Here is a 54,307-nt window from a genome sequence, read left to right as displayed (position 1 = left end):
GGCCGATCCCACAACAGCCACCCGACCACCAACCAGTCCAGCACGCCCACCCGCCACCACCGACCGGTCCAGCGCGGCAACCGCCACCACCGGCCAGTCCAGCGGCCGCCACCACCGGCCGATCCGGCCACGGTCACCCACCACCAGCCGATCCAACGGCATGAGCACAGCCCGTCCCCGACCACCGGCCGGTCGAAGCGCAGGGCGCCCACCACCGGCCGATCCCACAACAGCCACCCGACCACCAACCAGTCCAGCACGCCCACCCGCCACCACCGACCGGTCCAGCGCGGCAACCGCCACCACCGGCCGATCCGGCCACGGTCACCCACCACCAGCCGATCCGACCGCAGCCACCGCCCCCGGTCGCTCAAACCGACGGCGTCCGGTGGTCAGCTCGGGAGCAGGCGGCCGATCGTCTCCTCCAGGCGGGGCAGTGCGCGCTGCCCCGCGAGGGCCAGGGCGATCGCCGCCAGGACTCCGGTCCAGGCGACCGGGCCGAGCGGGGTGCACCCGACGGCGTGGCTGACGACCGGGATCTGCACCGCCGCGACCAGCGCCACGGCGGAACCCAGGCAGGTGACCTGCACCAGGCGGCTCGCGCGCCGGTCCAGCCATGTCTGCACGAGCTGTGTGCCCACCACCCCGCACAGCGCCATCGTGCTGGAGCGGCGTGCGGTGCCGGGCGTGAAGCGGCCGATCAGCCAGGCCGTCAGCGCGCCCAGGCAGGTGGTGAGCGCCCGGTGCCGGATCTGCTGCAGCAGGGGCGCGCCCAGGACGGCGGAGGCGTCCTCCGGCGATCCGCCGCGGGCACGTACGGTGCCGGGCTCGTCGTCCTCCGGCGATCTGCCGCGGGCCGGTGCCGACGCGTCCTCCTTCTCGGTCACCGCCACCGCCATCGACGGGAACAGGTCGGTGAAGAGGTTCACCATGAGCATCTGCCGGGTGGACAGCGGCGCCCGGCCGGAGAGCAGCGTGCCGAGGATGCCGAAGCCGACCTCGCCCGCGTTGCCGCCGATGAGGATGGCGATGGCGTCGGCCACGCTGTGCCACAGCGCCCGGCCCTCGCCGACCGCATCGATCAGGACCGTCAGATCGTCGTCCGTGAGGACGATGTCGGCGGCGTTGCGCGCGGCGGCCGAACCGCGCGCGCTGATCCCGACGCCGATGTCGGCGGCGCGGATGGCCGCGGCGTCGTTGGCGCCGTCGCCGACCATGCCGACGACCCGGCCCGCGTCCCGCAGCGCCTCCACGACCTGGAGCTTCTGCTCGGGCGCCACCCGCGCCACCACACCCGCGTCACGCAGCATCCGGGCCCTGGCCGCCCGGTCCGCCGCCGCCAGCTCGTCGCCGGTGACCACGACGGTGTCCTCGGGCCAGCCCAGCTCGGCCGCGATGGCCCGCGCGGTCTGCGGATGGTCCCCGGTGAGCATGACGGGTCGTACGCCTGCCTCGATCAGTCCCGCCACGAGCGCCGTGGAGGTCTCGCGCGGTACGTCGGACAGGGCGAGCAGCCCGATGAACCCCAGCTCCCGCAGCGGCTGTTCGAGGACGTCGTCCTCCTGCTCGTCCGGGCCCAGCCGCCGTTCCGCCACCGCCAGCACCCTGAGGCCGTCCCGCGCCAGCGCCTGGGCCGCCTCCGAGGCGTGCTCGGGCAGCCCGGCGCAGGCGGGCAGCACGGTCTCCGGGGCACCCTTGACCACCAGCCGGAGCGGGCCGTCCCCGCTCCGGCCGACGGCGGCGGCGTATCCGCGTGCCGCCTCGAAGGGCAGGTCCGCGCACTGTGTCCACTCGGGATCGGGACCGGCCGCCGCCAGCACGGCCTCGTCGGTGGCGTGCACCGGCCGCTCGGCGTCGCCGTCGACGCGTGGGCAGGCGCGGACGGCCGCCCGCACGGTGCCGACGGACCCCGGGTCGTCCACCGGGCGCACCGTGCCGCCGGCGTCGGAGGTGCGCACCAGGCGCAGCCGGTTCTCGGTGAGAGTGCCGGTCTTGTCGAAGCAGAAGGTGTCCATCCGTCCCAGCGCCTCGAGGGTGCGCGGGGTGCGGACGAGGACGCCGTCGCGGCTCAACCGCCGGGCGGCCGCGAGCTGCGCGACCGTGGCCACCAGCGGCAGCCCCTCCGGTACGGCCGCCACGCCCACCGCCACCCCACCGCTGACCGCCTCCCGGATGGCGGTGCCGCGCACCAGCGCCAGACCCGTGACCGCGGCGCCGCCCGCCAGGGTCAGCGGCAGTGCCTTGCGGGTGAGTTCCTGCAGCCGGGCCTGTACGCCGCCGGCCGGAGGCGTACGCGCGGCCAGGTGGACGGCGCGGGCGGCCTCCGTGTGCTCGCCGATGTCGACGACCATGCCACGGGCCTGGCCCGCCACCACGGTCGTACCCTCGAAGACCATGCACCGCCGGTCGGCGACCGGGGCGTGCGGGGTCGGATCCGTCTGTTTCTCCACCGGCAGGGACTCACCGGTCAGGGCCGACTCGTCGACCTCCAGACCGTCCTGCCACAGCAGCCGGGCGTCGGCGGGCACCACGTCGTCCGCCTTCAGCTGGATCACGTCGCCCGGATGCAGCTTGCCCGCCTCCACGGTCCGCGTGCCGCCGGCCGGGGCCTCGGTCTCCGGCGGGACGAGGCGCGCCTTCTGTTTCTGCTCCGCGAGCAGTCCGGACAGCGCCCGTTCGGCGCGCAGCCGCTGGATGCCGCCGACGAGGGCGTTCAGGTCCAGCGCGCCGACGACGAGCAGGGCGTCCACGACGGAGCCGAGGATCGCCGACGCCGCCGAGCCGACCGCGAGGACCGGGGTGAGCGGGTCGTGGAGTTCGCCGCGTACGGCCTGGCCGAGCCGGTAGGACCAGCGCACCGGCCCGGCGGCCGGGTGCCCGGAAACACCGGCGGCGAGCTTGCGCGCGCGGGCCGCCAGCGTCTCGAAAGCGCGGCCCTCGGCGGCCGGTTCGTGCTCCAGCCGCTCCCGGGCCTGCTCGGGTTCCAGCTCGTGCCAGTGCACGCGCGCGTGGGGATGCGGGGGCCGGGCCGCCGCCACGCTGAGCGCGGCCCGGCCGCCGGAGAGCAGGGCCGACACGGCGGCGGCGTCGACGGGGGCGTGCCGCAGCCCGGGCAGCGCGGCGAGGCGTCCGCGGCCGCCGCCCGACTCGCCGACGGCCACGAGGAGCCCGGAGAGCGCGGCGCCGGAACGGGCCAGGGTCTGGGCATGCGCGCCGACCGTGCGGGCGGCCGGGATCGCGGTGAGCACCCGCCATATGTCGGGCAGCCCGTGCAGCGCGAGGAGGTCCGCGCCCCAGACCACGGCGCCGCCGTGGTCGGTGAGGGCGAGGGCGATGTCGGCGCTGCGCAGCCCGGCCAGTACGTCGTGCTCGTCGGCCGCGCGCACCCGGGCGACGGTGAGCACCGCGCCGGCGTCGCCGCGCGCCTCGTACACCACGTCGTCCAGCGGCCGGCGTGGGTCGACGACCTGGTCGGCAAGGCCGGTGAAGTCCTCCAGGGCGGGGTCGTCCACGAGCACCACGCGCAGGCGGGCCCGGCGGGCCGCGTCGAGCACCGGTTCGGTCCACGGGTCGGCCTCGCCCTCGTCCGTGCACAGCGCGCTGGAGTGCAGGACGACCGTGCCGGCCATCTCCAGGCGGCGCAGCCGGTCGGGGTCGCGGACCAGGACACCCTTGCGGGCGAGCGCGGCGCTCAGCAGTGCGTGGAAGGCGGCGGGGCCGTAGCGGGCGGCCTTCGGCGATCCGGCGAGGACCGCCTCCGCCGCCTCGGCGACGTCGTGCTTGACCAGCAGGGTGGCCGCGGCGCCCAGCACGCTGCCCGCGGAGGCGTGCTCGGCGTACTCCTGGGCCGGGGACTCCCGCAGCGGCGGGCGGGAAGCGCCGTCCGCCGCGACACTGACCCGCCCGGGCGCGCACAACTGGTCGTGCACCGCGTCGAAGGCGGCGGCGCGGGCCACCGTCTCGGCCACCTGGCAGGCCCGCAGGGCGCCGTCGAGGACGAGGGAGGTGGGGGTCTGTCCGGCTCCGTGGACCGTGGCGTTCGCGCAGGCCAGCAGGAGATCCATGCCGGCGTCCCCGAGCCGGGCGCGCAGCCAGGCGCGAAAGCGGGGGTTCTCCCGCAGCAGCGTCACCACCGCGGTCGCCAGGCGTGGCGTGGGCGGCAGCCGGAGCATGTACGCGGTGACCGCGGCGCCGATGCCCACCGTGTCGGCGGCGAGCGTGGCCACGGCCGCGCGCACCCCGGCCGGGTCGGCCGGATGCGTGGTCTCGTCCACGTCCGCGGCCAGGAGCAGTCCGTGTCCCTCGGCCAGTTCGGCGGCGTGGTCCACGATCCGGTCGGTGGCCTCCTCCTCGGTCGCGGTCACCACCAGACGCGCGAGTCCCTCGTCCCAGTAGGCGAGCAGCACGTCGGGCCGCTCGGCCAGCGTCTCGGCCACCCGGCGCGCCAGATGCGCCGTGCCGCCCGCGCGCCGCACGTGCTCGTGCTCCACCGGCCGCAGGGCCAGATGGGCACGGGCCCCGGCCCGCCAGTGGTCGCCGGAGCCGGGCAGCGCGTTGCGCGCCACCCGCGCCACGCGTACGGCGGCGTCCGCGCCGCGCACTCCGGCACGCACCGTTCCCGCGGCGGCACCGGCGGCCGCCCCGACCACCGGCGCCAGCAGTCGCGGTGCCGAGGGCAGCAGCCGCGCGGCCGCCGAGGGCACCGCCAGGAGTCGGAGCGCCATGGTCCTCCTCAGAGCGTGGTGCGATCGGGCCGCGTCGTGGGACCGAGCGGCCCGGTGGACGGCTTGCCCGCAGCAGCCTCGGCGTCGTGGGTGGTCGGGGCGCTGCCGGAGGTCTTGGTGCTGCCGGAGGTCTGGGTGCTGCCGGCCGTCCGGCTGCTTGCGTGGGTTCCGGCGTCGCCGGCTGTCCGGCTCCCTGTGGACGCCTCGGCGGCGCCGGCGGCCTCGACCCCGGCCTCGGCGGCGCCGGCGTCCCAGGCCCCGCCGGAAGTCCCGGCGTCCGTGGCGGCCTCCGCCCCACCCGTGCGGTGGGCGCCCCGGGACCTGCCGCCGTGGCCGGTCCTGAGGGCGGCGGTGCCGAGGTCATGGGCGGGCTCGGGACCCCGCCCGGCTTCGTCACCGCTGTCCGCCGGATGTTTGGGCCGCGGCTGGGTGAGCCAGGCCACGGCCGCGCCGGTGAGGGCCACGGGCCACTCCACCACGCCCGCGGCGCCGAGCACTCCGGCCCCCGCGTACACCGCGATGCGCCGCCCGCGGGGCGAGACCGCGCCGACCTTGTCCAGGGTTTCCTCCGCGGCCCTGCTCACCATCCCGGCCCCGGGCACCCTGCGCAGTGCCGAGGCCGCGCCACGCAGCGGCGCCGTGAGGACCGACGACGACTTCTGCTCAGCCATGACTCTCCTCGGGTGAGTCGCCTTGCGTGCCCCACCGAGTGCCCGCGACCGCGCTGGTCATCCCCGTTTCTCCCCGGAAGGTGCCCACTTCCAAGGGAACGCCTCGCACCGCCCCCGCGCCACCCGCACCGCGCGACCGCCCCACCCGGACGCCTCGGCGGCGACCGCGGAACACACCCTCGCGTACCGCAGAAGTCGATCACGCATCGAAGTGACCGGGGTGCGGATCCGGGCGTTCATCCAGTGCCGGGAGTCCTCCCAATGTGAGGGTCGCCCGTGGACCCGGATACCGCGGGCGTGGACCCCGGACCGCGATCTGCCGGTACCCGGCGATCAGGTCGTCGGTGACGGCCCGCTGTGCCTCGGGGGTGGCGTCGCCGGTGCCGATGCCGCTGACAACCAGGAACTGCCCGGCCTGCGGCCGCCGCCGGCACGCTGACGGCGGCCCCGGTCCCTGTCGCCGCTCGCCGGTCCCCATCGGGTGGACGAGCGGTTGGTGAAGACGCTCAAGAGGAAGACCCGGCCCTTCGACGCCTACGCCCGCCGCAACGCGCCGGCGGAGGCGAACCCGGACGCCGTCGACGTGTCGGCGGCGGAGTCGGCGAACCGGCGGACGCGGTTCCAGGTACCGGTGAGGCGGCCGACAGCGCTCCTTGACGGCGCCTAACCCGTTCCTCCTCCTGGCACCGGGCGCGCAGGAACCGTTCGAGAGCCGGGGCGGTCATGCGGCACGCTCTCTTCGCCCCACCGACGCGGCCAACTCCCGCTGATAGTCGGCATAGGCCGCGCGCAGGGCCTCCCCGGGCCAGTCGGCGGGGAGGAGTCCGGGTGGCAGGACGGGGTCGGTGAGCAGATGGCGTACGGCCGCGGCGTAGGCGGTGAGGCGGTCCGCCTGGGTCCGGGCGGCGGCCGCGCGGGCGAGCAGTGTCCGTGCGGTGGCCGCCCAGGCCTCCAACGGCCAGAGCCGGGCGACGAGGTCGTGCGCAGGCTCGTCGGGTCGGGCGGTGTACGTCTGGGCGACGGCTCCGAGCATGTCCGGCAGGGCACGGTCGAGGTTGTCCGGGCGCAGCCATACGCCCTCGCGGAGTTCCGCCAGGCGCAGCGCGGCCAACCGGGCACGCAGATCGGCGCGTTCGGCGGGGCCGCGGCCGGTCGCCGTGATCACCACCATCTCCCAGTCGCCGTCCCACGCGCGCGTGCCCGGCCGGAGCGCCTCGTCCTGGCGCCGCTGGCGGGCCAGCAGCCGGTCGCTGAGCCGGTAGACGGCGTCGGTGCGGCGCAGGTCCCCCGCGGACACCATCCGGCTGAGCGCGGCGCGCAGCGTGGAGCCGCCGACACCGAAGGGCTCCACCAGTTGGACCAGGTCCTTCACCGGCAGCTCCGCCGGGTGTGCGCCGAGGAGCAGGCTCAGCACGACCGACCGCGCGGACAGCGGCCGCAGGCCTGCCGCCTCGGGCTCAGGCTCGGGCGAGACGTTCATGCGCATGGGCAGGTACTGTACGGGCATCTCCTTGTTGCAGTATTGCTACGACCGCAGGCAGAGTGCAACATGCTTCCATGGTCTCGATTCCCGCGCAGTCGCCTGCGCAGCCGCAGCCGCAGCCCCAGCCGCAGTACGCCACGCACGAGGTCACCAACCAGGCCCCGCCGCTGGCCCCGTACGACGCTTCCGACGATCCGGCCCTGCTGGAGGGGCTGCGCCGGGAGGGCGCCGGATGGGCCGAGGAGGACATCCGGCGGCTGGGGTCGCGCGCCGGCAGCGCGGAGGCACAGGAGTGGGGTGAGCTGGCGAACCGGCACGAGCCGGTCCTGCGCACCCACGACCGCTACGGCCACCGGATCGACGAGGTCGACTTCCATCCCAGCTGGCACCACCTGATGCGCACGGCGGTCGCCGAGGGCCTGGCCGGCGCACCCTGGGCGGACGAGCGGCCCGGCGCCCATGTGGCCCGCACCGCGGGCGGGCTGGTATGGGGGCACACGGAGGCCGGGCACGGCTGCCCGACGTCGATGACGTACGCCGCCGTGCCCGCGCTGCGCGTACAGCCGGATCTGGCCAAGGTCTACGAACCGCTGCTCACCAGCCGGGAGTACGACCCGGAGCTGCGCGTGCCGGCCGAGAAGCCGGGCCTGCTCGCGGGCATGGGCATGACCGAGAAGCAGGGCGGGTCGGACGTCCGGACGAACACCACCGTGGCCACGCCCACCGGGGAGCCCGGTGTGTACACGCTGCGCGGGCACAAGTGGTTCACGTCGGCGCCGATGTGCGACGTCTTCCTGGTCCTCGCCCAGGCCCCGGGCGGGCTGTCGTGCTTCCTGGTGCCGCGCGTTCTGCCGGACGGCAGCCGCAACACCTTCCGCATCCAGCGGCTGAAGGACAAGCTGGGCAACCGCTCCAACGCGTCCTCGGAGCCGGAGTTCGACCGGACGGTGGCCTGGCTGGTCGGGCCGGAAGGGCGGGGGGTGAAGACCATCATCGAGATGGTCAACTGCACCCGGCTGGACTGTGTGATGTCCTCGGCGACCCTGATGCGCAAGACACTGGTCGAGTCGGGTCATCACGCCCGGCACCGCAGCGCGTTCGGCGCCCGGCTGATCGAGCAGCCGCTGATGCGCAACGTCCTGGCCGACCTGGCACTGGAGTCGGAGGCGGCGACGACGCTCACGCTGCGGCTGGCCGGCGCGGCCGACCGCGCGGTGCGCGGGGACGCCGGGGAGCGGGCCTTCCGGCGGATCGCCACCGCCGTCGGCAAGTACTGGGTCACCAAGCGGGGCCCGGCGTTCACCGCCGAGGCCCTGGAGTGCCTGGGCGGCAACGGCTACGTCGAGGACTCCGGCATGCCGCGGCACTACCGGGAGGCTCCACTGCTGTCGATCTGGGAGGGCTCGGGCAACGTCAACGCGCTCGACGTGCTGCGCGCCCTCGGCCGCGAACCGGACACCGCCGAGGCCCTGTTCGCCGAACTCGCCCTCGCGCGCGGGGCGGACGCCCGCCTGGACACGGCGGTCGCCGCACTCAAGGACCAGTTGGCCGAAACGGACCAGGTGGGCGCCCGCCGTCTGGTCGAGCGGATGGCGCTCGCCCTCCAGGCCTCCCTGCTGGTACGGCACGCCCCGCACCCGGTGGCGGACGCCTTCTGCGCGAGCCGGCTGGGCGGCGACTGGGGGCACGCGTTCGGCACGCTGCCCGCCGGAACCGACCTCGACACGATCCTGGAGCGGGCCCTGCCCGGCCGGAACTGACCCCTCCCAGCGGACGCCGGTGCTCCTTTCAGCGGCAGGCGCGGGCGGCTCGCGCCCTGGCCGGTGACAGCCGACGGATCGCACACAGTCAGCGCGCAGCTCCGGACCGTTGTCAGTGCCGTGGTGCACACTCGCGATCAGGTGGCACTCGTCTCGGGAGGACAACGTGTTCACGGGGATCGACGAGGTCGACTGGGCCTCGCTGCGGCACGCGCACGGCAGCGCGGAGGACGTGCCCGGATGGTTACGGGCGCTGGCGTCCGCGGACACCGCCGAGCGGGCGACCGCGCTCGACGGGATGTACGGCGCGCTCCACGACCAGGGGTGTGTGTACGACTCGACGCTGGCCTGCGTCCCGTTCCTGCTCTCGCTCGCGGCCCGCGAGGATGTGCCGGACCGGGGCGGCATCGTGGAACTGCTGGTGGGCATCGGCGCGGAGAGCGCGGACGGGGACCCGCGCGCACGGGAGGCCGTGTGCGCGGGCGCCGAGGTGTTCGTCCGGCTCCTCGGGGACCCGGATCCCGCGGTGCGCCGGGCGACCGCCTCGGCCCTCGTGGAGTTCCTGCCCGCGCCGGCCCGGGTCCTGGACTTGTTACGACAGCGGCTGCGGGCCGAGCGGGACGACCGGGTCCTGCTCGCCCTCCCGGAGGCGCTCGCCCTGTTCATCCGCCGGCACCCCGCGCACGCCGACGCCGCGGTGGGCCTCCTGGCCGAGCAGAGCGCGCCGCCGTTCGCCCCTGGGCTGCGGCTCGCCGCACTCGGTCAGCTCGCGCTCGTCGCGCCCGGCCGGCTGCCGGCCGACCTGGTGCCGACGGCCGTCCGGCTCCTGCAAGAGCGCTCCGCGCACCGCGCCCGGATCACCGAGCCCTGCGTCGCCGACTCCCTCGTCGGGCGCATACGGCGGCTGCGCCCGTCCGACGAGGAGGGCTCGCGGCTGCTGCGCACCCTGCACACCGCGCTGGGCGACCGCGTGGACGACCGGATCGCGCTTCTCGGCGGGCAGTTGACCGGCCCGGACCCGGTGGACCGGTGCCATGGCGTCTGGATGGCGGCGGCGCTGCTGCGCGGCTGGCGCGGCGACCACCGCGGCACGGTTCGGCTGCTCGGCGCCCAACTGGCCGCGGAACAGGACTGGTTGCGGGACCCGGCGGTCGCCGTGCTCGCGGAGCTGTGCGCGCTGGCCGCGCCCGCCGCGGACGACCTGCACGCCCTCGTGTGCGCCCGCCCCGACCTGTGGACGCATCGCGTGGAGCGTGGCTCCTGCGCGCTGGGCGGTCCGCTCAGGGCGCTGGCCAGGGCCGGCGATCCGCGCGCGGTCCCGCCCCTGGCCCATCTGCTGGCCGGCCCGGCCGCACCGGTGGACCTGGGGTTCGAGCTGGCCCACCTGGGTGCCGCCGCGGCCCCGCTCGCCCCCGCGGTGCGGCATCGGCTCGGCCGGATTCCGCCGACGTCCCCTTCGGCCGCCCCGCTGCTGGCGGCGGTCGGCGCCATGGGGGACGAGGACGCCGTTCCGGAGGTGCTGCGGCTGCTGTCGGGTGCTCACGGCGGACCGGGGGCGCGGGACGACACGGTCACGGGCCAGGCCATCGGAACGCTGGAGGTGCTGGGCGCCACCGCGCGGGCGGTACCGGCCCTCCGCGCACTCCTGGGCACCCGGCATGCCGCCGCAGCGGCCGGCGCACTCTGGTCGGCACACCAGGACGCCTCCGCCGTACTCCCCGTGCTGCTGCGGGAGTTGGCCCAGGGTGATCCGGTGAGCCGGCGCGTGGCCGCCGTACAGCTCGGCCGTCTGGGTCCTGCCGGGCGCGCCGCGCGGCCCGCGCTGCGCCGCATGGCCGGGTCGCGGCTCGCGCGGGAGCGGGTGGCGGCCGCGTGCGCGCTGTGGCGCATCGACGCGGATCCGGAGCCGGTTCTGCCGGTGTTCCGGGAGGCCTGGGCGCAGGACCCGCACACCCGCCGTGCGATCGCCCGGTGCCTGACCGAGATGGGCCCGGCCGCCGCGCCGCTACGGCATCTGGTGGCCGCGGAACTGGCCGCTCCGCGCCGCCACTTGGCTCATATGGGCGGAGGTGCTGGGCAGGGCATACCGCAGGACGAGGATCTATTGGGCGCGTGCCGGGAGGTGCTGGCGACGGTGTAGGGGTGTCACGGCAGGCACTCGCCCGAGCCGATGAATGCGGGGACGCGCCTGTTCGCCTCGCCGACTGCGACGTTCCAGCGGGCCGGGTTCCAGGCAGGGTTGCGCCGGAACTCGGCCATCGGCTTCGGGCAGTCGGAGCCCCGCACCTGGGCGGACCGCTGCACTTCGCGCCGGAACCGGGCCAGGCTGGGGAAGGGAGCTTGACGACAGGGCTGGGCCTGCGCGGAATGGATCACAGGCGGCGCCGGTCCCCGGCCGGGCGGGGACGCGAGGCCGTCGGCCGTGGTCAGACCATCCGTCCCCACTGCGGTCCGAGCCGTGCCCACTCCGTGTCCCAGGCGCGCATGCGGCGGCGTTCCAGCCGGCCGCGCAGGGCGAGGCCGCCGACGAAGGGGACGGCCGCCGCGCTCACGCCCACCAGACAGCCGATCAGGGTGCCCCGGAAGGCGGCCTCGGAGGCGGAGGCGGGGCGGTTGACGAGCCGGCCCTGCGGGTCGGTCCAGACCGTGACCGGTGTGCCGGCCCTGCTGCCGGGCTCCACCCGGACCTGGCCGGTGTGGGTGGAGCCGTCGGCCGCGGTCCAGCCCACCTTGGCCCAGACGCGTTCACCGGAGGAGGCGTGGCTGTGCCCGCGGGAGGTTCCGGGGGCCCGCCCCACCACGTGGGCGACGACGGGACGCCAGGCCGCCCGCTCCCTCGCGAGTCCGTGCTCCACCGTCTCGGCCGCCACGAGGCCGGCCGAGACCCCCGCCAGGACGGTCAGCAGCCAGGCGCCGAGCAGTACCCAGGCCTCCATCACGTCGGCCCGGCGTTTGAGCGGGTTGCGCCGCCAGCGCCACAGCCACACCTTCGGACCACGGAACGCCTTCAAAGGCATCCTCCTCACGAGCGCACCGACCGGCCGGACCGCCCTCCCATACGCGGGAGATCGCTCCATTGCTCACGACGAGCCGTCTCCCGACGGTCGCACGAGACACGCCCCCCGCGCAGGCGCATGCCGCAACGGGCCCGGGACGATCTCCGCCACCCGCCGACGACACCGCTGTGACCTGTGGGAACGTGCACACATGGGGAGACTGTCAGTGGTGGGGTGCAGACTGGCCGATAACCGACGACTACCTGTCTCACGACTACCTGGACGAAGGCGTCCCGGAGGTGATCGGCATGACCGAGGTACTGCTGGCGGTGGGCACCCGCAAAGGCCTGTTCATCGGGCGGCGCAGGGGTGGCGGCACCTGGGAGTTCGACGACAGTCCGTATTTCAACGCGCAGGCGGTGTACTCGGTCGCGATCGACACCCGGGAGGGCCGGCCGCGGCTGCTGGCGGGCGGCGACAGCGCGCACTGGGGCCCGTCGGTGTTCCACTCCGACGACCTCGGCCGCACCTGGACCGAACCCCCGCAGCCGGCCGTCAAGTTCCCCAAGGACACCGGCGCCTCCCTGGAGCGCGTCTGGCAGCTGCACCCGGCCGCCGCCGAGCCCGGCGTGGTCTACGCGGGCACGGAACCGGCGGCGCTGTACCGCTCGGAGGACCGCGGCGAGAGCTTCGAGCTGGTCCGGCCGCTGTGGGAGCATCCGACGCGCTCGCAGTGGGTGCCGGGCGGCGGCGGTGAGGGCCTGCACACCGTGGTCACGGACTCCCGCGACCCCAAGGCGGTCACCGTGGCCGTCTCGACGGCCGGCGTGTTCCGCTCCAGCGACGGCGGGGCGAGCTGGGCGCCGTCCAACTCCGGTGTGTCCGCGGTGTTCCTGCCGGACCCGAACCCGGAGTTCGGCCAGTGCGTGCACAAGATCGCCAAGGATGCGGGCGACCCGGACCGGCTGTATCTGCAGAACCACTGGGGGGTGTACAGAAGCGACGACGCGGGCGCGCACTGGACGGACATCGGCGCGGATCTGCCGTCCACGTTCGGCTTCGCGATGGCCACGCATCCGCGCCGGGCCGGCACGGCGTACGTCTTCCCGATCAACGCCGACGCGGACCGGGTGCCCGCCGAGCACCGCTGCCGGGTCTTCCGCACCGCGGACGCGGGCCGGACCTGGGAGCCGCTGTCCAAGGGTCTGCCGGAGGAGGATCACTACGGCACGGTGCTGCGGGACGCCCTGTGCACCGACGACGCCGACCCGGCAGGTGTCTACTTCGGCAACCGCAACGGCGAGGTGTTCGCCTCGGCCGACGACGGCGACAGCTGGCAGCAACTGGCGGCGCATCTGCCGGACGTGCTGTGCGTGCGGGCGGCGGTGATCGGCTGACACGGGCGGGGTGGGGCCGCGGGGGGGGGGCGTCACCGTCGGCTTCGGCCATCGGTTGATCACCGGGCCATGTCCGGCAGTAGGGTGACGCCCGTGGCACCACGACCCTTGCATGAAATCGTCGAACCGGGCTGGGCGAAGGCCCTCGAACCCGTCGCGGAACGGATCGCCGGGATGGGCGACTTCCTGCGCGCGGAGATCGCCGCGGGACGCACCTACCTCCCGGCCGGACCCAACGTCCTGCGGGCCTTCCAGCAGCCGTTCGACGACGTACGGGTCCTGATCGTCGGTCAGGACCCGTATCCCACCCCGGGGCACGCGGTGGGCCTGTCGTTCTCGGTCGCGCCCGAGGTACGCCCGCTGCCGCCCAGCCTGATCAACATCTTCCGCGAGCTGAACACCGACCTGGGGCTGCCCCAGCCGTCCAACGGCGACCTCACTCCGTGGACCCAGCAGGGCATCCTGCTGCTCAACAGGGCACTGACCGTGGCTCCACGCCGCCCGGGCGCCCACCGCGACAAGGGCTGGGAGGAGGTCACCGAGCAGGCGATCCGAGCCCTGGCGGCACGCGGCAAGCCGCTGGTCGCCATCCTCTGGGGCCGGGAAGCCCGCAATCTGCGGCCGCTGCTGGGCAGCCTGCCGGCGATTGAGTCCGCGCATCCCTCGCCCAGGTCGGCGGACTACGGCTTCTTCGGCTCGCGTCCGTTCAGCCGGGCCAACGACCTGCTGATCCAGCAGGGCGGACAGCCGGTGGACTGGCGACTGCCGTGACCGTCCCCGGCTATCTGGCGGTGGACTCCGGAGGCTCCGGTCTCCGGGTCGCCGTCGGCGTGCCGGGCCGGGCGCCCGTCGCCCAGCGGAAGTCGCCGGAGCCGGTCCGCACGGGCGCGCGGGGCATCGATCCCGCCCATCTGATGGCCCAACTCGTCCCGCTGGCCCGCGCGTCCGCAGCGGAGGCCGGAGTGGACGCGCTGGACACGGCCGTCGTCGGCGCCGCCGGGTTCGCCACCCTGGGCGACGCGCTGCGCGCCGAACTGCCGGGTGCCCTGGCCCACGAGCTGGGCGTGAGGCGGGTGGCGCTCGCCGCCGACGCCGTCACCGCCTACGTCGGCGCCCTCGGACCGCGTCCGGGTGCAGTGCTCGCCGCGGGCACCGGGCTGATCGCGGTCGGCACCGACCTCACGGCCTGGCGCCGGGCCGACGGCTGGGGCCATCTGCTCGGCGACTGTGGCAGCGGCGCCTGGATCGGCCGGGCCGGCCTGGAGGCGGCGCTGCGCGCCCACGACGGCCGGGACGGCGGCTCCGCACCGCTGCTGGCTTGCGCGGAGGAGCAGTTCGGCCCGGTACTCGGGCTGCCGGGACAGCTCTACCCGCGCTCCGACCGGCCCGCCGTACTGGCCGCCTTCGCCCCCCAGGTGGCCGCGTGCGCCGCGCACGACCCGGTCGCCGCGGGCATCCTGCACGCCGCGGCCCGGCACATGGCCGAGTCCGTCGCGGCCGTGTGCCCGGCGGACGGGGAGCCGCGACTGGCGCTCACCGGCGGCCTGTTCCGGCTGGGCGAGCCCCTGCTCACACCCCTGCAGGAGGAGTTGGCGAGCAGGCTGCCGCACGCCCGGCAGGTGCCGGCGGAGGGCGACCCCCTGCACGGCTCGGTACGGATCGCGAGCGACCTCGCGGCCGGCCGGCTCACCCTGCCGGGTGAACCCACCATGCTCTACGAGGCCCCCGTGCAAGGCGATTGAGGTCCCCGTCGAGGTCCCCGCAAAAGCGGATTGTTCCCCCTTGTCATCGCTTTGTCGGTTCATGTTCCCGGCACGTGCCCGGACCATGCGTCGCCGTCGCGTAACTCATCAGACAAAACCGGACGGATACCGCTCACCTGCACCCTCCCCGAACGGAGTAACCCGAGAAACCAGTAACATGCGGCGCCATGAGCACCCCCACTGGGCCCGAGTCCGGCCTGCCAGTACGAATGCCGCGACCCCGCCAGCCCGGACGGCACCGCCGACCGGAACCGCTGGTGGCTCCCGAGGGTGCGCCCGCGCTCGCCCTCGCGGTGCCCGGTGCGCCCAGCGCCGCCACGCGCGCCCTCGCCGAGGAGGTCGTGAGCATCGCCCGCTCCGAGCTGCCCGGCCTGGACGCCCGGATCGGATACCTGGACGGGGACGACGCCGAGTTCCCCACGCTGCGGTCCGTGCTCGAGCGCGCGGCCGAGGAGCGCACGGCCCGTTACGAGCAGGCCGTCGCCGCCGGGGTCGAGGGCGTCAAGGAGCCCGACGGCCCGGTCGCCGTCGTCGTCCCGCTGCTGGCCGGTCCGGACAGCTCCCTGTTGCGGCAGATCCGCCAGTCCGTGATGGACAGCCGGGTCGCCGCCGATCTGACCGACGTGCTCGGTCCGCACCCGCTGCTCGCCGAGGCGCTGCACGTGCGGCTGTCCGAGGCGGGGCTGGCCCGTGCCGACCGCGCACGGCTGTTCACCGTGGCCACCGCCGCGGACGGCATCATCCTGGCGTCCGTGGGCGGCGAGGAGGCCGTACAGGCGGCCGGGATCACCGGCATGCTGCTCGCCGCGCGCCTCGCCGTGCCGGTGATGGCGGCGGCCCTGGACCAGGAGGGCTCGATCTCCTCCGTCGCCGAGCAGCTGCGTTCCTCGGGCTCGCAGCAGCTGGCCCTCGCGCCGTACCTGATCGGCCCGGAGATCGAGCCGGCGCTGCTGGCGGCGGCCGCCGAGGAGGCGGGCTGCGCCACGGCCGAGGCGCTCGGCGCGTACCCGGCGATCGGCAAGCTCGCCCTCGCCAAGTACACGACGGCGCTGGGCATCGCCCCGCAGCAGCCGCAGGGCATGCCGGTCCGCTGACCCACGCCGGCATCCACGGCACCCGTACGACACAGGGCCCGCTCCGCACCCCGGAGCGGGCCCTTCGCCTTGCCGGTACGCCCGCTTCCTCGCGGGCTCAGCCGAAGACGACGCAGGAGGCCGCGGGGACCGGTACCGAGCCCTCGTAGCGGGGCAGCCCCGTCGCCTCGTCCACGGCGAACCAGGTCACGTCGCCGGAGCGCTCGTTGGCGGCGTAGAGGAAGCCGTCGTACTGGGCGAGCGCGCGCGGCCAGTGCCCGCCGCAGGGCACCGTGCCGATCAGCCGGAGCGCCTCGCCCTCGACGGCGAGGATCGACAGCACGTCCTCGCCGCGGGTCGCGGTCCACACGAACCGGCCGTCGGGCGAGACCACGATCCCGGACGGATAGGCGTCGCCGGCCGGGGCGCCGGGCAGCACGGGAACCTCGGCCAGCGGCCTGAGCGAGCCGGCCTCGGCGTCCCAGCGGCACACCGTGACCGTCGGGGTGAGTTCGTTGACGACGTAGACGTGCGCGCCGTCCGGGTGGAAGGCCAGATGGCGCGGGCCGGAACCGGGGCGCAGGGCGAACTCGCGGTGCAGGGCGGGAACGCCACCGTCGAGGGTGCAGAGCCGCACCGAGTCCGTGCCGAGGTCGACACTGACGGCCCACCGGCCGCTCGGGTCGGGCTGCACCTGGTGGGCGTGCGGACCGCGCTGGCGCCGGTCGTGCGGGCCGGAGCCGGTGTGCTGGAGCCGCCCGGAGGGCTTGGCGGCGAGCGAGCCGTCCGGACGCACGGGTACGGCGGTGACGCTGCCGCAGCCGTAGTTGGCGGTCAGCACATGGCCGGCGTACAGGCCGAGGTGGGTCGGTCCGCTGCCGTCGACCCGCACGGGCGGCCCGGCGAGCTCCGGCCGGCCGTCTTCGACACGGTAGGCGGCGACGGCGCCCTCGGCGGTCTCGCTGACCGCGTAGAGCGTCTGCCCGTCCGGGGCCAGGACCAGGTAGGACGGGTCGGGTACGTCGTTCACCGCGGTGCCGAGGAGGAGGGCGCCACCCTTCGGCGCGACCTCGGCGGTCACGAGGCCGGGGCCGCCGGCTGCCGTGAACGAGCCGATGAACGCCCGGCGCCTGCCGGACCTGCCGTCCTGTGCCACCGCTGTCCCCTCTCGGTCGTGCCCGTCCGGGGCCGACGGTAGCAGCCGATCATGCGCGGTCTAGACCAAGGGGCGGGCGTGGTCGGCGGTTCTTTTCCTCGACCGTGCCATCGCCTCGCGGGCCGTGTCGGTGCCTCGGGGGCCTCTGCCGTCAGTTGCGAGGCTGTCATCGCACCGCTGACGCCCGGCGCTCGCACCGCCCGCCCAGCGGCAACGCCGGGCAGGCGGGCTCAGTCCCTCAGCCATAGTCCAGACCAGACACGACACGGCTCAGGCGCTACCGGCCGCGGCCCGATACTGCCCGGCTCAACCCCTTGCCACAGCCACAGAGCGGCCCCGCTCAGGCCCGATCCACCGCAGCTCCGGAGCGACCCCGAGCAGCCCCCGCCAGCCGGACCATCGACGGCCAAGACTCAGCCCCCGCGAGCCGCGTCCTCGACGGCCCAGACGCCCAGACTCAGCCCCACCAGCCGCACCCTCGACAACGGCCCCAGCTCAGGCCCGATCAACCGCACTCCGACGGTTTCCCGGCTCAGGCCCCCACCAGGCGCGACCCGGTCGGGGCTCCCAGGGGCTCGGCCAGGTCGGCGAGGGCGCGTTCCAGGCCGTGCAGGTGGGCCAGGGCGGGCTCGGCGGGTGGCTCGGCGGGACTGCCGACGTGCTCCAGCCGGCCCGCGGTGAGCGCCTCGACGGCGGACTCCACGCGCCAGCAGGCCGCGGCCAGCCGGGCGTCGTGCGAGGCCTCGGGGTCGGCGGCGACCGCCACCAGGCCCCGCACCTCACGGGCGCAGTCGTCGAGGAGGGCGAGGACCCGGCGGGCGCGCTCCTTGCGGGCCGGCATCGGGTTCAGCGGGTGCACCAGCGGGGCGACGGCCAGCCGGACCCGGCCGAGCAGCTGCTCCAGTTCGGCGACGCGGGGCGCCGGGTCGGCGGTCGTGGAGCCGGCGAGGCGAGCCGCGGCCTCGGCCGTACAGGCGTGGACGCAGCGCAGAGCCCGCTGGATCCAGGCGTCCGTGATGGCGTGGGTGGTGACCGGCAGGACGAACAGCACGGCGAGCGCGGCGCCGAGCGCCCCCACGCCGGTCTCGGCCAGACGCAGCGCGAGCAGGCCGGGGCTCAGGACGCCGAGGAGGGCGTAGAGCAGTTCGGCGAGCAGGGTCACGCAGAGCATCATCCAGGTGTACGAGACGGCGGCCGTGTAGAAGATGCCGAAGACGGCGACGGCGATCAGGACCGCAGTCGGGACCGGCGCGCCGCCCACGGGTACGGCGACGAGGAAGCCCAGGCAGATGCCGATCACCGTGCCGAGGACCCGGCGGAAGCCGCGTACCAGGGTCTCGCCGCGCGAGGCGGTGTTGACGAAGATCCACCAGGTGGCGCCGACGGCCCAGTACCAGCGCTGTCCGGACACCAGTTGCCCGACGACCAGCGCGAAGCCCGCGCCGGCGGTCGCCTGGACGGCCTGCCGCGTGGTCACCCGGGCGAGGCCGCGCCCGGCAGGGGGAGCCGGTACGACGGCCGGGGGCAACCGGCGCTCGTAGCACCACACGCCGAAGCGCACCACGGCCGCGCTGAGCACGGACAGCAGGACGGCGGCGTACAGCTCGGGCAGCTGCGCGGGGGTGGCGTGCAGGAACTGGGCGACGAAGAAGGTCATGAACGCGAACACGCCGAGGCTGTGCCCGCGCGGTCCCCAGCGGCGCGCGTACACCCCGGCACCGACGACGGCCAGGAAGACGAGGTCGCGCGCGACGGGCACGGCGTGCAGCTCGGCCGCGGCGGCGAGCACCGGCACACCCACGGCGGGCAGCAGCGCGGTGGTGACGGCCTGCCCGCGCACGGTCGGGTCGGCGACGGTGAACAGGGCGAGGAGGGCCGCGAGACCGCCGGTGACCGCGCCGATGATGGACTGACCGGCGAGGAAGCAGACGACGACCGCGAGGCCGATGCCGAGGACGGCCCGCGCGGCGAAGCGCAACCGCGCCCGCCCCGGGTCCGGAGCCACGAACATCCTCTTCAGCACTGCTGCCCTCCCCATGGAAACCGGACGGAACACCGGCACAGAAAAGGCGCCGCGGGGGTCCGCAGCGCCATCGACCTGTCCATGAGAGCATCACCGCGGTCACTGGCTCAAGTGTGAACCTAATCGCTGTGCCATTGGCCCAGAAGCACACAGGTGCTCGTGTCGAGCAGCGGGCCAACGGACCAGGTCGGACGGCACAGGCGAAGATGGGCCCGCTGAGCCATTGGTACAGTCGTCCATGATGGCCGTGGACGAACTCGACACCCGCATCCTGCGACTGCTCCTGGAACAGCCGCGCACCAGCGTGCGCGAGTACGCCCGCATCCTCGGCATCGCCCGCGGCACACTCCAGGCCCGGCTGGACCGGCTTGAGCGGGACGGCGTGATCACCGGCACCGGCCCTTCCCTCTCCCCCGCCGCCCTGGGCCATCCGGTGCTGGCGTTCGTGCACATCGAGGTCACCCAGGGCCACCTGGACGACGTCGGGGACGCGCTGGCCGCCGTACCGGAGATCGTGGAGGCGTTCTCGATCACGGGCGGTGGCGATCTGCTCGCCCGGGTGGTGGGCCGGGACAACGCCCATCTGGAGGACGTCATCCAGAAGCTGATCAGCCTGCCGGGCGTGGTGCGCACGCGTACCGAGGTGGCGCTGCGCGAGCGCGTCCCGCACCGGCTGCTGCCCCTGGTGGAGTCGATCGGCCGGGCGGCGCGCGCCTGACGCTTGGCATGCTGGAGCGCATGAGCGATCTCGGCGGCCTCTCGGTCATCTTCGATCTCGACGGAACGCTGGTGGACAGCGAACCGAACTACTACGAGGCGAGCCGGCAGACCCTGGCCGGGCACGGCGTCCCGGACTTCACCTGGGCGGACAACGAGGCCTACGTAGGCATCGGCAACCAGGACGCGACGCGGCTCTGGAAGGAGCGCTACGGCCTGAGCGCGCCGGCCGAGGACCTGCTCACCGAGCTGAACCGGCGGTACCTGGAGATCGCCCGCACCCGTACCCCTGTGTACCCGGAGATGCGCACGTTCGTGGAACTCCTGGCCGCCGACGGGGTACCGATGGCCGTCGCGTCGGGGTCCTCCCCGGAGGCGATCGAGGCGATCCTCTCGGGCACGGGCCTGGGCGCCTGTCTGCGCACAGTGGTGTCCGCCGAGGAGGTGCCGCGCGGCAAGCCCGCCCCCGATGTGCTGCTGGAGGCGGCCCGGCGGCTCGGCGCGGACCCCGGTGACTGTGTCGTCCTGGAGGACGCAGCACCGGGCGCGGCCGCCGCCCACGCGGCCGGCATGCGCTGTATCGCCGTCCCCTACGTGGCCGCCCAGGCCGGCCTGCCCGAGTTCGCCACGGCCGCCCTTCTGCTGCGCGGCGGCCAGACGGAGTTCACGGCACAGTCGGCGTACGCGTGGCTCCGGGCCACGGCGCGGTGCCACTGAGCGGCACCGGCACCGGCCGCCCCATCCTGCTTGGGCGCTCCTGCCGTGCGCGGGAGGCGGTGGCTGCCTAGCGTGATCCCATGACCACAGACAGGGCCGGGCCGGCCCCGCACGACCGACGCTGGAAAGCACTCGCCGTCTGTCTGACGGCGGCCTTCATGACCTTGCTGGACACCTCGATCGTGAACGTGGCGCTGCCCTCGGTGGAGCACGGACTGCACGCCAGCACAGCCGAACTGTCGTGGGTGATGTCCGGATACGCCCTCACCCTCGGTCTGGTCCTGGTCCCGGCAGGGCGGCTCGGTGACATGCGCGGACGGCGCCAGACCTTCCTGACCGGGCTCGCGCTGTTCACCCTCGCCTCGGCGGCCTGCGGGCTGTCCACCGGCGCCGCCTGGCTGGTGCTGTTCCGGCTGGTCCAGGGGGCTTCGGCGGGCCTGATCGCGCCGCAGACCTCGGCGCTGATCCAGCAGATGTTCCAGGGCGCCGAGCGGGCCCGCGCGTTCGGCATGATGGGCAGCACCATCGGCATCTCCACGGCGGTCGGCCCGCTCGCGGGCGGCCTGCTGATCCAGGCGGCCGGCGGCCCCGACGGCTGGCGCTGGGTGTTCTACGTCAATCTGCCCATCGGGGTGGCCGCCTTCTGCGCGGCGCTGCGACTGCTGCCCCGCTCCCCCGGCTCACCGGGCAAGCGCGAGTGCTTCGACGTGCCGGGCGTCCTGCTCCTCGGCTCCGGTGTGCTCGCCCTGATGCTGCCCCTGGTGCAGGAACAGCAGTGGCACGGACGGCTGAAGTGGGCCCTGCTCCCGGTGGGCGCCGGGCTGCTGGCCGCGTTCTGGGCGTGGGAACGGCGCCAGGGACAGCGCGGCCACGCGCCCCTGGTCGACCTGCGGCTCTTCTCGCTGCGCTCCTTCTCGCTGGGCGCGCTGCTGAGCCTGGTGTACTTCGGCGGCTTCACGACGCTGTTCTTCGTCTACACGCTGTTCCTGCAGAACGGCATGGGTTACGGCGCACTGGCGGCGGGCCTGTCGTCCATGCCGTTCGCGGCGGGCTCGGCGGCCGGTGCCGCCGCGGGCGGCCGTCTGGTGGTGCGCTTCGGACGCAAGCTGGTCATCGCCGGGCTGTGCACGGTGGCGGCGGGCATGTGCGGCGTCATCGCGGCCGTGCACTGGGTACCGGGGCGGGGCGTGGCCTGGGCGGCCGCGTTCCCGCTGCTCGTCGCCGGCATCGGCTCGGGCCTGACCATCTCCCCCAACACCACGCTCACCCTGTCCCTCGTGCCCGTACGGCGGGGCGGGGCCGCGGGCGGGGTACTCCAGACCGCCCAGCGCATCGGCTCGGCGGCCGGTGTCGCCGTGGTGGGGGCGGTGTATTTCGCCCACCTGGCCAACCACGCCGGCCCCGCCACCGCACTCCAGTACGGCCTGCTCACCTCGGTCGGCATCATCCTGCTGGCCCTCTGCCTGGCCTTCGCCGACCTGCGGGAACGCCGGGTCCATCAGCAGCCGGAGCAGGAGAGGGAGGCGGCGCGGGAAAGGGTGTAGGGGCCGGTGGCCGGGCGGGGCGCGGAGGGCCATGACGGCACGGCGCCGGCGGCGCGAAGGGGCGTGGAGCGCGGTGGTGGCCCCAGCATCGGCCGCACGGAACGGGCCGCGCGGCACAGAGCGCGAAGCAAGGTGACGGGCCCCGGCGCCGGGTCGTAATCGGCTACGACTCCGCGGGGCAGGGCGCATGGTCTCGGCCGTACGACTTGGGCTGGGTCGTCGGGGGGCTGCGGCCGTGCGGCATCGGTCCTACGGCACCGGGTGTGCCAGGGCATGGGGCACGGGGCGCATGGCCTTGGCACGAGTTGCTCGCCGTCGCCGCGCGGCAGGAGCGGGCCGCTCGGCACTGTGGGCGGCGGACCGGCGCGGTTACCGGCACGAGTGGAGTGGACCCGCCCCGTGCGTGACTGCCGGGCATCCCACGATCGACGCCGCGAAGGTGGCGCCGGGGCGTTTACGTGGCGCAAGCGGCGCCCATCTCGGTGACCGGCCGACGCCCGGCGCGGCTGCTGCAACGCCGCGGCCACACCAGGTGCCGCCTGAGCCGGTGCCGGCGGGCTCGGACCGGGCCCGGGCCGTCTTGCCCAGGGGCCCGTCCGCTCCGCCACGCGCCCACCCCGCGCCCCCCTTTGGCGTCCGCAGTCGGCGCGGTCGAAGCCGCCGCTCCGCCCCCCTCACGACCTCCGGCGCGGCTTGCCCCGCTTGGGGGTCTGCTTGCCCCCCGCCGTGCGGGCGCGCGGATTGCGGCCCGTCGGCTTCGGCGCCGGCTTCTGGCGGGTCCCGCTCGCCTCGGCGCGCTTCCGTTGCTGCTCGGCCGGCGGCTTGGTGCGGCCGCGCGTGCTGTTGACGGTGCGGCCGCGGACGATGCCGATGAAGTCCTCCACCAGGTCGGTGGTGGCCTCCTCCGGCCAGGACAGGGCGACGCTCGACTGGGGGGCGTCGGCGACCGGGCGGTAGGTGAGGTCCTTGCGGTGATGGAGACGGGCCAGGGACTGCGGGACGACCAGCAGGCCGACGTTCGCGGCCACCAGCTCGATCGCGTCCTCTGTCGTCGCGGGGCGCTCGAAGGCGGGTTCGCCGGGCGGGCTCTCCCAGTCGAAGACGTCGTCCAGCGGGTGGAAGAGCACCTCGTCGGCGAGGTCGGCCAGGGTCACCTCGTCCGCGGCCGTGATCAGGTGGTCCTTGGGGACGACGACCACCGTGGTCTCGGTGTAGAGGGGGATCGCGCTGAAGAACGTACGGTCCACCGGGAGCCGTACGAGGCCCGCGTCGGCCTCGCCCGAGCGCAGCACCTCGGGCGCCTCGGCCGCGGGGACCTGGACCAGGGTGAGCGGGATGTCCGGCAGGCGCTCGTTCCAGATCCTCACCCATTTGGCGGGCGTCACTCCGGGTACGTACGCGAGCCGGAACGACGGTGATTCCTCCGAGCCTGTCACCAGGCCAGGTTACCGGCCGTGACCCGCCCTCCGTCACCGGCCGTGGTCGGCGGCCCGGCACACGGCCGATACCCTTGGCCTCATGAGTTCGCAGCAGAGCACCCAGACGATGAAGCCCGCGACCGCGGCGAAGAAGCTGGGTGTGTACCTCCACGCCACCCCCGCCTCGTTCCAGGAGGGCGTCGTCACGCGCGCCGAGCTGAACGAGCTGCAGGCGAACCCGCCGGAGTGGCTGAGCGAGCTGCGGCGCAACGGTCCCCACCCGCGTCCGGTGGTCGCCGCGAAACTCGGCGTGTCCATCGCCGGCCTCGCGCGCGGCGGGGTCACCGAGCCGCTGACCACCGAGCAGATCGAGGCGCTCAAGCAGGAGCGGCCCGAGTGGCTGGAGAAGGAGCGCGCCACCCAGGCCGAGGTCCGCAAGGAGGCCGCGCGGATCAAGCAGCTGAAGAAGGAGAAGCAGGAGCGCGCCGCCGGGCGCGACTGATCCTTCTCCGCTCGCTTTTCCAGAACCGTTTTTCCACAACGCCCTCCGATCCTCGGAGGGCGTTGTCAGTGGCCTGCCCTACAGTTCCCGTCACTTGATCAACACGGGTGCGGGAGGCACGTATGGGGTGGGTGTCGGCAGGTGACTACGAAGTCGCCCTCGACGGCGGCAAGGTGGTGTGCCGCAACGCGTCCGGGCGGCGGCTGAAGTCGGTGCCGCCGAAGATCGCCGACGATCCCGCGGTCGTGGGCCTCAGGCAGCTCGTCGAATGGCTGGAGCGGCACGAACGGCAGTGCCTGGCCACGGCCGAGCGGTGGATGGTCCGCTCGCTGCCGGTGCCGCTCGCCGTCGTCACGCGCGTGTGGCCCGACCCGGCCTGGCAGACAGCGTTGCGCGACCTCGTGGTCACCGGTGCCGACGGGCAGGTCGCCGGCTTCCTGCGGGACGCGGATCCCGAGCGCGGCCTGGGCCTGGTCGACCTCGACGGCGACACCGTCCGCATCACTCCCGACCTCGTCCGCATCCCGCACCCGGTCCTCCTCGAAGACCTGGAGGAGCTGCGGGAGTTCGCCGTCGAGCTGGGTGTCGAGCAGGGTGCGCAACAGCTCTTCCGGGAGGTCTGGCACCGCCCGGCCGCGCTCGACGCCGAGGGGACCCAGGTGGAGGAGTACGCCGGCGGCTCCTTCAAGGAGCTGCGCTTCCTGCACGGCCGGGCCGCCCAGCTCGGCTACCGGGTGCGCGGCGGGTACGCCGTCTGCCCCGTCCTGGAGGACGGCCGGGGCGTCGAGGCCCGCGTCTGGGTCGGCGACTACGACGGCTACCTGGAGACCGAGACCGGCCCGCTGGTCTGGTCCGACCCCACCGGGCGGGCGCTGAAGCTCGGTCAGATCGGGCCCGTGGCCTGGTCGGAGGGCATGCGCATGGCGGCCGCGCTGTACGCGGGACGGGACATCGAGGACGAGGAGCGGGCGGCATGACGTACGACAAGACCACGATGGCCGCGCTGCTGGACGCCGGCGCCGTCCTGCCCCCGGGCAGCACCGCGCGCGAGGACGCCGACAGCCTCACCGTGCGCACGTACACGCACCCCGCCCTCGACGGCCGGCAGGTGGCCCGGCTGGTGCCGGGCATGCTGGGCGAGGCGGAGGACCTGGCGCTGGAGTTCCTGGGTCTCGTCCGTGAGTCCGAGGCGCCCGAGGTGGGGCAGGTGCGCCGCGAGACGCTGGGCTTCCCGGCCTGGGCGCTGGTCAACGACCCGGCCAACGGGCATCACGCGCTCGCCCTGGTGAAGGACGTCGAGCGGTTGGCGAGGCAGGCCAAGTCCCGTCCGGGCGCCGCCAAGGAGGGTTTCGAGGCGCTCGGCGAACGGCTGGGCCGGGCCGTGCCGCACTTCCTTCCGACGTTCTACGAACAGGCCGCGCGGTTCTTCCTGGAGCACGAGAACACCACGTACGCCGCCGCGTTCTTCGGCAAGGCCCGCGAGGCCGAGCGGGTGCACGCGCTCGCGGTGGACGAGGAGCGCCAGCGCGCGGTCTTCCTGGAGTTCGCCTTCGCCGGTGCGCTGACCGTGAAGGCCCTCAAGGAGCATGTGCGGGACCTCGCCGGGCGGCTCGAACCGGCCGCGGCCTGGGCGCAGTTCCGGCAGCTGCTCGTGGAGCGCTGTGCGGCCGGCATGCCGCCGTACGCCTCGCTGCCGCAGGACGCGCGGGGGCTGATCAAGGCGGCGGGCCTGCCCCTGGTCACCGAGGAGTGCGCGCTGGTCGCCGACCTGATCGCCTCGCCCGCCGCGGTCCGCGCGCCGCGCTCCTTCTGGACCGCCTACCGCGCCGTGCTGCCGGTGCTCGCCGGGGAACGGCCGGAGATCCGGCTCCGGTTGCTGGAGATCATGCCCGCCGGTCTGGGCCGGGACGCCGAGGACGAGGAGTTCTGGCTGACCCTGCTCGCGGAGACCGGGGCCGACCGGCTGCTGACGGACGAGTCGGAGGCGGCCGGGCACGGCGCCGATCCGGCGGACTGGCTGACCCGATGGGCGTCCTTCCGCAAGCACGGCGGCTCGTACTCCCGCCGCTGCCCGGCCACGCTCGCGCTGGTCGAGCGCATGGCTCCGCTGCTGCGGGCCGCCGGCCGTCCGGTGGACCTGTGCGCCGGACGCTGGCACGCCGGCGCCGATCTCGATCTGCTGGACCTGTGCGCGGCCGAGCGCGTACCGCTGACGCTGCCGAGCGCCGACGTGCCCGTGTATCTGCCGCTGCCCGAGTGGCTGCTGGACACCCGCGCCGGCCGGCGTGATCTGGCGGCCGTCGCGGCCGACCCACGGCTGCGGCGCCTGCTGCACCAGGCCGTGGACAGGGTCGGCGGCCATCAGCGCAGCGAGCAGATGCTGAAGTCGATCGCCGCCCATCCCATCCTCTCCGGGGTGCTGCGGGAGTGGCTGGACGAGGCCGTCGGCGACTTCGCTCGCGCGGCGGGTCTGCCGGGCGCCCACGCGGCGCTGGACCGGCTGCGTCCTTTCCGGGTGATCGCCGCCGAGGCCGCGCCGGACGCGGTGGCCCGGGTGGCCGGCCGCGAGGTGGCGCCGCTGCTCGGCCGCACCCTGCGGGCGGGCATCCTCGACGAGCTGGGCTGGCCCGCTCTGGACGAGGCGCTGACGCTGCTCGACGGCCAGAGCAGGAAGGGCGAGGACAATGCGCTGGCCGTGCACGAGGCCTGGCCCGCGCTGATCCTCTGCCGCGGGCGCAAGGCGGTCGTCGTCGGCCCGGAGCGGATCCTGCTCGACCACGACCTGTGTCTGCCCCATGACCTGGACCGCTGGCAGCGCCCCCGCTTCCGGTACGCGGACGGGGAACTGCTCGTGATGTGGCGGCACGGCAGCAAGCAGTACGGCTACTGGTCCGCGCGGCCCGCCGACGTGTTCGAGCTCGGCGGCGAGCAGCTGCCGTCCTGGTGGTCCGGCCAGGAGGCCGTCGTGCCGTCGATCCCGCTGGCCGGCGGCGGACGTGCCACTGGTGGCCGCACCCTGCACGCGGGGGACACGGACCTGCCGCCGTGCCGCGCGGTGATCGGCGACGGCACCACCCTGTGGCGCCAGGGCCGGCAGGGCAGGCAGACCGTGTGGCTGGAGTACGACCCGGTCACCGGTACGCACGGCCGCGCGTCGCTGCCCGCGCTGCTGCGCTCGGCCGTCCGCGAGGAAGCCGCGCTGCTGCCCGGCGTGTGCGAGGTGCTGCCGCTGCAACCGGGCCTGGAGCACAGCCCGTTCGGCACCGACGGCACGGTGCTGGGGCGCTGGGTGCGCCGGGAGGGCGAGGGTGCCGAGGAGCGCCGTACGGCCGGGACGCCGGACGGTCGGACCGTGTCGGTCAGGGTGGACCACGACGACCGGGTGGGCGTTCCCTTCGGTGCGCTGCGGCTGCCCGGCGGAGCCGAGCCGGTCGTCGTCCAACTGGGCGGTTACCGCGCGCAGTTGGGTGGCACGATCGGCCTGTACGCGGGCGACGACACCTCGCACACCGGCCTGTTGGGCCGGATGACGCCTAACGACCGCGGCGGTGAGTACGCCGCCGGTACCCGCCTCGTCCCACCGCTGCCCTTCTGGCACGCGCTGCGCCCGCGCGACGAGCAGGGCTCGGCGGTGCTGCGCGCGCTGGCCGACGAGCGGGCCGCGGAGCTGCTGCGGCTCACGGCCGAGGCGCTGAAGCTCCGTCAGGAGGCACTGAAGGCGGCCGGTTCGGACGAGACGGCCAAGGCCGCCGTGCCGACCGCGGACGCCGTCACACTGAAGGCCGTCGAGCACGTCCTTCCGGACCTGACGGACGAAAGACTGCGCGTCGGCGTCGCCTCGCTGGTCAGGTCGGCGCTGCGTATCGCCGACTCGGCCACCACCTTCGCGACTCTCCCGAAGGAGAGGCCGGTGCAGCCGCGCAACCGGACCGAGGGCATGTTCGCCGACTACAGCCCCGTGCACGGCGACGACCGCACCCTGTACGCCGCCCTGACCGGAGTCGTCGGGCTGCGCGGCGGGTGGTACGGCGAGCGGTGGAGCGTGCTCCGCCAGGTGCGCGCGGTGAACCACGTGCTGTCCGGCAAGCCCGCCGACGGCAAGCCGCTGCCCGGACTGGCGCGCGTCGGCGCCCTCACGGACGGCTGGACCAGCGAGGAGCACACGGTCCCGGCGATCGGCATGGTGTGGCCGCCCGTGCTCGGCGCCCTGCGAGCGCTGCTGTACCGGGCCGCCTCGCCCGCCCTGGCCGACGCCCAGCGGGAGGCGCTGCTGTCGCTGGCCGAGGCCCTCGCCGAGGGACCGCTCGTCGAGGCCGGCGGCACGCTGCGGGAGGTCGTGCTGAGCGAACCGCAGGAGGAGCAGCAGCAGCGCACCGGGCAGGTGCTGCGCCGGGCCGGGCGCACGGTGGTGATCCTCGGTTCCCAGGGTGTCGACGTCCGGCGGGAGCGGGTCAAGTGGCTGGCACTGGACCACGATCCCGCTGAGGCGTTCGGCGCGGTCGCGCACTTCACGCTGGAGCAGGAGACCCGGTACGCCCCGACGATCTCCGCCGAGGACCTGGCCGCCGTCACCCGTCTCGTCCGCGACAAGGGCGCCGCGCCCTGGCAGCCCGCGGCGCCCGAGGCGCTTCAGGCGGCGACCGGCGGCGCGCTGGGCCCGTTGCAGTCCACCGTGCTGCTCGCCGGGCTGCCGCAGCAGCCGGATCCCGGGCACCTCGCCACCATCGGGCTGAAGCCGAAGCAGCGGGAGTTCGGCGCCGCGCTGCTGGACGGACTGGGCATGGAACGGCGGTCGGCGCTGATGGGCGCGCTGCTGCCGGAAGATCCCGCCGCCCTGTGGACGACGGGACCGGACACCGAGGCCGCGGGACGCGCGTGGACCGAGCGGTTCGGCCCGCTGGTCCGGTTGCCGGAGGACCTCGGCGCAGAGCTGCTCGGCATGGGCGCCGCAGGCGCCGGGGACGTGCTCAATCCGTCCCTCACGCCGTGGCTGAGCCGCACCACGGTCCTGCGTCCGGGCAAGGACGGCGACCTCGTCCCGGAGGACCCGCAGGCGCTGCCGAACAGTTACGCCCTGAGGGGTGCCGTCGGCGCGCTGTCCGCGCTGGCGTACGTCCTGCCGTACGGCCATCCGCTGCGTGCCGCCCTGCCGGAGGGCCTCGCCGCGGTGCGCCGCCGGATGTCCGACCCGGAGCTGATGCTCGGTCTGGACGTGGAGTACACGGAGAAGGGCGGCTCCACCGCCGCGGAGCTGCGCAAAGTGTACGGACTGCCCGCGACCGGCGGCGCGGATGCGCACGGCACGACCAGGGTCGGCGAGGCGCTCGTCCTGCGCCCCTCGTACCGCGACACCGAGACCGTCCTGGTCCGGCCGGCCGGGCTGACCGGGCCCGACGACGCGGTGTTCGGGCTGCTGGAGGGGCTGGTGGGTACGCAGCGCGGCCACGGCCTGCGCGCCCTGCGCACGCTTCTCGGCGAGGAGCTGGGCCGCGCGGTCGCGGCCGGCACCGAGGGCGCCACGGGGTACGCCCAGGACCCGATGGTCAGCGTGCCCGCGCTTGTCGCCGAGGTGGCCGCCGCGCACGGACTGGGCGCGGACGCGGCCGCGCTCTACCTCCAGTTGCTGGCCCTGCCCGATCCGACGGACCGCAACTGCGCCCGCTGGACCGGCTGGAAGCCCGCGCGCCTGAAGAGGGCCCGTGCCGAACTGGCCGCGACGGACCTCGTGGTGGAGGCCAGGCGGCCACGCGCCGGGCGGACCCTGTTCCTGCCGTGCGGCTGGCGCGACCTGAAGTCGCCCGCGCTGCCGGTGGAGACCTGGAAGGAGGGCCTCCACCCGATTCCGGGCCACCGGCGCGCGATACCGCCGGTCCCGGTGCCGGAGCTGTTCACACGCGCCTGGGCCCGTGTCCGCGCGGGCGACGCACCGGCGTACGAACAGCTGACGACCCGGGCGACCGGACGGGGGCGACACCGATGACGTCCAGCGCACCGGGGACCGCGGGGCCGGGCTCCACCGCGCCGAGGTCCATCGGGCCGGGCTCCACCGCGCCGAGGTCCATCGGGCCGGGGTCCATCGGGCCGGGCTCTGCCGAGCCGCGGTCCATCGAGCCGGACTCCACCGGGCTGGGGTCCGCGGGGCCGCGGTCCGCCGGGCCACGCTCCACCGCGCCGGGGGCCAGCGGGTCGGGGTCCATCAGGCCGGGCTCTGCCGAGCCGCGGTCCACCGCGCCGGAGCCCATCGAGCCGGACTCCACCGGGCTGAGGTCCGCGGGGCCGCGGTCCGCCGGACCGCGCTCCACCACGCCGGGGCCCAGCGGGTCGGGGTCCATCAGGCCGGGAACTGCCGGGCCGGACTCCACCGCGTCGGCGTCCGGCTGCCCCCGTTCACGGGCCGCCAGCCCGCTTTCCCTGGCCGCCGGTCCCCTTTCTCCGGTCGCCGGCTGCCATGCTCCCGCCGCGCCGTCCGGTCGCGTGCTCCCTCCGATCTCCTCCCACAGCACCTCGAAGGAATCCCGCCGATGACCACCGCCCTCGCGCCCGACGCGACCCGTCAGATCGTCCCGCCCGAGGAGCGGTACGCCGTCGAACTGGCCTTCCTCGCCGCCCACGACTCCGGGCCTCGGCCGCCCGCGTGGCGGCTCACGCCCCGGGCCGTCGTCACCTTCGTCATGGGCAGCGGCGGCCGGGCGCTGCGGCTGCCCGACGACGCGGAGGCGCCGGAGGGCGTGCCGCGCCGGCTGGAGATCACCGGCAAGTTCGTCGGCGACCGCGCGCTGGTCGAGCGGTGCGTCGTCACGCTGGCCGGTGAGCGGGGCCTGCTGCTCGTCGGCGAGCCCGGGACCGCCAAGTCCATGCTGTCCGAGCTGTTGTCGGCCGCGGTGTGCGGTACCAGCGGGCTGGTCGTGCAGGGAACGGCCGGTACGACCGAGGATCAGCTCAAGTACGGCTGGAACTACGCCCTGTTGCTCGCCCAGGGGCCCAGTCGGCAGGCGCTCGTTCCGTCACCGGTGCTCACCGCGATGGCCCGGGGTGCGATCGCCCGCGTCGAGGAGGTCACCCGCTGTCTGCCGGAAGTGCAGGACTCCCTGGTGTCATTGCTGTCGGAGCGGCGCATCGCCGTACCCGAACTGTCGGGCGGCGAAGACGCGTTGGCGCACGCGGCGCCGGGTTTCAACCTCATCGCCACCGCCAACCTGCGGGACAAGGGCGTCTCGGAGATGTCGGCCGCGCTCAAGCGCCGCTTCAACTTCGAGACGGTCGGCCCCATTTCGGACCTCGACGTCGAGACGGCACTGGTGCGCGGCCAGGCCCGGGCGTCGGTGGAACGGGCGGGTGCGCCCTTCCAGGTGGACGACTCCGTTCTGGAGGCCTTGGTCACCGTCTTCCGTGATCTGCGGGAGGGGCGGTCGGCCGAGGGCTGGGAGGTGGAACGGCCGTCCACGGTGATGAGTACCGCGGAGGCCGTGTCCGTGGCGGGCGCGCTGGGGCTGGCCGCGGCGTACTTCCCGGGCGACCGGGACGTGCTCGGGCTGCTGCCCGGCCATCTCCTCGGTGTCGTACGCAAGGACGACCCGGCGGACGCGGCGCGGCTGCGCGGCTACTGGGACGGCCCGGTTCGGCGCCGGGCCGAACAGGGTTCGGCCACCTGGCGCACGCTGTGGGACCTGCGCACGGTCCTGGAGGGCTGACAGCCGTGTCCCCTGTCTCTCCCCCCGCCGCGTCGACCGTGACCGACCCTGCTCCCGCCACGGGCTCCGCGACCCACGCCGATTCCGACGCCGGCTCCGCGACCCCCGCCGACCCCGACACCGGCTCCGCGACTTACGCCGATTCCGACGCGGGCTCCGCGGCTGTCCGCGATCCCGAGGCCGCCGTAGCCGCGCTGACCGACCCCGCGGTGCCCTACCTCATCGGGGTACGGCACCACGCGCCCTCCCTCGCCGCAGCCGTGCCCGCGCTGCTGGACGCGGCCCGACCGGGGGTGCTGCTGGTCGAACTCCCCGCCGAGATGCAGGACTGGCTGCCCTGGCTCGCCCACGAGGAGACCAGGGCTCCGGTCGCCCTCGCCGCCGCGCCCGGGAACGGGGCCGGGGGCCCGGCGTTCTATCCCTTCGCCGATTTCTCGCCGGAGCTGGCGGCCGTGCGCTGGGCGGCGCGCCACGGCGTACCCGTGATCGCGTGCGATCTGCCGCTGGCGGACCGGGCATGGGCGGGGGCGCCCGGGCCGGAGCGGGTGGCGGAAACGCGGGAGTCGGACGCGGAGGCAGGGGCGACGGAATCGCCCCAGCCCCAGGCCCCGGACCAGGCCCAGCCCCAGCCACAGGCCCAGGCACCGAGGACTTCCACTGCGGCCGGGATCACGTCGGGCCTGCGTTCCCGGCTCACCGGCCGCCCCGGTGACGACCTGTGGGACCGGCTCGTCGAGGCCGCCGCTCCCGGTTCCGCGCCGGAGGCGGTGCGACGGGCCGCGCTGTTGACGGGGTGGGCGTTGCGGCAGGAGGCGATGGCCTCGGGCGGGGTGCCGGAGCTGGATCTGCGGCGCGAGCGGTGGATGCGATCGTGCCTCGCGGCGGCCACGGCGAACGGCGAGCGCGCCGCCGTGCTCGTCGGCGCCTTCCACGCCCCGGCGCTCCTGGCAACGCCCGGCGGCGAAGACGCCGTCGCGGCGGCGCCGGTTGCCGCTGCCGAGATGACGCAGGGCCCCGCCGCGGCGTGGACGATCTCCCTCATCCCCTACAGCTACGCCCTGCTCGACGAACGTTCGGGCTATCCGGCCGGCATCCGTGATCCGGAGTGGCAGCACCTGGTGCTGGGCGCGGCCGGTGACCCCGTCGCGCTGCAGGACGCGTTGACGCGAGCCGCCGTGCGGGTGTGCGCCGAGTTGCGGGCGCTGGGCCATCCGTCCGGGCCCGCCGACGCACGGGAGATCGCGCGGCTGGCCGGTGATCTCGCCCGGCTGCGGGGGCTGCCTGCGGCGGGCCGGGGCGAGCTGGTCGAGGCGGTGCAGACGGTGCTCGCGCAGGGCGAGCCGTACGGGCGGGGGCGGGCCGTGGCCCGGGCGATGGAGAGGGCGCTCGTCGGGACGCGCACCGGCCGCCCCGCCCCGGACGCGCCGCGCTGCGGACTGGCACCGGCGGTCGAGGCGGAACTCGCCGAGCTGGGGCTGCCCGGCCCGGCGGACTCGAGGCAGCGGGCCGCACGGGACCTGCGCCTGGACCCGCTCCGCTCGGAACTGGACCGCCGCCGTGAACTCCTGCTGCGCCGCCTGGCGGTGTGCGCGGTGCCGTACGGCGAGCCGAGGGCGGTCGCCGGCCCGGGCGGCGCCGACGCGCTCACTTCGCGCTGGGAGGTGCGCTGGACACCGGCCACCGCGGCCATGCTGACCGCGGCCGGCCTGCGCGGAGTCACGCCGGCGCAGGCCGCCGAGGGTGTGCTGCGCGAAGACCGACGCGTCGAGCGGGACGAGGGCGGACCCACGGCGGCGCAGACCCTGCGGGGCCTGGAACAGGCGGCGGAGTGCGGCCTGCCCGGGCTCGCGGACGAGCGGCTGGCCGACACCGCCGAGGTGCTGCCGGCCTCCGGCACACTGCCCGAACTCCTTGCGGGTCTCGCCCTGTTGGACCGGCTGCGGGCCGGGCACATCGCCGGACTCGGCGGTGACGGGGAACGTACGGCGCGGGCTGCGGCCGTCGCCGAGCTGCTGACCGCCGCAGCGGTGCGCCAGGTCGACGGGCTCACCGGCTCCGAGGACCCGGCCGACGCACACGCTCTGCTGGAACTCGCCCACCGCGCCGACGCACTGGGCGGGATGCGGCTCACCGACGCGCTCGCCCGGCTGGCGGCGGACGGTTCCCCGCTGATGCGGGGCGCCGCCGGAGCCGTACGCGTGCTGCTGGGACACGAGGAGGCACAGGCGTTCGGCGACCGGGTCGCCTCCTGGGTGGACGGTGCCTGCGATGCCGGGTCCCGGGCGGCGCTCACCGCCCGCCTGACGGGTCTGCTGAGCGCGGCCGGTCCGCTGCTGGAGTCGGCGGCGCCCACGCTGGAACCGCTGCTGCGCCGGCTGGTCGAGCTGTCCGACCGGGACTTTCTCGACCGGCTGCCGGCGCTGCGCGGCGGCTTCGACACGCTCAGCCCGGCCGGCCGAGAGCGGCTCCTGGTCACCGTCGAGCAGCGTCTGGACGGAGAGCGCCCGGACGACACGGGCGGTGTCGATCCCGCGACGCTCGCGGTGTGGACCCGCGCCGACCTCGCGGCCCGGGAGGCCCTGGCCGACCTGGGGCTCCTGTCATCTCACCGGCCCACCGAGGCAAGCGCTGCGACGGACGCCGAGGATCCCGCGACGTCCGTGGCCCTCGGCGCCGACGACCACCTGCTCGCCCCGGCCGACCGATGGCGTCTGGTGCTGGGCCGCAGAAGCAGCCGGCTGTCCGGCCCGGCGCAGCGCCTGGCGACCGCTCTGGACGAGTTGTACGGCAGTGGACACGGCGAGGGGAGCCGTGGAGGTCTCTCGGGCCGGGGCGGCGCCGGGTCCGGTGGCGGGCGCGGGGCACCGTATCCCGGGGTGCGGGAGTGGTCCGAGGAGCTGGCGGCGCTGTTCGGCCCGGGCATCCGGGAGGAGGTGCTGGCAGCCGCTGCGGCGGCCGGCCGCCAGGATGTGTTCGCGGAGCTGGATCCGGACAGCGTACGGCCCTCCGTCGACCTGCTGCGCTCGGTGCTGCGGCACGCCGGCGGCCTGCCGGAGGCCCGGCTGGCCGCGCTGCGTCCGCTGGTCCGGCGCCTGGTGGACGCCCTGGCCCGGCAGTTGGCGACCCGGTTGCGCCCCGCGCTGCACGGCACCGCGCTGCCCCGACCCAGCCGGCGCCCCGGCGGCGGTCTCGATCTGCCCCGCACCCTGCGGGCGAACCTGGCCACGGCCCGCCGGATGCCGGACGGCACGGTCCGGGTCCTTCCCGAGCGGCCTGTCTTCCGCAGTCGTGCCCGGCGGTCGGCCGACTGGCGGCTGATCCTGGTCACCGACGTGTCGGGGTCCATGGAGGCGTCCACCGTCTGGGCGGCGCTCACCGCCTCGGTGCTGGCCGGGGTGCCCACCCTCTCCACGCACTTCCTGGCCTTCTCCACCGAAGTCATCGATCTGACCGACCACGTCGAGGACCCGCTCTCCCTCCTCCTGGAGGTCAGGGTCGGCGGCGGCACCCATATCGCCGCCGGACTGCGGCACGCACGCGAACTGGTCACCGTGCCCTCGCGCACGCTCGTCGTGGTCGTCAGCGACTTCGAGGAGGGCTACCCGGTCGGCGGGCTGCTCGCCGAGGTCCGCGCCCTGGTCGGCTCGGGCTGCCATGTGCTGGGCTGCGCGAGCCTCGACGACGCGGGCCTCCCCCGCTACTCCACCGGGGTGGCGGGGCAGTTGGTAGCGGCGGGCATGCCCGTGGCCGCTCTCAGTCCGCTCGAACTCGCCCGCTGGGTAGGGGAGAAGATCGCATGAGCCAGGACACGAGGCAGGAACTTCCTCCGGTCGCCCCGTCCGTGACCGCCGAACTCGTGGCGGCGCTGTCGCCCCGGCTGCGCAAGCGCCTCGACGCGGGCATCGCCAAGCTGGCGGACCGGCCCGCCGTCCGCGACGGCGACACGGTGCGCATCGCCCTCGACGACGACACCCACCTCGAACTGCACGCCCCGGACGGCACGGTGACGGGCGCGGACGGCATCCGCTGCGGCTGTCTGTTGGCCCCGGACTGCCTCCATCGCGCGGCAGCCGCGTCGGCAGCCCCGATCGCGGACGACACCGACCCCGAAGTACCTGGGCCGAGTTCGGGGGATCCGGCGGCCTGGGCGCAGGACGCGGTGGAACCGGAGACGGCCGGTGCCGGGCAGGGGGCGGCCGTGCCGGAGTCGGCCCCCACCGCCCAGGAAGCACGCACGCGACCGGAATCGGCCCCGACCGCCCAGGAAACAGACGCCCCGCAGACAGCGATCGCGCTACAGACAGCCGACACCGCACTGCAGGGGGCCGAGCCCGAGTCGGCCGACGCCGCGCAGCGCTCCGCCGCTCTCGTGCTCCGCGCCGCCGCGGCCGCCGTGCTCGAAGCCGGTGCGGACGGGGCGGGCGCGGTGCTCCAGGCGGAGTTGCTGCGGGCCGCGCACACGGCGCGGCTAGCGGGCCTGCACCGGGCCGCCGCCTCGGCCGTCTCCGTGGTCACCGCGCTGCGCGCGTCCCGCGCGGCCGACCCGGCGTACCGCCTTGCGGACCTGGTCGGCGGCCTGCGTGACGTCCTTTCCGTGGCCCACCGCGTGCCGCACGCCACCGGCGCCGAACTGGCCGCCCTGCGCGGCACCGCACGGCAGCCGTACCGCCCGGACGGCTCGCTGCGGCTGTACGGCCTGTTCTCCGAGCCGGTGCTCACCGCGAGCGGCTACGCCGGCGCGGTCACCTGGACCGCGGACGCCCAGGGCCGGCTCTACCAGGTGTCCGATGTCGCTCCGGGCGGTGCCGGGCGTGCGGTGGGCGCGGCCGACCGGGCGGTCCGGCTCGGTGACACGGCACTGACCCACCGGGAGCTGTCCCGTGCGGGCCTCGTGGTGTCGGGGGCCACGGTCTCCCCCACCGGCCGGCTAGGGGCGGGCGCCGCGGTGCGGGCGGTCGGGGCGTCCGGCGCCGGCTGGCGCGAGGAGCCGCTGGACCGGCTCTGGGCGGTCCCCGTGACCGAGCAGCTCGCCCATGCCCTGGACGGCGGCCATGACCTTCTGTTCCTGGAGGTCACCCTGCTCGGTACGGCGGCGGAGGCGGCCGGCGACTGTCTGCTCGCCGGCTGCGGGGGCGTCGTACTGCGGCTGACCGCCGCGCACGACCACCCCGCGCTTGCGCACCGGGACAACCTGCGTCTGCTGGCCGCCGCCCGGGGTGCCCGGCTCCGGGTCGTCGCCCGGCTCACCCCGGCCCCGCACCCCCGGGCCCAGCTCCTCGCCACCGAGCATCCGGCACAGTCCGGTACTCGGGTCGACGTGGGCCTGGACCGGCTGCAGCACGCGGACCTGCCCACCGCGCCCGCGTCCCCCGTACAGCCGACGCCGAGCGCCGTGGAGGCTCCGGTCCATCTGCTGCGCCGCCGCGTCCAGCAGGCCGTCTCGGGCGGTCGTCGGGTGCTGTCCTTCCCCGACGACACGGCCGCCGATGCCCGGCGGCTGATCCGGTCCGGGCTGGCCACGGCGGGTGGTCTGCTGGAGGAACTGCACGCGGCGGCAGCGGAGCGCTCCCGCGATGTGTTCGGCCGCCTGCTGCCGGCGGACCCGGACCGCTTCGCCCGCGCCTGGCTGGCGGCGGCCCGCTACACCGAGGAGGTGGACCGCGCGCTCTGCGTCGAGGCCTGGTCGGGATAGCGCGGGAGACCCCCGTCGGAGTGCGGGACTCGGAGCAAGGGGACGAAGGACACGACACCGGACGGGCCGCCGTTCCCCCGTGCCGGCGGCCCGCCGGACGTCCGTCCGCACAGGCCGGTGCCGCCGGGTTGCAGTGTGCGACATCCGGGAACCGCAGGGGTATGCGTACAAGTACGTACGCGACGGGCAGGACGCGCCGCGAGGCAACCGGAGAGGAACAGGTGGGACTGGACAAGGCCTACGAACGCATGACGGCGGTCGCCGTGGCGGCGCTGCACGAACGGGAGCCCGCGCGTCTGTGGCCGATGCTCGCCGGTGCCCTGGAGGACCTGTGCGGCGGCGAGGCGGTGATCCACAAGCTCGACGACTGGAGCGAGCACGCGGGCACGATCGGGGCGGCACCCGATGCTGCCGCCGCCGAGCTGGAGCGGCTCGGGGCGGCGGACCTGGCCCTGCTCCGCGCGGGCTATCCCTTCGCCCGCCACTACGCGGACAGGACCGACCGGATGCCCGTCACCGCCCGCCGGGCGGCAGGGCGGCGCTGGCCGGACAGTCCCATGGCGCGTCTGCTCGGCGAGGTGATCGACGTCGACCATGTGCTCGGCGTGCCGCTGCCCGGGAGCACCACCCCGGTCACCGGCTGCCTGGTCTACCGCGCCGGTACGGACTTCACCGACGACCATCTCGTCATGGCGGAGCGCGCACAGCCGCTGCTGGCGGCCGTGGAGCGGCAGCGGCAGCTGCTGGAGGAGTGGCGGCGCGGGCTCGGCCCGAGCGAAATGCCGGACGAACGGGCAGCGGACTGCGCGCTGACCCCGCGCGAGACGACCGTCCTGCTGCTGCTCACCGACGCGCTCACCGCCGACGCCATCGGCCGTCGCCTCGGCATCTCCGTCCGCACGGTGCACAAGCACGTCGAGAACATCTACCGCAAGCTGGGCACCCGCGACCGTCTGGGCACCGTGCTGCGCGCCCAGCGACTCGGTCTGGTGCCGGCGCCCGGCCCACCCTGAGCCTGGGCTCTGCCTGCGTGATTCGTTACCGTGGAGCGGTCCGCCGGAGCCGAGCCGATCTGAAGGGTTGTCAGCCAACTTGTCACGTGATACCGCGACGGTCCCGCGAACCGCGAACCGCGAACCGCGAACCGCGAACCGCGAACCGCGAACCGCGAACCGCGAACCGCGAACCGCGTGGGGCTCGGGGCGGAGGCCCGGTGTCCGGTAGCGCCTCCGGTGGTTTCCTGCGCGTCCCCGTAGGTCCCGACGCCCACCGCTGGCGCACCTTCCCCACCGAGCGGACGCTCGTCGTCGCCGCGCGTACCGTCACCTCCACCGTGCGCGTGCTGGAGGCGCTGCCGGGACTGCTGCGTGACGACCCGCGGGTGAGTGTCGTCTTCGCCCACGACCCGAGCTCCGCGTTCGCCGACGGGGTGCAGGAGCTCCTCCGGGACTCGGGATGCCGGGTCATGCCCTGGGACCAGCTGGCGCACATCAGCCCCGATCTCATCCTCACGGCGAGCGAGAACGTGGACATACCGGAGGGTGACTGCCCGGTCCTGGTGCTGCCGCACGGCGTGGGCTTCCAGAAGCGGGTCCCTGACGCGCGCGGGGCGCACGACCGGCTGTCCGGCCTCGTCCCCGACGCGCTGTTGGAGTCCGGCCGGGCCTGGCTCGCCGTCTCGCATCCGGACCAGGAACGACAGCTCCTCGCCGCCCACCCGAAGACCGCCGGCCGCACCCTGCTGCTGGGCGACCCCTGCTACGACGAGCTGCTCGCCGCCCGGGACCGCCGGGGCGCGTACCGGCAGGCCCTCGGTGTCGACGAGGGCCGGCGGCTCGTCGTGATCAGCTCCACCTGGGGGCCGACCTCCCTGCTCGGCCGGCATCCCGATCTGCCGGTCCGTCTGCTGGGCGTGCTGCCGCACGACGCCTACCGGGTCGCGGCCGTCGTCCACCCCAATGTCTGGTCGGCGCACGGGACCTGGCAGATCCGCGCGCTCCAGGCCTCGGCGCTCGACGCGGGCCTGCTGCTGATGCCGCCCGTGCACGCCTGGCGGCCGGCGCTCGTCGCGGCGGACGTGGTGATCGGCGACCACGGTTCGGTGACCCTCTACGGTGCCGCCCTCGGCCACCCGGTGCTGCTCGGTGCGTTCGGCGCCGACGCGGTGCCGGAGACGGCGGCGCACGATCTGGCCGCCGCGGCCCCGCGCCTGGATCCCGGCGGCGATCTGGCGGCTCAGGTCGAGGACGTCGTACGGAACCACACCGGCGAGCGGTACGCCGCTGTGGCACGGCGGGCCTTCGCCGACTCGGGCCAGGCGGCGGCGCGGCTCCGCGCGGCCGTCTACGAACTGCTGGATCTTCCCCAGCCCGGCTCGGCACCCCCGCCGGACCTGTTGCTGCCCGTGCCGGAACAGGCCGCCGAACACGTCACGTCCTGGCTGGTCGTCACCGAGATGGGCGAGGAGCCGGCCGGTCCGGTCGTGTCGGTGCGCCGGTATCCGGCCGAGGCGCGGGCATACGCACACGGCGGACCCGAGGCCGAGGAGGACGGCCCCGGCGCATCGCCGTACCGCTGCGCGCACCTCGCCTGCTCGGACGCGGAACGCGACCGCCGGCTGCTGGAGAGCGCCTCGGTGATCGAGCGGGCCGACCGCGCCGGATCGGTCGCCGAGGCGCTGCGCTGGATCGGTGACACCCTGGCGGGGTTGCCCGGCAGTCTGCTGGCCGCCTGCGCGGTGCGGGGCGGTGGCCATCTGGTGGGGCTGCGGGACGGCCGGGTGGTCGAGGCGGCGGTGACCGGGCCTGCGGCGGCGCCCGGGCTCATGGCGGCGATCGTCTACGCCCGGCTGCGGCAAGGGCTTTGGGCGGACGAAGCACTGCTGACCCTGCGGATCTCCGGAGTGCGGGAGGAGGACGTCGTACTTCGACCGCGCCCCGCGTCTCCGCGTCTCAGCTGAGGTCCCTCAGCCGCCGGCGCACGTCGTCCGCGCGCCGGTTGCCGTTCGTCTCGTGGATCTCGAGGGCGCGGGTCAGCCACGCGCGCACCCGGTCGAGGTGGCGGCCGGTCCGCTGCGCGAGGCCGGCGAGTTCCTCCCGTGCGTCCGCCTCGTAGCTGTACGCGTGCCGCGCCTTCAGGGTGTCGGCCGCCGTTTCCAGGGCGTGGAAGGCTGCTTCGAACTCGTCGCGGTGGCCGTGGGTCCGGCCGAGGGCGAGGAGGGCGCGGGCCGCCATCCGCTCGTCGGGTTCGGGGAGGTTCAGCAGGTCCGCGCGTGCGTGGCCGAGCAGGGTGAGGGCCTGTTCGTGCTCTCCCCGGGCGTCCAGGGCCGAGCCCAGGAAGAGGAGGGCCAGGGCCTCGCCGCGCCGGTCCTGGGCGCGGCGGTTGAGGTCGAGGCAGTAGCGGTACGTCTCCACGGCCCGGGCGGGGTCGGAGAGTTCGAGGTGGCGGCCGTAGAACTCCTGGACGGAGGCGCGCAGCAGCAGTCTGTCGGTGGGCTCGGCGAGGTCGACGGCGCGCTCCAGTTCGGTGCGTGCGCGGTCGTGTTCGCCGAGGTCCGTGAGCGGGCGCGAGAGCAGGCTGCGCAGCCGGGCCTCGCCCGCGAGAGCCTCGGCCGCGACGTCGACGGGGGTGGCCGGGTCGGCGGCGAGCGCGGCGGCGGCCTCGCTGCCCAGACTCAGGGACTCCTTCCAGGCGCCGAGATGGCGGTGGTGCAGGAACAGCACGGTGAACGCCTCGGCCAGCGGCCAGGCCAGGGCGTACAGGCGGTGGCGTACGGCCGCGCGCAGGACGGCGAGGATCGCGGGGCACTCGGCGTCGAGCCAGGTCAGCGGGGCGGGGCCGCCGGGTGCGGAGAAGGGGTCCGTGGTCCGTGCCAGCAGCTCGGTCAGCTCGGCGACGCGCAGCCGGTCCGCGCGCAGTGCCCGGTCGGCGAGGGCCGCGAGGACGAGGTAGTGCGTGGTCACCCGCTCGATGACGGCCCTCTCCTCGGCGGGCGGTTCCTCCGCCACGGCACGCTCGCGGGCGTAGAGGCGGACGAGGTCGTGGAAGCGGTAACGGCCGTCGCGGTCGATCTCCAGCAGGCTCGCGGCGGTCAGTTCGCGCAGCAGCCGCCTGGCCGTGCGGCGGTCGACGCCCGCGCCGGCGGCCGCGACCGATTCGTCGAACAGTCCCGCGGGCAGCCAGCCCAGCAGCCGGAACATCCGGGCCGGTCCGGGCGGCAGCAGCCGGTAGGAAGAGCCGAGGACGGCCGACAGCGAGTAGTCGCCGCCGGGCAGGGAGATGCCCTCCAGCCGTTCGGCCTCGTCCTCCAGCTCCCGGGCCAGGTACGTCAGGCTAGGGGCGTCGCCGGTGGTCAGCCGGGTCGCCACGATGCGCAGCGCCACCGGCAGTCCGCCGCACAGCTCCACGAGACGTCCGGCCGCACCGGGTTCGGCCGCGACCACGTCCGCTCCGCACTGGTCGTTCAGCAGCTTCAGGCCGCCGGGTGCGTCGAGCGGCTTCAGGTCGATGAGTTCGGCGCCGTCCTGCGCGACCAGTTCGCCGAGTTTGCTGTGACTGGTGACCATGACCGTGCTGCCGGGACCGGTGGGGATCAGCGCTCGCACCTGGGCAGCCATGGTGACGTTGTCGATGAGGACGAGCATGCGCCGGTCGCGGGAATGGGTCTCGTACTGCCGCCTCAGCTCCTCGAACCGCCCGGAGACATGGGCGTCGCTCCCCAGCAGCGCCCGCAGGATCGAGGCGAGGGCCTGTGAGGTCGCGGCGGGACCCATGGCCGCGCCCACGGCGGACTCGTCACGCAGGGCGGCGTAGTCGACGTAGAAGAGGCCGTCGGGGAAGTCCTCGCGCCGGGTGTCCGCCCAGCGGCAGGCGAGCGCCGTCTTGCCCACCCCGGGCAGCCCGGCGAGGACCGCGAGCCTCACCCTGTCGGGTTCGCCGCACAGGCTGTTCATCCGGTCGAGCTCGGCGGTCCGGTTGCTGAACGTACCGGCCAGGGCGGGCAGATGGTCGGGCTGGACGCCAGGCGCCGGTGCGGCCGGGCGGACGTCGAAGGCGATGTCGTACGACGTTCCCGGCAGCACCTCCGCCAGCAGCCGGCGCAGTTCCTCCGCCGCCTCGGGGTCGTCCTGGAGGATGCGGAGCAGACGCCGCTCCCAGTCGGCGGCGACCCGGTTCGCCGCGTCCTCCTCGTCGCCGCCCTGCCTGGCCGCCGCCAACTCCTCGCGGGAAGCGGCCAGTTCTCCGGCCTCCCCGCGCCGGGTGAGCCAGCGGGTGAACCGCCGGCTCCCGTGCTTCATCTTCAGCCAGGCGTCCGTGACCAGGAGCCCGACCAGAGCCGTGGCCCCCTGCGCGGCGAGCGTCCCCAACTCGGCTTCCACCAAGCCCCCTTACGTCGTCCAGCGGCACCAGGACAGGCCGACCCCACCGTAGAAGGATCTTCGCCGAATTCCCAGTCCGCACCGCCGGAGCCGGCCGAGGAGGCTCAGTCGCACCGTGCGGTCGGGGTGATCCTTGTCGGTGTCCGTCAGAAGCCCCGTCGCCGCTTCCTCGCACAACCGGTCCGCGATCGGAAGCGTCATGCCGCCGCCGGCGCGGGGTGAGCGGCCACCACCGGCGTCGCCGCCGGAGCCCGACACCGGCTTGGCCGGGCCGGACGGCTTCGTTCCGCCGTCGAGTGGCAGTGCGGGCCCGCGTCGGCGGGCTTCCGCGGGCGGCGGTCGGCGGTCGGCGGAAGCCCGGGACCCCACTGCTGTGCCACGACACCGCCCATCCTGCGCACGCTGGTCACATCGGTGACCCACGTCGCGGCTCCGCCCTGGCACCGGCCTTGCCGGTCCTGCGCCACGCCAGTTTCCCCAGGTCAAGGCGGTGTCGCAGTGACAGCTAGACGTCCGGGCTGACGACAAGTCAGGTAAGGCTTGCGGAACCGCTCCGAGGGGCCCCTGTTTCAGCGGTGTGTGCCGTGTCACGCACCTCAAATGCCGCCTAAGTTGTCTGCATCACAGCGGAAATGTCCATTTAACGTCCATGCTCGAAGCGGACATCAGCTCCCGAAGTGGGGCCTATCGGCAACCTCTTGGGCACGAAGTTACAAAGTGACCCATGACACAGCATTCGTGACATTCCCGCTTGTTCCCTCGGAAAGGTGCCCCATTATGTCCGCTTACGTCTGTCCTCCTGCCGTCATACACGGCGAGCACACCGTGAAGACCAGCGAGATCGTGGCGGAGGTGCGCGACCGGCATCCGCACGCGGCGTGGGCGCCGCGGATCGACGGCATCGCTGCCAGCACGGGCATCGAGACCCGCGGGTGGATGCTGCCGCTGAAGACCGCCGTCGCGCCCGGCAACGGCGGCGGCCTGCGGTCCATCGGCATCGGGTCGGCCCAAGAGGCGCTGGCACGCGACGGGTTCACCCAGCAGGACGTGGACCGCGTGATCGCCGCACTTGAGGCGATACCCGGACCGCAGACCGTCCAGGAGCGCACCGCGCCGGCCTGGGAGGCCGTGCAGTCCTACGGGGAGCGTGCGGCACGCGGGGCCCTGCAGATCGCCGGGCTGGACGCCGCGGACATCGACTGCCTGATCACCAGTAACTCCACCACCCCGGCGCTGCCGGGTCTGGACGTCGCCCTGGCCAACAAGCTTCCGCTCCGCAACGACGCGATGCTGCTGCCGGCCACGCAGTGGGCCTGTATCGCGGGCACCCGTTCCCTGGCGCTGGCGGCGGATCTCGTGGCCGCGGACCCCGACCGGGTGGTCCTGGTCGTGATCGCGGAGGCACTGAGCACGACCTACCAGCCCGCGGACGACACTCTCGAGTCCCTGATCGTCCGCTTGCTGTTTGCGGACACCGCGGTCGCCGCGGTGGTCACGGGCCGCCCGCGGCGCGAGTCGGTGCTGCGGCTGGACTCCGCCTGGCACCACACCCTGCCCGGCACCCAGGACCTGCACCGCCTGGAGACGAGGGCGGACGGCACCCACTTCGTGATGGACCGGCGCGGGCCGCGCGCCGTGCAGGAGACGGTCACCGCGATGTGGGAGTGGCTGCGCGTCCGTTACCAGGACGACCCCGACTCCTGGCACCCCGACGTGCTGCTGGCGCACCCCGGCGGGACCCGGGTGCTGGAGTACATGGAGCAGACGATGCCCGACGCGTGGCCGTCCGGGCTGCTGGAATACAGCCGGGACAGCTACACCAGCGGCAACCGCGGAGGCGCCGCCGTGTTCGACATCATGCGGCGGGCGCACGACGCCGGGCAGAAGCCGGGCAGTCGCGCCGTGCTGTACGCGGCGGCACCGGGCCTCACCGCCACAGCCCTGGAAGGACAGTGGTTGTAGTGCGAGCCCGCGCCGGCTGCACCAGCAGACGTGGCCGTCCGCGTCACCGGTCACGCCTCGGCAACGCTGAGGGAACACTCCGTAGCGCCGGGTGACGGGTACGGCGCCCCGTACCCCCGCCGCACTCCCCTACGCCGGCCACGCCCCGCCCCACAGACGCATCACATCGCGACTTTGGCCCAGACCACCTTGCCGGTGTCCGTCCACCGCACCCCCCACCGGGTGGTGAGCCTGTGCACGATGTGCAGGCCACGACCGCCGTCGTCGAGGAGGCCGCCCCGCCGCAGCCGTGGCCTGCCGTTGCCGGTGTCGCCCACCTCGCACAGCAGGCCGTGACCGGCCCTGATCAGCCGTACCGTGATGGGACCGGTGGCGAAGCACACCGCGTTCGTGACCAGCTCGCTGACCAGCAGCAGGACGGTGTTCCGGGTGTCGTCCCTGGTGCGCCATTGCCGCAGCAGCGCGGAGACCTGCGAGCGGGCGCGGGCGGGGGCGTCGTAGCGGGCGGGCAGCCGCCACGTCGCGGTGTCCCCCTTGCGGTAGCCGATCATCCGCGCGAGCAGCAGGGTCACATCGTCGCGCTGGCGCGCTGGTGCCAGCGCGGAGACGACATGCCGTGCGGCCTGCTGCAGGGCGTCCCAGGGGTGCACCTTGGACACGACGTCCGCCAGCCTGCCGATGCCCTCGTCGATCGACAGGGCCGGATCCTCCACCAGGCCGTCGGTGTAGAGAGCGAGCACGGAGCCCGGGGGTGCGTCGAACGTGTGCACGTCGAACGGCTCCCGCAGCGCGAACTCGGCGCCCAGGCCGGGGTGAGGGCGGACCGGAAGCGGACCCGCGCGCCCGTCCGGGGAGACCAGGACCGGGGGGAGGTGGCCGGCGCTGGACAGCGCCACGCGGTGGCTGACCGGGTCGTAGAGGGCGATGCAGCAGGTCGACCCGAGGGCGCTGTAGCCGGCCGCCAGCCCGGACTCCGCGTCGTCCAGCAGCGTCACGGTCGCGTCCAGGTGCTCCAGTACCTCGTCGGGCGCGAGCCCCGCGGACAACAGTGCGCGGGCCTCCATGCTCAGCTGGCCCATGGTCGCCGCGGCTCCCAGGCCGTGCCCGACGACGTCACCGACCACCAAAGCGGTACGGCCGTCCGGCAGCGGAAAGCTGTTCACCCAGTCGCCGCCGACGCCCGCGCTGTCGGGCGTGGCGGGCTGGTAGATGCTGGCGATCTCGATGGTGTCGCCGCCGGTCCGGGGCAGCAGCCGGCGCTGCAACGCCAGCACCTGTGTGTGCTCGCGCTGGTGCTGACGTGCCAGGTCGACGTGATGGGCGGTCCTGGCAACCAGTTCCTGCAGGTCCAAGAGCTCGCTGTCGCGGAAGGGGCAGTCCGCCCGCCGCCAGACCTCCGCCACGCCCAGCACGACGGGCGGCTCGCTGTCCAGGACCAGCGGTATGCACGCCACACCCGCCGACCGGTCGCCGGGCACCAGGGCACGGATCACCCGCGGACTGCCGAGTACCCGCTCGACCGCCTCGCGGTCCGGTATGACGATGGCCTGCGGGGCGTCGTCCCGCCGTACGGCCTGCGCCAGCAGGCGACTCGCGTCGCTGGGAAGATCGTCGCCCGGAGTCACGTAGCCCTCGGGCCACGCGCGGTCCGGTACCAGGGCCGCCCGCCGCAGCCGGATGCGCCCCTGTGCCTGCCCGGTGACTCCCTCGCCGGTCCACACGGCGAAGTCCAGGTCGACGGCGGCCACGTCTCCCCAAGCCAGCAGGGACTGCGCCAGCGACTGCGCGGTCTCGCCGATGTCCAGCGAGGTGCCGATCGCGGTCTCGGCGGCGTACAGGTGCAGCCTCCTGGCCATGGCGATCAGGGAGACGGTCAGGCCCTCATGAGGCACCGCGGCGGGCAGGATGCTCATCGAGACCACCAGCTCCGACCCGTCGCCGCGGCGCAGGCGCTGGATCCGGGCGACGTGCGCCTCACCGGTCTCCAGGACCTGCCGCAACCGCCGTGTGACCGTCGGTACGTCCCCGGGGGGCAGGAGATCGACGAAGGGACTCCCGGCCACGGCGTCCAGACCCGCGAATACGGGGGCGGCCAGATTGCAGCGAGTGATTCTCAGATCCCTGTCCAGGTTGACCACGCCGAGAATCTGGTCCTGACCGCCGGCTGCCGGGTGGTCGGGTACGGATCGGCGGGTGGCGCGGTCGCCCTGCGCGTCGGCGGAACCGGCGGCCGCTGCCGCTCCGGCGCGTGGGATGTAACGCCCCAGGGCGCTGCTGACCAGGTCGAACGGCGAAGAGGACGAGGACGAGGGTGTGGAGTCCATGCGGCTCTCTCAGCAATCCCCGGCGCAGTGCCGAGGCCGTACTCGGACCCGTGCGACGGGGCCCCGAGATCCCTCACCGCACACCTCATTCAATACCACCGGAGGTCGCTTCGCCCACATCAGCGGAGCGCGCGGCGAACACGCACAGTGAGCGAATGCCGCGGCCGGCGGGTCGCTCGGTGCCACGACGTGGTGATCCACACTGGCGCAGCCCCCGTGCAGCCCCGTGCAGCCCCGTGCAGCCCCGCGCCACACCCGGCGCATCCGCCTGACGCACTGAGCGGCACTGAGGGCAACTGCGCTCATACGGAGGATCTCGTCGTGATCCGCACTTCGTCCTCGACGGACACCCGGTAGCACGCCCTACCTCGGTGCCTGGAAGCCGCCGATCTTCTGCTCGAGCAGTTCGGCCAGCCGCAGCGGGGTGCGGTCCTCGAACATCGGACCGATGAGCTGCACTCCCACCGGCAGACCCTCGGGGGACCGGCCGGCTGGCACGGCGGTGGCGGGTACGCCGGGCATGGTGGCCAGACCGGCCCAGACAAGCTGGTCGAAGTACGGGTACTCGACGCCGTCGATGTCGATCCGGCGTTCCAACGAATCGGGGTTGTGGTCGTGCGGGAACGCGGGAGTGGGCGTGATGGGACACACCACGGCGTCGAACTCGGCGAAGAGCTGCCGCCAGCCGTGGCGGTGCAGCTCGCGACGGCTGTTCGCCTCGATCCAGTCGCGGTGGCTGAACACCATGCCACGCAGCCGCGCCGCAACGAGACTCCGGTCGTCTGCGCCCAGTCCGGCCGCGCGGGCCCGCAGCTGCTCGTACACTTCGACGGGAAAGCGTGCAACGGAGCTCGAAAACATCAACTGCGTGTAGATCATCGCGGCTTCGGTCAGATCGGGCAGCAGCGGACTGTGCCGTTCGACGCGGGCGCCGCCGTCGACCAGCGCATCGGCCACCCGGTTCACGCCCGCCCGCACAGCGGACCCGGTCGGAATGAGCGGATGCTCCTCGAGGACCAGGACCCGAAAGTCGCAGAGCCGCTCGTGGCGCGCGGGCGGCAGCGTCAAGTCGTACGCCACACCGAGCGTCAGCGGGTCCGGTCCGGCCATTACGTCGAGCAGGAGCGTGAGGTCGCGGGCAGAGCGCGCCATCGGACCGACGACGGCGAGGTCAAGGTCGGCCGGCAGGGCCGGCCCGGGCGGCGGGACCATACCGCGGTTCGCCGCCAGCCCGAGTGTCGGCTTGTGTGCGTAGACACCGCAGAAATGTGCGGGCGTGCGCAACGAACCGCCGATGTCCGAGCCGATGGACAGCGCGCCGAATCCGCACGCCAGCGCGGCCGCTGATCCGCCGGAGGATCCACCCGGCGTTCGACCGTGATCCCAGGGGTTGTTGGTGGTGCCGTAGATCTCGTTGAAGCTCTGAATATCTTGCAGCCCCAAGGGCACATTGGTCTTACCGAGCACCACCGCGCCTGCGGCCTTGAGCCGCGACACCTGCACCGCGTCCTCGGCCGGCACGTAGTTCCGGTGCAGCGGCACGCCCCAGGTCGTGGGCAGCCCGGCGACGTCGTAGGACTCTTTGACCGTCACCGGTATGCCGAGCAGCGGCCTGTCCTCACCACGGGCGCGCGCCTGGTCGGCACCGCGCGCGGCGTCCCGTGCACGGTCGAAGTCCGGCACGCAGATCGCGTTGATCGCTTTGTCGTCCCGCTCGATACGGGCTATCGCCTCGTCGGTCAGTTCCGCCGAGGTCACTTCACCGGCACGCAGGGCTGCCGCGAGTTCTTCGGCCGTCTGAAAGCTCCACTCCATGAACCAGACCGTACCGGCCTCCGGAACAGGCCATAAAAGACCGCTTCGCGCAACCGGGTTGATGTCTCCATACCCGTCATGTTCCTTGTCGGCCAAGGCAATTCGCCCGACCACCGGCGATGGCGCAGGGTGGCGGGATCCGTGTCGGCCTGTGCGTTCGCGAGCGGCGCATGGAGTGCGGGAGGAGTTGCTGCCCGCCGTGGCCGTCGAAGCAGTCGGCCCCGGCGCCGTTCTGCTGGTCGTCCGACGCGCGAGGTCACCCCTGCTGGGGAAGTATCGGTAGCGGCGGCAGACGCCCTGCTGAAGCGCCGGTTTCGCCCGGTGAACCGATGTCTGTTCAAGTCGGCCTTCAACGCCTGTTTCGGCGTCCGTACCGGTGTTCTCACATGTCGAAGCGCAACACGGGTTGGCCTTCGAACCTCGCGCAACAGCCGACGCAGCGGGCCCCTGCGCAGCGGGTGACGGCCGGCGACTTCGGGCTGCTGCTGCTCAGGCTGACCTTCGGACTGTTCATGGCCGGGCACGGCTCCCAGAAGCTCTTCGGACTTTTCGGAGGCCCGGGCCTGACGGCCACCGGCAAGGGATTCGAGTCTCTGGGTTACCGCCCTGGGAAGGTCTTCGCGTTGATCGGCGGCCTGTCCGAATTCCTCGGTGGCCGGGGCCTGACCGTCGGGCTGCTCACGCCGCTCGCGGCCGCCGCCCTGATCTGCGTGATGATCAATGCGATGGCGACCGTCACCGGCGCCCACGGCCTCTGGGAAGCGGACGGTGGCGTGGAGTACAGCGTCGAGATCGCCGTCGTTGCCCTGGCCCTCGCCGCCATCGGCCCCGGCTGGTTGGCGCTCGACCGGTTCTTCCCCTGGGGAAGGGGCGGCTCTGGGCGGAGGCCGCCTGGACCCTTGGCCTTGGAGGCGTCGCCGCTGCGGTCACGCTGAGCCTGTGAAGGCCGTGCGGACCTCGGGATGGCGCACCCTGTAACCCGCACAGCACCATCCCGGCCTCCGAGACACCTGTGGCTCTGGAAACAGTAGAGGCGTGCCCGACGAGCGAGACGGGCAAAGATCAGATTTGGCCGCCGTCGGGGGCCAGAACATCCTGGTCGTCGGCTCCGACAGCCGCAAAGGGCTCGCTGACGCCTACGGCCAGAACCTGACCACCACGAAGTCCGACACCCTGATACTGCTGCACACCGGCGGTCACGGGAAGTGGGCCACCGTCGTCTCCTGCCCCGGGACTCATGGGTGCGGATCCCCGCCTGCTAGCGCGGTGACGGCTCGACATCGTCGCCCCATCACTTCGAGATCAACGAGGCGCTCGCGATCGGTGGCTCCACCCGCGACACCGCCGCGGCCGCTGCCTGCACCATCAAGACGGCCGAAGCCAACACCCAGGTCCGCACCGACCACTTTCTGATCGTCGGCTCCGCGGCTTCACCGGCATGGTCAACGCCCTCGGGGCGTCCAGGTCTCCCCCAAGCAGGCCATCCACGACAAGAAAGCCCTCCTCGACCTGAAGGCCGGATGCCAGATGGTCAAGGAAGACAAGGCCCTGGGCTACGTCCGCGCCCCGCTACAGCATCGGCGACGGCTCCGACATCGGCCGCATCGGCCGCCGGCAGGAGTTCATGCAGTCCCTCTCCAGCCGTGCCAAGTCCAAGCTGTACGATCCCGCCGTTCTGTACGACTTCCTGAACTCGGCGACCAAGTCCCTGACCACCGACCCGGCCTGGCCGGCATCGAACGCGACGTGCCCACCACAAGACCAACGTCACCTGGCAGACAACCCGCCGCGGCACAGCTGTTCAGCGCCCTCAACCACGACAGGAGATGACCAAGGCAGAACTGAAGCAGGCCACCACCGCACTCCTGCCCGCACCAACCAACTGCGCACCCTCGGCTACCAGATCACCACCACCGGCAACGCGCCCCTGCCCGGGGCCGGCACCCACCCTCTCCCCCAGGGAGCCTCCATCGGCCCCGATCTGCCGCCGTCATGGGATGAGGCGCTGCATCCGGGCCCGGGGGCGACGATCACATGATCTCGTCAGGGTTTCGCCATATGGGTCCGGGTGCCCGATGGGATCGAGCACCCGGATCCACCTTTGTTGTCACGGGTTGCGATCAGTTCTGGTGACACTCAGTCGCCCCAGCCCCAGCCGCCACCATGGCCCCAGCCGCCATGACCCCAACCCCAGCCGCCATGGCCCCAGCCGCCATGACCCCAACCCCAGCCGCCATGGCCCCAGCCACCGTGGCCCCAGCCGCCATGGCCCCAGCCGCCATGACCCCAGCCCCAGCCGCCGCCGTGGCCCCAGCCCCAGCCGCCACCATGGTCACCCCAGCCCCAGCCGTCGTCCTGGTGGAACGAGACGACGTGGGCGGGCGCGGCGGTGACAGCTGCCTGGGCGGCTCCGGTTCCGGCAGCGAGGGCCAGGATCGGTGCTGACGCGACCGCGATGGCCACTCTCTTGATACGGGTGTTCGCGCGCATGATGAGCCCCTCTCAGAGGGTGTGCTTGATCTACGGCGGCCTCGACTGGCCGTCCACTGCGCTTCAGAGCCTGCGCGTAGCTCTGTGCGTCACCCGCCGCCCGCGAAGCCCGCTCAGGCGGCGACCGTCAATTCCGCCACACAAAACGGACATAACGGTTCGACTTAAACGTACGACGAGCTTGTCGCCCAGTCAAACACAGCAGCATCGACGTCGACTTGGAGAACTGGCAAAAGACCAGCAGCGAGCGTGTCCGCCCCACGCCGACGATGCCGCCGCCGACGGACACCCGCCGCAATGATCGACTACAGCCCGCGCCGCCGCTTTGCCCCGACGCCGAACCGGTTTTCGAGACCACGGGGAACGGCAGCACAAGACGCAAGATGAGGTGATCGGCATGTTGCGTCCGATCTGGAACGGCACGGGTGCTCACTGAGGCACCTCGCGCGAAGGCGGTTGAGGCACCAAGTATTTCCGGGCGGGGTCGCTGCGCCGGGAGTACTTCCTGGACAGTCCGCCGCACGACAGTGTGCCCGCGGACAGGGGTCGCCCACGACCACCCCGCTGCGCGTCGACGGCCGATTCAACCAGCCGTAGCCCGGTACTAACTCCTCGCCGACAGCATCAGGAACGGGCGGGCCGAGAAGTCGGCGCGCAATCTTTGCTGGTGCCCCTGCCCCAGTGGCTTGCGCCTGTGGAGAGGAGACCCCGATGGCCAGGACCGCGGTCGTGCTGTGCGGCGGGGGAGCCTGAGTGCCATCCAGGTGGGCATGCTGCCGACGCTGGCCGACCACGATGTCGTCCCCGACCTTCAAACGCACGCGCATCAATGATCGGTTGCAGTCTGCGCGGGCTGCCGACGTCAGGGTGAGGAGGTCAGACAACTCGGAGGTGTTCCGGATGGGAAAAGGCTCTTGGGGGTCGGCCACCGACAGGCGGCCGGAGCGCCATGACGGGTACGCGCCGCTGCGGGAGTACGCGGCCATCGGGGACGGCCGCACCGTGGCGCTGGTGGCTCGCGACGGTGCCGTGGACTGGCTGCCGGTGCCCGATCTGGACTCCCCAACGGTATTCACCGCGGTCCTCGACAGTCATCACGGTGGCAGCTGCACCTTACGGCCGGCCGTGCCCTGGACAGTGGCCCGCCGCTACCTGCCTGGCACCAACGTGCTGGAGACCACCTTCACCACCGCCCTGGGCACGGTCCGTATCACCGATGCGATGACAGTGCCGGACACCCGTCTGACGCCCATGCGGGAACTGGAGCGCTGGGTCGACGGGCTGTCGGGAAGCGTGCCGATGCGCTGGAGCGTGACGCCCCGCTTCGGCTACGGCAGCGGCCGGACGCGCATCCGCACGCGGGCAGGGGCCCCGGTGGCCTCCTGCGGGGCGGACGCGGTCGCGGTCTGCACCTGGCAGGCCGACCGACCGCAGTGCACCGAGTCGGCGATGAGCGGCCACTTCGAAACCCGGCCGGGGTCCCGCGCACTGATCGCCTTGTCCTTCGCCCACCAGGAGCCGCTGATCCTCCCCTCGTATGCCGACTGCGATGCGCGCCTGGTACACACCTGCGCCGCCTGGCACCGCTGGCTGGGTGAGCGCACCTGCGGCAGGCCATGGCGGCAGGCGGTAGAGCGCAGCGCTCTGGCGCTGAAGCTGCTGGGCTTCGCTCCCTCGGGCACGATCGCGGCAGCCGCCACGTCCTCATTGCCCGAGCAGATCGGCGGGATCCGCAACTGGGACTAGCGGTTCTCCTGGATCCGGGACTCCGCCTCCACCCTGGACGCGTTCCTGCGGCTGGGCTGCGCCCGCGAGGCGCACGCCTACTTCTGGTGGCTGATGCACGCCACCCAGCTCACCCATCCGCGCCTGCGCGTGCTCTACGGACTGGACGGCGGCGCCCGCGCGATTGAGCGGACGCTGCCGCTCCAGGGCTACCGGGGATCCTCGCCGGCCCGGATCGGCAATGCAGCCTCCGACCAGCTGCAGCTGGACACCTACGGTGAGCTACTCCAGACCGCAATGGCTGTACGCGCAAGCCGCAGGACGGCTGGACGCAGACATCGCCCGCCGCTTCGCAGACATCGCCCGCCGCGTCGCAGAGATGGCCGACCTGGTGTGCAGGCTGTGGCGGGAGCCGGACGCGGGGATCTGGGAGGTCCGCAGCCGCCCGCTGCACTTCACCCAGTCCAAGATGATGTGCTGGGTGGCCCTGGACCGCGCCACACGCATGGCCGACCTGCGGCTCATCCCCGCGCGCCACGTTGACCGCTGGCGGCAGGAACGCCAGGCGATCAGGCACTTCATCGAGACCCGCTGCTCCAGCGACCGCAAGCACAGTTACACCCGCACCGCCGACAGCGAGGAGGTGGATGCCAGCCTGCTGCTCGGCCTGCTGTACGGCTACGCCCACCCCGACCAGCCGCGGCTGCGCGGCACGGTCGAGGCCATCCGCCGCGAGGTGGCCCACGGCCCGTTCGTCCACCGCTACAGCGACGCCGACGGCCTGCCCGGCAGCGAGGGCGCGTTCCTGGCCTGTTCCTTCTGGCTCGCCGAGATGCTGGCCGACTGCGGACGCGTCACGGAAGCAGCCGACCTGATGGACGAGCTGATCACACAGGCCAACGACGTCGGCCTGGACAGCGAGGAGATCGACCCGGCCGACGGCGCGTTCCTGGGCAACCTGCCGCAGGCCCTCAGCCACCTGGCGCTGATCAGCGCCGCCTGCGCCCTCACCGAACGGGACCAGCGATGAGTGTGACACCAGCGCTGGCGGGCGGGTTCCTCGGGACCCTGGTCCTCACCACCATGCTGCGGGCTGCGGGCGAACTCAGGCTCACCCGCATCGACCTGCCCTTCCTTCTCGGCAGCGCCTTCACCGCCAACCGCACCCGCGCCAAGGCCTTCGGTTACCTGCTGCACTTCACCATCGGACAGCTCTTCGCCCTTGGCTACTACGCCCTGTTTCTTGCCCTGGGCCACAGCAGTTGGTGGCTGGGGGCGCTGTTCGG

The 54,307-nt window shown here is 74.0% G+C and carries 37 protein-coding genes and 2 pseudogenes (1 of these 39 cut by a window edge); 25 read left to right on the top strand and 14 right to left on the bottom strand.

What is annotated here, in order from left to right; translation table 11 throughout:
* The 3 genes from ACZ418_RS21530 to ACZ418_RS21520 form a co-directional block, all read right to left on the bottom strand.
* The coding region (locus ACZ418_RS21530; protein WP_468365111.1) for a hypothetical protein at positions 1 to 266 on the bottom strand (266 nt) is incomplete at its 3' end.
* A gap of 126 nt (positions 267 to 392) precedes the next feature.
* A complete protein-coding gene (locus ACZ418_RS21525; RefSeq protein ID WP_468365109.1) occupies positions 393 to 4,724 on the bottom strand; it encodes a cation-translocating P-type ATPase in 4,332 nt (1,443 codons plus the stop codon).
* A gap of 8 nt (positions 4,725 to 4,732) precedes the next feature.
* Positions 4,733 to 5,395, bottom strand: coding sequence for a hypothetical protein (locus ACZ418_RS21520; RefSeq protein ID WP_468365106.1), 663 nt, complete (start codon positions 5,393 to 5,395; stop codon positions 4,733 to 4,735).
* Positions 5,396 to 5,891: 496 nt separating this feature from the next.
* On the opposite strand from ACZ418_RS21520, the gene ACZ418_RS21515 reads away from it, so the two are divergent.
* Entirely contained in the window at positions 5,892 to 6,062 is a 171-nt protein-coding gene (locus ACZ418_RS21515; RefSeq protein ID WP_468365103.1) for a hypothetical protein, read from the top strand.
* 54 nt (positions 6,063 to 6,116) lie between these two features.
* Here ACZ418_RS21515 and ACZ418_RS21510 read toward each other — a convergent pair whose 3' ends face one another.
* On the bottom strand, positions 6,117 to 6,881 hold the full coding sequence (locus tag ACZ418_RS21510) for a PaaX family transcriptional regulator C-terminal domain-containing protein (protein ID WP_468365502.1): 765 nt from the start codon (positions 6,879 to 6,881) through the stop codon (positions 6,117 to 6,119).
* A 71-nt stretch (positions 6,882 to 6,952) separates the two neighbouring features.
* Between ACZ418_RS21510 and ACZ418_RS21505 the strand changes: the two genes are divergently transcribed.
* Entirely contained in the window at positions 6,953 to 8,638 is a 1,686-nt protein-coding gene (locus ACZ418_RS21505; RefSeq protein WP_468365101.1) for a DNA alkylation response protein, read from the top strand.
* A 166-nt stretch (positions 8,639 to 8,804) separates the two neighbouring features.
* Positions 8,805 to 10,778, top strand: coding sequence for a HEAT repeat domain-containing protein (locus ACZ418_RS21500; RefSeq protein WP_468365099.1), 1,974 nt, complete (start codon positions 8,805 to 8,807; stop codon positions 10,776 to 10,778).
* Between the two features lie 286 nt (positions 10,779 to 11,064).
* Here the strand turns inward: ACZ418_RS21500 and ACZ418_RS21495 are convergent, their stop codons facing one another.
* Positions 11,065 to 11,655: an Rv1733c family protein gene (locus ACZ418_RS21495; RefSeq protein ID WP_468365097.1), complete on the bottom strand. Its 591-nt coding sequence runs from the start codon at positions 11,653 to 11,655 to the stop codon at positions 11,065 to 11,067.
* A gap of 287 nt (positions 11,656 to 11,942) precedes the next feature.
* Here ACZ418_RS21495 and ACZ418_RS21490 point away from each other — a divergent pair, with 287 nt between their 5' ends.
* The 4 genes from ACZ418_RS21490 (at position 11,943) to ACZ418_RS21475 (ending at position 15,888) form a co-directional block, all read left to right on the top strand.
* Complete coding sequence (locus ACZ418_RS21490; RefSeq protein ID WP_468365095.1) at positions 11,943 to 13,031, top strand: WD40/YVTN/BNR-like repeat-containing protein; 1,089 nt, start codon at positions 11,943 to 11,945, stop codon at positions 13,029 to 13,031.
* A gap of 93 nt (positions 13,032 to 13,124) precedes the next feature.
* On the top strand, positions 13,125 to 13,802 hold the full coding sequence (locus ACZ418_RS21485) for a uracil-DNA glycosylase (protein ID WP_468365093.1): 678 nt from the start codon (positions 13,125 to 13,127) through the stop codon (positions 13,800 to 13,802).
* Positions 13,799 to 14,773 carry an N-acetylglucosamine kinase gene (locus ACZ418_RS21480; RefSeq protein WP_468365090.1) on the top strand — a complete coding sequence of 325 codons (975 nt, stop codon included), beginning with the start codon at positions 13,799 to 13,801 and terminating at the stop codon, positions 14,771 to 14,773. Before ACZ418_RS21485 ends, ACZ418_RS21480 begins: the two co-directional genes overlap by 4 nt.
* 188 nt (positions 14,774 to 14,961) lie before the next feature.
* Entirely contained in the window at positions 14,962 to 15,888 is a 927-nt protein-coding gene (locus ACZ418_RS21475; RefSeq protein ID WP_468365087.1) for a sirohydrochlorin chelatase, read from the top strand.
* 97 nt (positions 15,889 to 15,985) lie between these two features.
* Here the strand turns inward: ACZ418_RS21475 and ACZ418_RS21470 are convergent, their stop codons facing one another.
* Positions 15,986 to 17,023, bottom strand: a complete 1,038-nt coding sequence (locus tag ACZ418_RS21470) for a lactonase family protein (RefSeq protein WP_468365085.1) — start codon at positions 17,021 to 17,023, stop codon at positions 15,986 to 15,988.
* A 532-nt stretch (positions 17,024 to 17,555) separates the two neighbouring features.
* Positions 17,556 to 19,046, bottom strand: coding sequence for an FUSC family protein (locus tag ACZ418_RS21465; protein ID WP_468365082.1), 1,491 nt, complete (start codon positions 19,044 to 19,046; stop codon positions 17,556 to 17,558).
* Positions 19,047 to 19,287: 241 nt separating this feature from the next.
* Here ACZ418_RS21465 and ACZ418_RS21460 point away from each other — a divergent pair, with 241 nt between their 5' ends.
* The 3 genes from ACZ418_RS21460 (at position 19,288) to ACZ418_RS21450 (ending at position 22,024) form a co-directional block, all read left to right on the top strand.
* Positions 19,288 to 19,764: an Lrp/AsnC family transcriptional regulator gene (locus ACZ418_RS21460; RefSeq protein ID WP_468365500.1), complete on the top strand. Its 477-nt coding sequence runs from the start codon at positions 19,288 to 19,290 to the stop codon at positions 19,762 to 19,764.
* Between the two features lie 20 nt (positions 19,765 to 19,784).
* Positions 19,785 to 20,480 (top strand): HAD family hydrolase, encoded by a 696-nt coding sequence (locus ACZ418_RS21455; protein WP_468365079.1) that lies wholly within the window; start codon positions 19,785 to 19,787, stop codon positions 20,478 to 20,480.
* 80 nt (positions 20,481 to 20,560) lie between these two features.
* Positions 20,561 to 22,024: an MFS transporter gene (locus ACZ418_RS21450; protein ID WP_468365077.1), complete on the top strand. Its 1,464-nt coding sequence runs from the start codon at positions 20,561 to 20,563 to the stop codon at positions 22,022 to 22,024.
* A gap of 674 nt (positions 22,025 to 22,698) precedes the next feature.
* Here ACZ418_RS21450 and ACZ418_RS21445 read toward each other — a convergent pair.
* On the bottom strand, positions 22,699 to 23,460 hold the full coding sequence (locus ACZ418_RS21445; protein ID WP_468365075.1) for a LysR family substrate-binding domain-containing protein: 762 nt from the start codon (positions 23,458 to 23,460) through the stop codon (positions 22,699 to 22,701).
* Between the two features lie 82 nt (positions 23,461 to 23,542).
* Between ACZ418_RS21445 and ACZ418_RS21440 the strand changes: the two genes are divergently transcribed.
* The 3 genes from ACZ418_RS21440 (at position 23,543) to ACZ418_RS21430 (ending at position 29,924) form a co-directional block, all read left to right on the top strand.
* Positions 23,543 to 23,944 (top strand): DUF5997 family protein, encoded by a 402-nt coding sequence (locus tag ACZ418_RS21440; RefSeq protein ID WP_468365072.1) that lies wholly within the window; start codon positions 23,543 to 23,545, stop codon positions 23,942 to 23,944.
* A 122-nt stretch (positions 23,945 to 24,066) separates the two neighbouring features.
* Positions 24,067 to 24,921: a DUF4132 domain-containing protein gene (locus tag ACZ418_RS21435; RefSeq protein ID WP_468365069.1), complete on the top strand. Its 855-nt coding sequence runs from the start codon at positions 24,067 to 24,069 to the stop codon at positions 24,919 to 24,921.
* Entirely contained in the window at positions 24,918 to 29,924 is a 5,007-nt protein-coding gene (locus ACZ418_RS21430; RefSeq protein WP_468365067.1) for a hypothetical protein, read from the top strand. Before ACZ418_RS21435 ends, ACZ418_RS21430 begins: the two co-directional genes overlap by 4 nt.
* On the opposite strand, the gene ACZ418_RS21425 is transcribed toward ACZ418_RS21430, so the two are convergent.
* Positions 29,833 to 30,447, bottom strand: coding sequence for a hypothetical protein (locus ACZ418_RS21425; protein ID WP_468365065.1), 615 nt, complete (start codon positions 30,445 to 30,447; stop codon positions 29,833 to 29,835). The genes ACZ418_RS21430 and ACZ418_RS21425 overlap by 92 nt on opposite strands.
* Before the next feature lie 18 nt (positions 30,448 to 30,465).
* Here ACZ418_RS21425 and ACZ418_RS21420 point away from each other — a divergent pair, with 18 nt between their 5' ends.
* The 5 genes from ACZ418_RS21420 to ACZ418_RS21400 all read left to right on the top strand — a co-directional run bounded on the left by ACZ418_RS21420 (position 30,466) and on the right by ACZ418_RS21400 (position 40,286).
* The gene (locus ACZ418_RS21420; RefSeq protein ID WP_468365063.1) at positions 30,466 to 31,635 is read left to right on the top strand and encodes an ATP-binding protein; all 1,170 of its coding nucleotides are present in this window, start codon (positions 30,466 to 30,468) and stop codon (positions 31,633 to 31,635) included.
* A gap of 194 nt (positions 31,636 to 31,829) precedes the next feature.
* Entirely contained in the window at positions 31,830 to 35,435 is a 3,606-nt protein-coding gene (locus ACZ418_RS21415) for a vWA domain-containing protein (protein ID WP_468365497.1), read from the top strand.
* Positions 35,432 to 37,327 carry a hypothetical protein gene (locus ACZ418_RS21410; RefSeq protein WP_468365061.1) on the top strand — a complete coding sequence of 632 codons (1,896 nt, stop codon included), beginning with the start codon at positions 35,432 to 35,434 and terminating at the stop codon, positions 37,325 to 37,327. The genes ACZ418_RS21415 and ACZ418_RS21410 overlap by 4 nt, the downstream gene beginning before the upstream one ends.
* A 248-nt stretch (positions 37,328 to 37,575) precedes the next feature.
* Positions 37,576 to 38,340, top strand: a complete 765-nt coding sequence (locus ACZ418_RS21405) for a helix-turn-helix transcriptional regulator (RefSeq protein WP_468365494.1) — start codon at positions 37,576 to 37,578, stop codon at positions 38,338 to 38,340.
* Between the two features lie 200 nt (positions 38,341 to 38,540).
* Positions 38,541 to 40,286, top strand: a complete 1,746-nt coding sequence (locus ACZ418_RS21400; RefSeq protein ID WP_468365059.1) for a hypothetical protein — start codon at positions 38,541 to 38,543, stop codon at positions 40,284 to 40,286.
* Here the strand turns inward: ACZ418_RS21400 and ACZ418_RS21395 are convergent.
* Positions 40,279 to 42,705: an ATP-binding protein gene (locus ACZ418_RS21395; protein ID WP_468365057.1), complete on the bottom strand. Its 2,427-nt coding sequence runs from the start codon at positions 42,703 to 42,705 to the stop codon at positions 40,279 to 40,281. The two genes, ACZ418_RS21400 and ACZ418_RS21395, sit on opposite strands and share 8 nt — an antisense overlap.
* 777 nt (positions 42,706 to 43,482) lie before the next feature.
* On the opposite strand from ACZ418_RS21395, the gene ACZ418_RS21390 reads away from it, so the two are divergent.
* Positions 43,483 to 44,667, top strand: coding sequence for a beta-ketoacyl-[acyl-carrier-protein] synthase family protein (locus ACZ418_RS21390; protein ID WP_468365055.1), 1,185 nt, complete (start codon positions 43,483 to 43,485; stop codon positions 44,665 to 44,667).
* Positions 44,668 to 44,828: 161 nt separating this feature from the next.
* On the opposite strand, the gene ACZ418_RS21385 is transcribed toward ACZ418_RS21390, so the two are convergent.
* Both ACZ418_RS21385 and ACZ418_RS21380 read right to left on the bottom strand, forming a co-directional pair.
* The gene (locus ACZ418_RS21385; RefSeq protein ID WP_468365052.1) at positions 44,829 to 46,991 is read right to left on the bottom strand and encodes an ATP-binding SpoIIE family protein phosphatase; all 2,163 of its coding nucleotides are present in this window, start codon (positions 46,989 to 46,991) and stop codon (positions 44,829 to 44,831) included.
* Positions 46,992 to 47,354: 363 nt separating this feature from the next.
* Positions 47,355 to 48,806 (bottom strand): amidase, encoded by a 1,452-nt coding sequence (locus ACZ418_RS21380; RefSeq protein WP_468365491.1) that lies wholly within the window; start codon positions 48,804 to 48,806, stop codon positions 47,355 to 47,357.
* A 512-nt stretch (positions 48,807 to 49,318) separates the two neighbouring features.
* Between ACZ418_RS21380 and ACZ418_RS21375 the strand changes: the two are divergent.
* Positions 49,319 to 49,749 (top strand): annotated as a pseudogene (locus tag ACZ418_RS21375) (DoxX family protein).
* Between the two features lie 681 nt (positions 49,750 to 50,430).
* Positions 50,431 to 50,844 (top strand): hypothetical protein, encoded by a 414-nt coding sequence (locus ACZ418_RS21370; protein WP_468365049.1) that lies wholly within the window; start codon positions 50,431 to 50,433, stop codon positions 50,842 to 50,844.
* A gap of 98 nt (positions 50,845 to 50,942) precedes the next feature.
* On the opposite strand, the gene ACZ418_RS21365 is transcribed toward ACZ418_RS21370, so the two are convergent.
* Both ACZ418_RS21365 and ACZ418_RS21360 read right to left on the bottom strand, forming a co-directional pair.
* Entirely contained in the window at positions 50,943 to 51,296 is a 354-nt protein-coding gene (locus ACZ418_RS21365; protein ID WP_468365047.1) for a hypothetical protein, read from the bottom strand.
* Positions 51,297 to 51,423: 127 nt separating this feature from the next.
* Complete coding sequence (locus tag ACZ418_RS21360; RefSeq protein ID WP_468365044.1) at positions 51,424 to 51,729, bottom strand: hypothetical protein; 306 nt, start codon at positions 51,727 to 51,729, stop codon at positions 51,424 to 51,426.
* Positions 51,730 to 52,196: 467 nt separating this feature from the next.
* Between ACZ418_RS21360 and ACZ418_RS21355 the strand changes: the two genes are divergently transcribed.
* The 4 genes and pseudogenes from ACZ418_RS21355 to ACZ418_RS21340 form a co-directional block, all read left to right on the top strand.
* Positions 52,197 to 53,042 carry a trehalase-like domain-containing protein gene (locus ACZ418_RS21355; RefSeq protein ID WP_468365041.1) on the top strand — a complete coding sequence of 282 codons (846 nt, stop codon included), beginning with the start codon at positions 52,197 to 52,199 and terminating at the stop codon, positions 53,040 to 53,042.
* Between the two features lie 12 nt (positions 53,043 to 53,054).
* Positions 53,055 to 53,276 (top strand): annotated as a pseudogene (locus ACZ418_RS21350) (glycoside hydrolase family 15 protein); the annotation flags it as partial.
* Positions 53,277 to 53,298: 22 nt separating this feature from the next.
* A complete protein-coding gene (locus ACZ418_RS21345; RefSeq protein ID WP_468365039.1) occupies positions 53,299 to 54,051 on the top strand; it encodes a glycoside hydrolase family 15 protein in 753 nt (250 codons plus the stop codon).
* Positions 54,048 to 54,307 carry the 5' portion of a hypothetical protein gene (locus tag ACZ418_RS21340; RefSeq protein WP_468365037.1) on the top strand. 223 nt of this gene lie beyond the right edge of the window, so only the first 260 of its 483 coding nucleotides appear in the window; the start codon lies at positions 54,048 to 54,050; its stop codon lies off the right edge, out of view. The genes ACZ418_RS21345 and ACZ418_RS21340 overlap by 4 nt, the downstream gene beginning before the upstream one ends.

This window comes from Streptomyces sp. NPDC030820 (genome assembly GCF_055572075.1).
This window is presented reverse-complemented; position numbering and strand designations above follow the sequence as displayed.

Bases quoted from the DNA above. Each gene is read 5' to 3' on its own strand.
- ACZ418_RS21460 (WP_468365500.1), top strand. From the start codon at position 19,288: ATGGCCGTGGACGAACTCGACACCCGCATCCTGCGACTGCTCCTGGAA.
- ACZ418_RS21510 (WP_468365502.1), bottom strand. From the start codon at position 6,881: ATGCGCATGAACGTCTCGCCCGAGCCTGAGCCCGAGGCGGCAGGCCTG.
- ACZ418_RS21495 (WP_468365097.1), bottom strand. From the start codon at position 11,655: ATGCCTTTGAAGGCGTTCCGTGGTCCGAAGGTGTGGCTGTGGCGCTGG.
- ACZ418_RS21405 (WP_468365494.1), top strand. From the start codon at position 37,576: ATGACGGCGGTCGCCGTGGCGGCGCTGCACGAACGGGAGCCCGCGCGT.
- ACZ418_RS21380 (WP_468365491.1), bottom strand. From the start codon at position 48,806: ATGGAGTGGAGCTTTCAGACGGCCGAAGAACTCGCGGCAGCCCTGCGT.
- ACZ418_RS21455 (WP_468365079.1), top strand. From the start codon at position 19,785: ATGAGCGATCTCGGCGGCCTCTCGGTCATCTTCGATCTCGACGGAACG.
- ACZ418_RS21420 (WP_468365063.1), top strand. From the start codon at position 30,466: ATGACCACCGCCCTCGCGCCCGACGCGACCCGTCAGATCGTCCCGCCC.
- ACZ418_RS21410 (WP_468365061.1), top strand. From the start codon at position 35,432: ATGAGCCAGGACACGAGGCAGGAACTTCCTCCGGTCGCCCCGTCCGTG.
- ACZ418_RS21490 (WP_468365095.1), top strand. From the start codon at position 11,943: ATGACCGAGGTACTGCTGGCGGTGGGCACCCGCAAAGGCCTGTTCATC.
- ACZ418_RS21365 (WP_468365047.1), bottom strand. From the start codon at position 51,296: ATGCGCGCGAACACCCGTATCAAGAGAGTGGCCATCGCGGTCGCGTCA.
- ACZ418_RS21390 (WP_468365055.1), top strand. From the start codon at position 43,483: ATGTCCGCTTACGTCTGTCCTCCTGCCGTCATACACGGCGAGCACACC.
- ACZ418_RS21385 (WP_468365052.1), bottom strand. From the start codon at position 46,991: ATGGACTCCACACCCTCGTCCTCGTCCTCTTCGCCGTTCGACCTGGTC.
- ACZ418_RS21520 (WP_468365106.1), bottom strand. From the start codon at position 5,395: ATGGCTGAGCAGAAGTCGTCGTCGGTCCTCACGGCGCCGCTGCGTGGC.
- ACZ418_RS21525 (WP_468365109.1), bottom strand. From the start codon at position 4,724: ATGGCGCTCCGACTCCTGGCGGTGCCCTCGGCGGCCGCGCGGCTGCTG.
- ACZ418_RS21370 (WP_468365049.1), top strand. From the start codon at position 50,431: ATGCAGTCCCTCTCCAGCCGTGCCAAGTCCAAGCTGTACGATCCCGCC.
- ACZ418_RS21440 (WP_468365072.1), top strand. From the start codon at position 23,543: ATGAGTTCGCAGCAGAGCACCCAGACGATGAAGCCCGCGACCGCGGCG.
- ACZ418_RS21450 (WP_468365077.1), top strand. From the start codon at position 20,561: ATGACCACAGACAGGGCCGGGCCGGCCCCGCACGACCGACGCTGGAAA.
- ACZ418_RS21355 (WP_468365041.1), top strand. From the start codon at position 52,197: ATGGGAAAAGGCTCTTGGGGGTCGGCCACCGACAGGCGGCCGGAGCGC.
- ACZ418_RS21430 (WP_468365067.1), top strand. From the start codon at position 24,918: ATGACGTACGACAAGACCACGATGGCCGCGCTGCTGGACGCCGGCGCC.
- ACZ418_RS21475 (WP_468365087.1), top strand. From the start codon at position 14,962: ATGAGCACCCCCACTGGGCCCGAGTCCGGCCTGCCAGTACGAATGCCG.
- ACZ418_RS21505 (WP_468365101.1), top strand. From the start codon at position 6,953: ATGGTCTCGATTCCCGCGCAGTCGCCTGCGCAGCCGCAGCCGCAGCCC.
- ACZ418_RS21435 (WP_468365069.1), top strand. From the start codon at position 24,067: ATGGGGTGGGTGTCGGCAGGTGACTACGAAGTCGCCCTCGACGGCGGC.